This window comes from Oryzicola mucosus, assembly GCF_014534685.1.
GTDB classification, from domain to species: Bacteria; Pseudomonadota; Alphaproteobacteria; order Rhizobiales; family Rhizobiaceae; genus Oryzicola; species Oryzicola mucosus.
This window is the reverse complement of record NZ_JACVVX010000001.1, coordinates 168,661-225,191: the sequence shown is the minus strand read 5'-3', so window position 1 is coordinate 225,191 and position 56,531 is coordinate 168,661. Positions and strand designations below refer to the sequence as shown.

Sequence of the window (56,531 nt, the reverse complement as noted above, 5' to 3'; positions counted from 1 at the left end):
TCGGCGGCAGAGCTTGAGCACGGGCTTTTCAACGAACACATACAGGAAGCAGCCGGCCGCGACGGTGAGGCAGAACACTATTGCGTAGAAGACGTGGGGGCCAAGGCCGACAAGGCCCTGCAGCTTCATCATGATCTTGGAGAACAGGCCAAGGAAGGCCAGATGCGTGAGATAGATGCTGTAGGAGGCGTCGCCGATCAGTTGCAGCGGGCCGAAGGAAATGGGCTGCCGGCGTTCGCGCTCCCAGGCCGCAGCCCCTGCGATGATGGCGCCGAAGGATAGCGCGTAGAGTATCTGGGTGAAGTCGTAGCTCAGCCCGCTGGCCTCGACTGCGTAGGTGGCTGCGAAAGCAGCGATGCCGGCCAGGAAAACACCCTTTGCCGGCGACAGGCCGAGCTTGCGATAAAGCAGGCACGCGCCCATGCCGATCAGGAAGTTGAGGTTGAGCGGCGAGAAGTAGGTGGTCAGCGCAGAGCGCGCGCCTTCCTCGCGATGCTCGAAGATGAACAGCAGCGGGAGCATCCACAGCGCGATGGCAGCGATGCCAAGCTTGCGGTTGACGATGAGCAGGCTGAAGACGAGGTAGAAGGCGACCTCGTGGATCAGGGTCCAGGCCGGCACGATGGGCAGTTCAAAATTGTCGATGCGCAGCAGAAAGACGGTGGAAATCCAGTCCGTCAGCGAGGTGGGCAGCGTCGATGTGCTGCCGACGCCCACGGCCACCAGCGAACAGAAGATCGCGGTGTAGAGCCAGTAGGCGGGATAAAGCCGGGTGAAACGCTTGAGAAGATAGCCATGCAGCTTTTCCGGCCGGCCGATGTCGCGGCCATGCGCGAACAGGATGATGAAGCCTGACAGCACAAAGAAGAAATCGACGCCGAGATTGCCGCGCCGGGTGAAGTCAAGCAAAACCGGCTGTCCGAGGTAGCGCGGATCGGCAAGCAAAAGCGACAGATGGAAGGCCACGACGGCCATTGCGGCCAAGCCGCGTCCGCATTGCAGCGAACGAAGTGACGGTTGCGAAGTCATCGAGGTGCCCCAAGCCCATGCGTCTTGAACCGCTCCTAGCAGACAAAAGCGCTTCATGAAACGCAGAGTTGCAGGATTAGTTAAGGACCTGTTTGACGCCCGGCAGATCGAGCGAGAAGGCCGGAATCTCCACGTCGAACAGTGTGCCGCCTTCGCGCCGCATGGTGTAGCGCCCGAGCATGATGCCCGACGGCGTCGGCAGCGGGCAGCCCGAGGTGTACTGGTAGCTGTCGCCCGGCGCGAGCTCGGGCTGTTCGCCGACCACGCCGGGGCCGCTGACCTCTTCGACCCGGCCTCTGCCGTCGGTGATATGCCAATAGCGCGACAGAAGCTGCACGACCGCATCGGAGCGGTTTTCGATCGTCACGCGATAGGCCCAGACGAAGCGGTCGTCCCGCGGGTCAGATTGTTCCGCCAGGAAAAAGGGCTCGACCTGGACGACGATGCCGTGGGTGATGGCGCTGTACATCTGCCATACTCCTCAAGTTGAAATCTGGGCAACATGGATAGGAATTTATTCTTGACATCGTAACGGTGGCCTGATAGGTTTCAGACATCATCGAAAACATGCGGCCGGAAGCCGGAGGGCAGTCGGTTTGGCGTTGCTCTTCGGGCCCTGTGTTAGACCCGGAGAGGTTTTCTGTCATCCGTCTGACATATGACGATGATGTGTTTCGCAGACCTTGCTTGGCGGCGCCGATTCCCGACGACCGTCATCTCGCCGCATGGGAGTGGCCGCGCCTTATGGAACTCGTTCTTGCGATTGCCGCCTCTTCCCTGGTTCTCGTCAACCTCGTCAGTATCTGTCTCGCGTGGCGGAGGATGACGCCAAGGAGTACGCCCGCGCCGCTGCCATCCGCAACGCCTGCCGTATCCATCGTGGTTCCCGCGCGCGGCATCGAGAACTTCACCGCCGAAACGTTGGATTGCGCTTTTCGGCTGGACTGGCCTGTTTATGAACTGATCTTCTGCGTGGCGCGTGGGGACGATCCGGTCGTCGGCGAAATCCGCCGCGCGGCGGAACGATATCCATCGAGAGAGATGAAAGTTCTCGTCGGCGATGACCGCATCAGCGCCAATCCAAAGCTGAACAACTGCTTGAAAGGCTGGAACGCGGCACGGCACGACTGGGTCGTGCTCGCCGATTCCAACGTGCTCATGCCGACCGATTACATCCAGCATCTGATGGCGGGTTGGCGTCGCGACAGCGGGCTGGTGTGTTCGACGCCGCTCGGCTCGCGCCCGCAGGGGTTCTGGGCTGAGGTGGAGTGCGTGTTCCTGAATTCGCAGCAGGCTCGCTGGCAATATGCCGGCGAGTCCGTCGGTCTCGGCTTCGCGCAGGGCAAGAGCATGCTGTGGCACAAGCCGATGCTGGATGCCCATGGCGGCCTCCAGGCACTGGCTGCCGAGATCGCCGAGGATGCCGCAGCAACCAAGCTGGTCAACAGCCTGGGGCTGAAAGTACATCTCGTGTCCTCACCCTTCGAACAGCCATTGGGCCACCGCACGGCGCAGGAACTCTGGTCGCGGCAGAGCCGCTGGGCGCGGCTGCGGCGGGTGACGTTTCCGCTGTTCTTCGCACCGGAAATCCTGCTGGGCGTCGTCCCGCCGATGCTGCTGGCGCTCGGGGCGGCCGTCCTAGCGGATGTCGCCCTGGCGCCTGTCGCGCTCGCGGTCGCCGCCGCGGTCTACCTGCCCGAACTGGCGCTGGCCGCCGCCAAGGGCTGGCGTGTCTCGCTCCTGTCCCTGCCGGCCATGATGGTGCGCGACGTCATGATGCCGGCGGTCTGGCTGCGCGGCTGGCTCAATGGCGCGATCGACTGGCGGGGCAATTCGATGACGATCCGGGCCGAGGCTTCGGAACTGAACGGCGGTGTTTCGGGCGCGTGATGGACACGCTTTCGGTGACGCCAGGCTGACGCAAGGCCATGCGGCCGCCTTGTCCGCAGTATTCGCAGCATCTTTCTTCTTCTCGATAAATCCCCATTACCTGCGGCTGCGCGGTGTGTAATGTATTTGCGGGTTTGAATCTTTGATTCCCTGGGGGGCAATATGGCAATTTTTGGCTCGGGTTATGCCGTAGACATGATGAAACTGGAGTTCTTTGCTTCGGTTGGGCAGGCGCTGGAATGTGGTTGTGATTATCCGGAGACCATTGTCCAGGAATTGAACTATTATTCGGACTCCAAAAGCCTGATGAGCGAGTACACGGCATTGGGGCTTCTTGACGTACAGTGGGACGAGTTCGGAAACTATGTGAGTTCGACCGGTTATCTCGACGGATTCACTTACCAGAAGTATGTCATGAGTTCGACCCCTGTGCCGGTTTCCGTGTGGTATCTTTACGATACTTACATCACCGTCGAGGACTTCGACACGTCCAGCAGACTCGAACGGCTGAAAATCCTGTTCGCCGGCGAGGACGATATCGCCGGATCCTATTTCAACGACAAGCTTTACGGTTTCGACGGCAATGACCGGATCGACGCCTGGTATGGCAACGACATCATCGATGGCGGGGCAGGCGCCGACTTGATGATCGGCGGCAAGGGCAACGACACCTATTATGTCGACGATCTCGGCGATCTCGCCGTCGAGCGCGATGGCGGCGGCACGGACAAGGTTTTCAGCTCGGTCAGCTACACGCTCAAGGCGCAATATATCGAAAAGCTTACCCTTACCGGTGTCGACGACATCAATGCCACCGGCAACAAGCTTGCGAACACCATTGTCGGCAATGCCGGCAGCAACGTCATCAATGGCATGAAGGGCGCCGACCTGATGAGCGGCGGTGCCGGCAACGACAGCTATTTCGTCGACAATACAGGCGATGTCGTCATCGAACTGGCCGACGAAGGACATGACACGGTCAACAGCACCATCAGTTTCTCCCTTGTCGGGCTGGAGGTCGAGGACCTCACACTGATCGGCACCTCCTCCATCAACGGCACCGGCAACGCCCTTGCCAACAGCATTACAGGAAACAGTGGCAGCACCAATATTCTCAACGGTTTGGAAGGCAACGACACCCTCACCGGCGGAGGGGGCGCGGACAGATTTGTTTTCACGACGGCACTGGGGCCGGACAATGTCGACGTCATCACTGACTTCTACGCGCCGAAAGACAGCATCCGCATCGACAATGCAATCTTTGTCGGGCTGACCGAAGGCCTGCTGCTGCCAGACCAGTTCAAGGACATCGCCACCGGCGCGCCCGACGAGACCGACCGTATCCTCTACGACTCCACGACGGGCGCCCTGTTCTTTGACCAGGACGGATCGGGCACGGACTACGAAGCGGTGCAGTTCGCAGCGATCCAAAATCTCGAGACGCTGACCTATCGGGATTTTCTGGTGATTTGAGCGATGAGGCTTATAGGCTCCATCAGCCAGCCAGGCTTTTCAGCAGCAGGATCAGTTCTATCTGACGGGTTGTAGCCGATTTGTGGAAGATCACCTTGAGCCGGGTGCGGGCCGTCTCGAAACTGATCCGTTCCCCCTTCGCCGCTTCGCGCAGCGATTGGCCCTCGGCAAGGCGGAGGGCGAGGCGCGCTTCGGCCTCGGTGAAATTGAAGCGTTGCCGCAGGAGCGTTGACGATATCCGTTTGCGTGGTTGTTCAAGCACAATCGTCAAAAGCAAGTCGGCATCGACCGAGAAACTCCTCGAAATGGTATGCATCGGCACCGCATGCGCCAGTGCCGTCTGTCCGTCCATGCTTTCCAGCCGCACGGTGACGTCTGTCCGCTCGCCTCGCGCAGTGCGTTTCAGAAGCCACTGAAGCCGTTCGTCAGCGTCTCCCGCCGCCCTGATGCGACCATCGTGCAATTCGACAAAGCGGCCGATCAGCGCCTGAAACTGTTGGGAGGGATGAACCAGATGCCCGTTGCCGCCAAGCCAAGCTTTCGCAGTTCCCTCGTGGCTCATCGAATCCACCAGCCCTGCCGTTAGACGAGCTTGTGCCTTGAGTGCGTATTTCATCGACGCACCGAGCGTTTCGATGAATCTGTTCACGTCGTCCATTTCCGACGACGCATAGATACCCTTGGATGCGCCTCGCTCCAGGCTGATGGCGACGTAAGAGCTCTCAGAACAGGGGATCAACGCACCTGCATAGTGAGCGCCGTGGTGACTTGCCGCAAACGCCGGTTCGAAAGGATTTTGAGCGATCTCCTCGCGGGTGAAAGGCGACCAGCCCGTCTGAACCTCCGCCTCGGGAGAGCGGGCAAGCGCGATGCTTTGCTGTATGTGCGGATTGCGAAACTGCAACCGCTCCATGAAGTCGGCGAAAACCGTGCTGCTGTCGCGCGATGAAAAGGCGCTCGTCTTTTCGGGCGAGACGAAGATAGCAAAGGCATGATCGGACCCGTAACGCTCCGCAGTGCGCCGCAGAACTTCGGGCAAAAGATCATGGTTTTGCGTGGCGTCCAGGAACTGTTCGACTATAGCGCCGGGCATTCCCTCCGTTCCCCCAACGTAGCGTGATCGCCAATCACTATCGCAGACCTTCTTCCCAATCACCATAGTGCGTGTCGCCCTATGAGAAACAAAGTAACCAGTCGGTTTTGATTCAACTTGAACTGGAAAAGCCAAGGGTTGGATCGGGCCAGGTCGATTTTATCAAGTTCAACAACCGTGCCGACACCTCCCATATGGGAGTTGTCTTTTCGCTATTCCTCTACGAAACAGTGCAGACAATTATTCGCCAACAAAATGAGGGCAGTTATGGGGTATTTTTACGCGAGCACGCAAACCGATATGCGAACTTTGCAACTGCCTCATAATTTCGCGGGTTTTATTTCGTACTCGGGGCTCGGTATTGGGGATGTTTCCTACTCACTGGGGATAAGCGAGTTCCCCGAAGAAACCGGCATTTATACAAATGAGTACCTAAATGGTTTCTTTGAAGTTGTTGACGATGGTAGCGGAAACCCAGATATTGACGGATACGTAAGTAGTATTGTTAACTATGTATATTTGCAAAATTATTTTGGACCGCCTATCTATACAAGTTTTTGGCAGATGGGTGGAATTAACATTGATATCAGTCAGTATAAGAGCGCTGAAAGCGATTTCGATATTCTGTCCTACATGCTTTCCGATAGCGATAACATCGGAGGTTCAGCCGGCGACGACCAACTTTATGGCTTCGCGGGCGACGACAGCATCAGCGGCTATTACGGAAACGACAAACTGTTCGGCGGCGCGGGCACGGATACGATCTTTGGCGGCTGGGGCAATGACATGCTCGACGGCGGCGGCGACGACGACTATCTTTATGGAGAGGGTGGTAACGACACACTGATCGGTGGGGAAGGCAACGACACGCTGGATGGTGGCATCGGTGCGGACAGGATGACCGGAGGGCTGGGCGACGACACCTATTATGTCGATAACGCCGGCGACATCGCCATCGAAAAAACCGGACAGGGCACCGACAGTGTCATCAGTTCCGTGACTTACACGCTCAAAGGCCAGTATATCGAGAATCTCGAACTGGTGGGCGAAGCCGACATCAACGCAACCGGTAACAAACTGGCCAATACGATTATCGGAAATTCGGGCGACAACATCATCAACGGGATGTTGGGCGCGGATTTCATGAGCGGCGGCGATGGCAACGATACCTACTATGTCGACAATGTCGGCGACGTGGTTGCAGAATACGGATACAACGACCACGACGTGGTGAACTCCACGGTCAGCTACTCGCTCGAAGGATTTTATGCCGAAGACCTGAATCTGCTTGGCACCAAGATGATCAACGGCACGGGCAACGAGCTTGCAAACGCCTTGGTCGGTAACGGGGTGGGCAACATCCTCAACGGCAAGGGCGGCAACGATACGTTGACCGGCGGTGCCGGCGCCGACCGCTTCGTCTTCGATACCGATCTCGGGCCGAATAATATCGACACCATCACCGATTTCTATGCGCCGGCCGACAGCATCCGGCTCGATGCCGATATCTTCGTGGGATTGACCGCGGGCGCGCTGATCCTCGAAAGTCAGTTCAAGGACATGGGCACCGGCCTGGTCGATGCCGATGATCGTATTCTCTAAGACTCGGAGACCGGAGAGCTGTTTTTCGATCAGGATGGATCGGGTACGGATTACGACGCGGTGCAGTTTGCGTCGATCGACAATCTGGAGACGCTGACCTACCGGGATTTTCTCGTCATCTGATGCCGCTTTGGCACCGAAAAAATCCACGGCATCGCAGGATGCCGTGGATTTTTTATACGGTGTCGGTCAGCCCGCGACCGTCAGCGCTTCGTCGAGATCGTTGAGCAGGTCGTCGACGTCTTCGAGGCCCACGGACAGGCGGAGCGTACCGCCGCCCATGCCGAGCTCGGCCCGGGCCTCGTCGGTCAGGTTCTTGTGGGTGGTCGTCGCAGGATGCGTGATCAGGCTCTTGGCGTCGCCGAGATTGTTGGAAATCTTGATGATATCGAGCGCGTTCTGCAGCGCGAAGGCGGCGGGTTTGTCACCCTTCAGGTCGAAGCAGATCAGGGTCGAGCCGCCGGACATCTGCTTCTTGACGATGTCGGCCTGCGGATGGTCGGGCCGGCCGGGATAGATGACGCGGGCGACGGCCGGATGCTCGGCGAGGACATCGGCGATGCGGGCAGCGCTTTCGGTCTGCTGGCGCACGCGCAGCGGCAGCGTCTCGAGACCCTTCAGCAGCGCCCAGGCGTTGAAAGGCGACAGGCTCGGGCCGGTGTGGCGGAAATAGTCGTGCAGGTGCTCGTCGATCCACTTCTTGTCCGACAGGATGACGCCGCCGAGACAGCGACCCTGGCCGTCGATATGCTTGGTCGCCGAATAGACCACGACATGCGCCCCGAGTTCGAGCGGCTTCTGGAACAGCGGCGTGGCAAACACATTGTCCACCACGAGCCGCGCGCCGGCGGAATTGGCAATTTCGGCCACCGCTGCGATATCGACCACTTCGAGCGTCGGATTGGTCGGGCTTTCCAGGAAGAACAGCTTGGTGTTGGGCTTCACCGCAGCCTGCCAGTTGTCGATGACGCTGCCGTCGATGATGCTGCAGTCGATGCCGTATTTCGGCGCCAGCGTTTCCACCACCCAGCGGCAGGAACCGAACAAAGCGCGCGCGGCAACGATGTGGTCGCCGGCCTTCAGCCCGCACAAAACGGCCGCCGTGACCGCAGCCATGCCCGAGGCGGTGGCGCGGGCGTCTTCCGCGCCTTCCAGCGCGCACATGCGGCGCTCGAACATGTCGACCGTCGGGTTGGCGTAGCGCGAATAGATGAAGCCCGGCTCCTCACCCTTGAAGCGGGCTTCAGCCCGCTCGGAACTCTCGTAGACATAGCCCTGGGTGAGGTAGATCGCCTCTGAAGTCTCGCCGAACTGCGACCGCAGCGTGCCGCCATGCACGAGCGTGGTCTGCGGCTTCCAGTTGCGCTTCTTTTCGGTGGTCATGACAGCTCTCGATCCAACAACAAAAAACCGGCCGCGAAAGTCGCAACCGGTCCGAAAACAGCGTATCTGCCAACGGTCCTTTAGCGACTTGTTTAACGTGGCTGCAAGCCGACCGGCCAAATCACCACGGGATAACCCCTCCTTTAGCGCCGCCGCTGCCTTGCGTCAATCGCGCCGTCCGCTAAACGTCTGATGAGCCTTTGACACGGAGCGAAGCCTTGCGGCAAACGGGTATCCTTCCCGATCGGGACATCGCGGAACTGTTCGATGCCGGGGCGCTGGCTGCGCCGCGACCGCTGGATGGCGACCAGATCCAGCCGGCAAGCCTCGACCTCCGGCTCGGCGCCACCGCCTATCGCACGCGCGCCAGCTTCCTGCCGGGGCCGAACCATCTGGTATCGGAAAAGCTCGAACGGCTGAAGCTGCACGAGATCGACCTGTCGCAGGGTGCCGTTCTGGAAACCGGTTGCGTCTATATCGTGCCTCTGCTGGAACGTTTGGCGCTGCCGCAGGACATCTCCGCCTCCGCCAATCCGAAGAGTTCGACCGGCCGGCTCGACATCTTCACGCGCGTCATGACCGATCATGGCCAGGAGTTCGACAAGATCCCGGCGGGCTACAACGGCCCGCTCTATCTTGAAGTCAGCCCGCGCACCTTCCCCATCGTCGCGCGCACCGGTTCGCGCCTGTCGCAGATACGCTTCCGCAAGGGCAATGCGCTTCTGGGCGAAGCGGAACTCAACGCGCTCCATGTCAGCGAGCGCCTTGTGGCGACCGAGCCGCCGAACATTTCGGGCGGCGGCATCGCGCTGTCGATCGATCTGGCGGGCAAACCCGGCAGCATCGTCGGCTATCGCGGCAAGCATCACACCGGGCTGGTCGATGTCGACAAGCGTGCGGCGCAGAATGTGGTCGATTTCTGGGAGCCGATCTACGATCATGGCTCGGGCGAACTGGTGCTCGACCCCGACGAGTTCTACATCCTCGTCTCGCGGGAGGCAGTGCATGTGCCGCCGCTCTACGCAGCCGAGATGACGCCGTTCGACCCGCTGGTGGGCGAATTCCGTGTGCATTATGCGGGGTTTTTCGATCCGGGCTTCGGCAATTCGGGCGCCGGGGGCACGGGCAGCAGGGCTGTTCTGGAAGTGCGCAGCCACGAAGTGCCGTTCATCCTCGAACATGGCCAGATCGTCGGCCGGCTCGTTTATGAGCACATGCTGGCGCGACCGAACGCGCTTTACGGCGCGGATCTCAATTCGAACTATCAGGCCCAGGGCCTGAAGCTGTCGAAGCATTTTCGAATGGGGTGAGACCGGGGCGGCCAGGGTTCTGGCGGCGCTGGGTCCGGAACAGGCAGGGCAAGGCCGCTTATGCAGCCTGCCGCCTGTAGAGGCTTACTGTGAAGACTGACCGGGACGCGCCGGCGCTACCGGCAATTTCCGCCGTGCCGCGGGAAGCAGTCCTTCGCGCTGAGCCAGTTTGCGTGTGGCTTTCCTGTGACGGCGAACGGCCTCGGCCTTTTCGCGCACCCGCTTTTCGGAAGGTTTTTCATAAGCGCGGCGTGCCTTCATTTCCTTGAAGACGCCTTCGCGCTGAAGCCGCTTCTTGAGCACCCGAAGAGCCTGATCGATGTTGTTATCGCGTACAAGTATTCGCAACTTTGATCCTCATTCTTGTGGTGATTGTCAGCCCAAACTATTTCTTGGCGGCTTTCTTGGGCTTGGCAGCCGCCTTGGCTTTCGTCTTGGGCTTTACCTCTTCGACCTCGGGGGTCGCCAGCATGCGGGCAAGCCGCAGCTTTTCCGTCTTGGCTTCCCGTTTTGCCGCCTCGGTGTCGATAATTTCCCGCGCCACCCGCGTGGTCAGGTCAGCCTTGCTTTCATTTCTCGAAAGCTTGGGCTGGAATAGCGCAACGCCAGAATTGCTCATGTTCAACTCCGTTTCACCGCATGTCGTTGTCGCAAACCGCCACATGGCGGCATGCGCGAAAAATGAAAAAGGCCGGGATTTCCCGACCTTCTCCTGCTTGCCTCGATGGTCAGTGCCAGTACATCCGTGGTCAAAGACCAGAAGCAAATGCGTTAGGCAGACTGCAGGTTTTCAGCTGCGAGCTTGCCATTGCGGTTGTCACGCACGGCTTCGAAGGAAACCTTCTGGCCTTCTACGAGGCTGCGCATTCCAGACCGCTCAACAGCCGAGACATGAACGAAAACGTCCGTGCCGCCATCGTCAGGCTGGATAAAACCGAAACCCTTGGTCGAGTTAAAAAACTTCACTGTGCCTGTGGTCATAATAATTCCTTTCAATCGGAATAGAAAATCGCAGTTTGACCGAGTGTCAAACAACGTGGCTATCGATGTTGGGAATGAAGATCGCGGCGCGCTTCTCAGCGCAAAAACAATGTTCTTTTAACAAGACCGATGAATAACTATTTAGTGCATCCCCGGCCATTTGACAAGGCCACGCTTTATTTTATCGCTTGGGACGGAAATTCAGAGAATTTCTTTGAAGCAATCCGTGGGTGGTGGCGGAGTTCGCAGGCGCGCCTTCGGCGCCGCTATGCAGCTGAATGAAGCGTCATACAGGATCTGTGAGCGCTGGAGCGGGTAGCGGGAATCGAACCCGCGCGTTCAGCTTGGGAAGCTGACAGGCTACCATTACATCATACCCGCGCGACGCTTTGGTTAGCATTGCGCCGTGCGGCTCGCAATCAAGAAACGTGCGAGGCAAGACGCCGCTGCCGAAGAACCGTCAACCGCCTGACACCGAAGGCCGTTCAGGCCATCGTCTCAACCGCAGGAAAGCCGTCCATTGTCGTTGGTGATATCGCGTCCCTTGCACCAATCGAGAGCAATCGTGGCATCTCTCCAGCGCCCGCGCGTGTCCTGGCAACTGGCGGTCATCCAACCGCCTGAGACACGAACGTCGCGGCACGAGTCTCGATAACTGCCATGCGGACGGGAATAGGGGTTGTAACCGGCACTTCGCCCGACGCCGTTGCAGACCAATCGGCCATTCTCGTTGGCTATATCGGCGCCCTGAGGGCATGAGCGCAACATCATCGATGTTTCGACCCTGCGGCCGGAGTCCGTCCGGCAAACAGCAAGAAGCCTGCCAAAGTCGACTTCAATATTCTCACAACTGTTAAGATAGCTGCCATATGGGACATACTGGGCGTCAGCCGGTCCGGCTGACAGAGTTGTCAACAACACGGCCGCACTCAAAAGCCCTTTTGCCTTTTGCATCTCCGACTCTCCTGCTCTCCGCTTTTTCTGCGCCGGTACCTGTAGTAGCCTGCATGAAATCGGTTAACTTTCAATCGCTATTGCGCGTCTTGAGGAGTGCTTCGACCGCCAAGGCGAACCGACTCCCATTGTATGGACTTGAAGCAATCCGGTTCACACCGTATCTCCTGTCATGCTCGCCTAGCCGGCGATTCCGATTTGCAGGAGTAACAGTTTGTCCGGAATGACGCGCTTTCTTGGCGACAGCCCCTTGCGGGTTCTGATCAAGCTTATCGTCATCAGCTTTCTGGTGGGCATCGTGATGAATGCCTTCGGCTGGTCGCCCTATGACGTCATCTACGGCATACGCGATTTCTTCCTCGACATCTGGAATATGGGTTTCCGCGCCGTCGACCGCTTCCTGGGCTATTTCCTGCTGGGCGCGGCGGTCGTCATTCCCGCCTTCATCATCCTGCGGCTGCTCAGCCTGCGCAAATAGCTCGCGTTCAGAGCGGTTTCGCAGCCCATTGATGAAGTCGGCTGTCGCGCAGTTCGGAAATCGAGGACACGCCTTCGCGGTCGAGCAGCTTCGGCAGGCCGCGCAGGATACGGCCCGGCAGGCTGGGGCCTTCGAACACCATGCAGGAATAAAGCTGGACCAGATCGGCGCCGGCGCGGATTTTTTCCAGCGCGGTATCGGCCGAATCCACGCCGCCGACGCCGATGATCGCACAGGACTTGCCGACCAGCTTGCGCATCCGTGCCAGAACCGCCGTCGAGCGCTCGAACAACGGCTTGCCGGAAAGCCCGCCGGTCTCGGTGGCGTGGCGGCTGGCAAGCCGGGGACGGGTGATGGTGGTGTTGGAAACGATGACGCCTTCGATGCCCTTTTCAACGACTTCGGCGGCGATGTCTTCCAGCTCCGCTTCGTGCAGGTCGGGCGCGATCTTGAGGAAAATCGGAACGGTTCGACCGGTTTCGGCACGGGCCGCGACAACCCGCGACAGCAGTTCCGCGAGACTTTCGCGCGCTTGCAGGTTGCGAAGGCCCGGCGTGTTGGGCGACGAGATGTTGACCGTCAGATAGGAAGCATGGCGCGCGAAGCGGCTGATGCCGAGCACATAGTCGCCGGTGCGGTCGTCGCTGTCCTTGTTGGCTCCGATATTGACGCCGACGATGCCCGGCTTGCCATTTCGTGCCCGCAGACGCCGCTCGCAGGCATCGTGGCCCTCATTGTTGAAGCCGAGACGGTTGATGACGGCGTTGTCTTCGGTCAGCCGGAACATGCGCGGGCGCGGATTGCCGGACTGGGCGAGCGGCGTGACGGTGCCGACCTCGGCAAAGCCGAAGCCTAATCCCAGCAGGGCATCGGGCACCTCGGCGTTCTTGTCGTAGCCCGCCGCCATGCCGAGCGGATTGGGGAAGGCGATGTCCGCGATCGTCACCGCAAGACGCGGGTCGGGTCGAGGCGCGCACCCAACGGGAAGCCCGCTCTTCAGCGCCGCGATGGACAGGCCGTGCGCGGTCTCCGGATCGAAGGCGAAGAGCATGCGGCGGCCAAGGCTGTCGAGCAGGGTCATTGAGGTCCCAAGTCCGGGAAAGCGTGGCTGCCATCCTCGTTCAGCGGCAGGGGGCGCACCCACAGCGCGAGGGCGGGGTCGAGCGGGGCGTAGAGATGGGGAAACAGCGCGCCGCCGCGCGATACTTCATAGCGCAGGGCAGGGCCGAAACGCGTATCGTCGAAGGCGACAAGCACGAGATCCCGCTGGCCCTTGAAATGTTTCGCGGCTGTCTCGCGCACCTGCTCGGCGGTGGAGAAATGGATGAAACCGTCGGCGATATCGACTGGCGCGCCAGGAAAGACGCCGTCCTGCTCCGCCTTTCGCCACATCGCCTGCGGACAGATCTTGTAGATGGTGTTTGTCATCAGCGCGCTATAATCGCAAACGACATGGCGGAAAAGTGTTCCGACCCTAATTTGGGCTGAATGAAGGGCCATAGTTGCCGCCACGCCAAAGGAGATCGCAGCCATGAAGATCACCCGTTCCGCACTGGCGGTATGCGCCGCACCCATCATCGTCATCCTTGCCGCCGGTACGGCAGGCGCGCAGGAACAGCGCTATCAGCTGGAAAAGACCGAAAACGGCTATGTCCGTATGGATACCCGCACCGGCGAAATGTCGATCTGCGAGGAAAAGTCGGCGCAACTCGTCTGCCGGGTGGCGGCGGACGAACGCACCGCGATGCAGGATGAAGTCGACCGTCTCCGCGGCGACGTCTCGGCCTTGCACGACCGTGTCATCAAGCTGGAGAATTCCCTGTCGGCCCGCCTGGAATCCAAGCTGCCCAGCGATGAAGAATTCGAAAAGACCATGGGCTATATGGAACGGTTCTTCCGCAGCTTCATGGGTATCGTCAAGGAACAGGAGGCCGACAAACCGTCTTCGCCCGCCCCTTTGCCGAACAAGACGTGAGCCGCAGCGCTTCAAATCGGGGCGTGAACACCGTATTTGGTCATTTGTTGCTTGATATCAGGGCCATAGCAGCGATAATCCCGCCGATGATCCCAAATCAAAAAGAAACACTGGGACGGGGGAGGGTTGTGTGCCGTCAGGCCAGAAGTTCGTCATAGCGGACGACCACCCGCTCTTTCGCGGCGCGCTGAAGCAAGCGATAGCCGGGCTCGCCGATGTCGGCAGCATCATCGAAGCCGGCGATTTCGAAAGCGCGAAGGCAGCCGTTGCCGGAAATGAAGACCTCGATCTGGTGTTGCTCGATCTGTCCATGCCGGGAGCGAGCGGCCTTTCCGGCCTGATTTCGCTGCGCGGCATCCATCCGACCGTGCCGGTGGTGATCGTGTCAGCCTATGACGATGCCGAAACCATCCGCCGCGCGCTCGAACTCGGCGCATCCGGCTTCATCTCCAAATCCGCGAGCATGGACGATATTCGCAGCGCCATCGAAACCGTGCTGGCCGGGGGTGTCGCTGCACCCAGCGACCTCGATCTCGGCGTCGAGCAGGATCCGGAGATTTCCGCGCTCATCAAACGCCTGCAGTCGCTGACGCCGCAGCAGACGCGGGTTCTGGGCATGCTGGCTGAGGGCCTGCTCAACAAGCAGATCGCCTATGAGCTGAATGTATCCGAAGCCACCATCAAGGCGCATGTTTCCGCCGTGCTGCAGAAGCTCGGCGTCGACAGCCGCACCCAGGCGGTGATCCTGCTTGGCAAGATCGGCGGCGACGCGCTTTCTGCGGCGTAAAGGTTCTTCGTCCAGTACCCACCCTAACCCCTCCCCACAAAGGGGACAGGGAGGGGGCGTTCTCTTCTACTTCGTCACCTACTCCGCCGCCGCGGCAGCCATCTGGCGAAGGCGGGTCATGGTGGTGCGCAGCATGGCCGGTTTCAGCGGCTTGTTGAGCACCGTGACGTCAAGTTCGCCCGCCGCCATGCGCATTTCGCTCGACCGGTCGGCCGTAATCAGCATGGCAGGCACGGCCAGGCCGCAGGCGCGGCGGAGCCGGTCTATGGCTTCAAGGCCCGTCTCGGTGTCGAGATGGTAGTCGGCGAGGATCAGGTCGGGAATGGGGGCTCCCGCCAGCCATTCCTCCGCCGTTTGGGAATCCGGGTAGGTCGCCACCGAACAGCCCCAGCCTTCGAGCAATTCGCGCATGCCTTCGAGGATACGCGGATCGTTGTCGATGCACAGCACGGACATGCCGTTGAGCGCAGTCCCGCCGATCGAGCGCGACCGCGTCTCGGCCAGGATGGCCGGCTGGTGCTTGCTGACCGGCATCAGGATGGAAAACCGCGTGCCGCCGCCGGTTTCGGAATCGATGCGGATTTCCAGTTTCAGAACGCGCGCGATGCGGTCGACGATGGACAGGCCAAGACCAAGGCCTTGCGCCTCGCGCTTGCCTTCGTCGAGCCGGGTGAATTCGCCGAACACGGTGGGCAGTTTTTCGGCCGAGATGCCGATACCGGTGTCGATCACCTGGATTTCGGCCAGTTCGCCCCTGCGCCGGACGCCGATCAGAATGCGGCCGTGGCGGGTGTATTTCACCGCGTTGGAGACAAGGTTCTGGATCAGGCGACGCAGCAGGTTGCGGTCGGTTTCCACTGCCAGCGTCGAGGCAACGATGATCAGATCCAGCTTCTTCTCGGCAGCCAGAGGCTTGAAATCGGTGGCGATCTGGCGGAGCAGCCCGTCGAGCCGGAAGACGGTTTCGACCGGCTTCATCGCACCCGTATCGAGGCGGGATATGTCGAGCACGGCGCCGAGTATGGTTTCGACCGACTCCAGTGAGGATTCGATGTTCTGCGCGGCAGCACTCACCGGGCCTTTGCGGGTCTTTTCGATAAGCGCCGAGCAGTAGAGCCGCGCGGCGTTGAGCGGCTGCAGGATGTCGTGGCCGACGGCTGCGAGGAAGCGCGTCTTGCCGAGATTGGCTTCCTCGGCAAGCATCTGCGCCTGGGCAAGTTCCTGATTGACGAGGGTCAGTTCCTCGGTGCGGGTCAGGACCCGCTGCTCCAGCGACTCGTTGGCCCGCTTGAGCGCGAGGTCGGCCTGCACGCGCGACGACACGTCGGTGTAGGTGGCGACGATGCCGCCGTCGGGCATCGGATTCGAGCTGAATTCGATGATGCGGCCGCTGGATTTGAGCTCCATCTGCCAGGGTTTGGCAAAGCGGGTCAGCCGGTCGATGATCGACAGCCGCGCGGCTTCGGGGATTTCGTCGCGCTCGCTGAGATAGGCGAGGATGCGGTCGAGGGAGACGCCCACCTGGCCCATCTCGTCCGGCAGATCGAACAGCGTCCGGTACTGCCGGTTCCAGCAGGTCAGGCGGAAATCCTGGTCGAAGACCGTGATGCCCTGGTGCATCTGGTCGAGTGCTATCTGCAGCAGGTCGCGATTGTGCTGCAACGCCTCGGTGGCGTCGTCGAGCAACCGGAACGTGTCGCGCGAGTCGCTGTCGTTGCGCTTGAACAGCAGCGACAGGATGAGCCGCGCCGACGACGAGCCGACCGCGCTGGCGAGCAGCTGTTCGGAGAATCGGATCACGTCCATGCCGGCCTGTTCGTTGCCGTTGAGCGTGACGCCGTTGGTGGCCTGGAAGGTCAGGAAAGAGCGCTCGGTGCGCTCGACGCCGAGATAGCGCGCAATCGTGTCCTTGAGATCGTTGACGGTGATGGCAGTGCGAAAGCGGCGAAGGCTGGGCATCGGCCCGGCATCGCGTGGCACGAAGATCGAGGCCTGGATGCGTTCCAGCGGCACCGATGCGCGCGACAGCGAGCCGAAGACGAAGAACAGCAGATTGATCGACAGGCTCCAGAGAACGCCGTGATTGAGCGGTTCGGCCACCGTGCCGAACAGCGACTGAGGCCGCAATGCATTCCAGCCGAAAAGCCCGTTGGTGACGATTGCGGCATCGGGCGTAGCCAGCGACGGCAGAAGCAGTGTGTAGGCCCAGACGGCGATGCCTGCGGCCATGCCGAGTGCTGCGCCCCTGGCATTGGCGCGGCGCCAAATCAGCCCACCGATGAAGGCAGGCGCGAACTGGGCGATGGCCGCGAACGACATCAGGCCGATGGAGGCGAGGCGGGCGTTGTTTGTGCTCTCGCGGTAGTAGAGGAAGGCCACGAACAGCAGGATGAAGATCGAGAAGCGGCGGATGTTGAGGATCAGTGCCGACCAATCCTCGTTTTCCTGCGGTTTGCTCTTGTGCAGACGCCGGACGAAGAGCGGGATGATGAGGTCGTTGGAGATCATGATCGACAGCGCGACGCTGGCAACGATGACCATGGCGGTGGCGGCGGAAAGACCGCCGATGAAGGCAACCATGGCAAGCAGGTCCTGGCCCTCCAGCAGCGGCAGCGACAGGACGTAGAGGTCGCTCGACGTGGCCGATCCGACAGAGCTGAGACCGGCGAAGGCGATGGGCAGCACGAACAGGTTGATGGCGATGAGATAGGCGGGAAACACCCAGGTCGCGGTGCGCAACTCGCTCTCGCTGCGGTTTTCGACGATGGTGACGTAGAACTGGCGCGGCAGCATGAGAATGGCGAAACCGCTGATGATGGTGCTGACGAGCCATGTTCCCAGCGAGGTGCTGTAGCCCATCGCGCGCTCGACCTCGGGGTTGGAGGCGAGCTGGCGGATCATGTCGCCGGGACCGTCGAACAGCATGAAGGTGACCATCAGCCCGACAGCGAGGAAGGCGACCAGCTTGACGATGGATTCGATGGCGACCGCCAAAACCAGGCCGTCCTGATGCTCGGTGGCGTCGGCATGGCGGGTGCCGAACAGCACGGCAAACAGCGCCAGAAGCATCGCCACGACCAGCGAGATGTCGCTGACGAACGGGTCGAAGGAGGGCGGCGAGCCGCTGTAGTGTTCGACCATCAGGCTGACCGAACCCGATATCGCCTTGAGCTGGAGCGCGATGTAGGGCACCGCGCCGACCGTGGCGATGAGCGTGGCGGTGGAGGCGACGGCAAAGCTCTTGCCATAACGGGCGCCGAGAAAGTCGGCGATGGAGGTGATCTTTTCGGCCTTGGCGAGACGCACGATGCGGCTGAGCAGGGGGAAGCCGAAGATGAAGACCAGGAGCGGGCCGATATAGATGGCGAGGAATTCCAGCCCCTTTTCCGAGGCAAGTCCCACCGAGCCGAAGAACGTCCACGAGGTGCAATAGATCGCAAGGCTGAGCGCGTAGATGAAGGGCCGAGGTCGCGACTTGTCGCGTCGTGCCGATTGCTTGTCGCCGACGCTGGCGATGACGAACAGCAGCGTCACATAGGCGACAGCGATGATGACGACCACCCAGCCCTGCACGTCCTGAAAACCTCCCTTTGCGATCCCCGTTCCGGCCCTATAACAGAAGGCACAGCTTGGCCGCCAAGTCCATCACGGCGACCGGCTGCCGGTGCCGCGTTTTACAGGTTTTGCGCGCGACGTATTTTGGTATTGTGGTGAAGGGGATATGGCCGTTTAGGTGGCCAGGCCGGCATAGGAGAGTGAGATGCTAAAGGAATTCCAGGAATTCATCGCCCGAGGCAATGTGATCGACCTCGCGGTCGGCATCATCATCGGCGCCGCCTTCACCGCCATCGTCAATTCGGTGGTCAACGACCTGATCATGCCGATCTTCGGCGCTATCGGCGGCTTCGACTTCTCCAACTACTTCCTGCCGCTTGCTTCCAACGTCACCGCGGTCAGCCTGGAAGAAGCCAAGAAGCAGGGCGCGGTGTTCGCCTATGGCTCTTTCATTACCCAGCTCATCAATTTTCTGATCCTCGCCTGGATCGTGTTCATGATCGTGAAGGCGGTCAACACGCTGCGCAAGAAGCTCGAACGGCAGAAGACGGAAGCACCGGCTGCGCCGCCGCCGGCCGATGTCCAGCTTCTCACCGAAATCCGCGACCTGCTCGCCCGCAAGCCGGTCTGATCGGGCTTGCCGTTCTGGCATTAGAAAATCCCCGGCTGGTCTCACAGCCGGGGATTTTTTGTCGGCTCAATGCGGGTTAAACCCGGTGAGCTCAGGAGCCAGCATGACCCTTTTCGATTCCCTGCGCACCGAAGCCAGGCTTTCGCCCGCCAGCGGGATTCAGGCGGTCTCCGCCTATGGCTCTGGCCGTCCCGGCATCATTCCGCTGTGGACCGGGGAAAGTCACCTTCAGACGCCGCCTTTCATCACCTCGGCGGCAGTGCGCGCACTGGAGGCGGGCGAAACTTTCTACACCGCATCGGCCGGTATTCCCGCACTGCGCGAAGCGCTGGCGCGCTATCATGCCCGGCATTTCGGCATGGACTTTTCGCCGGATGCGTTCTTCGTCACCATCGGCGGTATGCAAGCCATCACCCTGTCGTTGCACGCCGTCGCCGGCGCCGGCGACGAGGTGGTTTATCTCTCGCCGGCATGGCCGAACTTCCCCGCCGCGGTGGGCGTGACGGGCGCGCGACCGGTTGCCGTACTGCTCGAAGAAGGAGAGGCGGGCTGGACCTTCGATCTCGCCAAGATGCAAGCCGCGATCACGCCGCGTACAAAGGCGATTTTCGTCAATTCGCCTTCCAACCCCACCGGCTGGACGGCGGATATCGAGACGCTGCGGGCAATCCTCGATCTGGCGCGCAAGCATGGGCTGTGGATCATCGCCGACGAGATCTATGCGCTCTTCCATTTCGGCGGTGGCCGGGCAGCGTCGTTCATGGATTTCATGGATCCTGAAGACCGCATCCTGTTCGTCAACACCTTCTCCAAGAACTGGGCGATGACCGGCTGGCGCATCGGTTGGCTGACGGCGCATCCGTCGCTGGCGCAGACGTTCCGCAACCTGATCCAATATTCAAGTTCAGGCGTGGCGCAGTTCCTGCAACGCGGCGCGGTGGCGGCGCTGGACGAGGGCGACGCCTCTATCAAGGAACAGGTGGCCAGCGCGGAGAAAACCCGCGACCGTCTCTGCGACATCCTCGGCGCCACGGGGCGGGTGCGGTTCAGCGTGCCGGCGGGCGCGTTCTATCTGTTCTTTTCCATCGACGGCATGGCGGATTCGCGCCAGGCAGCCTTCGACCTCATCGACCACGCCAATGTCGGCCTGGCGCCGGGCACGGCCTTCGGCCCGGGCGGGGACCACTATCTACGCCTTTGTTTCCATCGCCGCACGGACCAGGTCGAAGAGGCGGCGCACAGGATTGCCAACTGGATCGGCAGAAACTGACGAAAACACCGAAGACGGAAGCGTCTTCGGTGTTGAAGTGTCAGCGGTGCAGTCGGCAACCGGTGGGCTATCCGCCGGACTGGGGGACCAGAAGCGGTACGATGCGGTCGGACTGTGCAACCGCTGGGCTTCCGGCGGTTGCATAGGGAATGCCGAGCGCGTCCCAGGTTTCGACCAGCGCATCCTGCAGTTCATTGATCAGCGCATCGGAGTGGAACGGTGTCGGGGTCACCCGCAGCCGTTCAGTGCCGCGCGGCACGGTGGGGTAGTTGATCGGCTGGATGTAGATGCCGTGAACGCCGAGGAGGCGGTCGCTGGCCATCTTGCACAGCTCGGGGTCACCGACCAAGATCGGCACGATATGCGTATCCGACGGCATCACCGGCAGGCCTGCCGCCGCGAGCACTGTCTTGGTATGGGCGGCCTGACGCTGCTGTGCGTCGCGCTCGCTCTGCGAGGCCTTGAGATGGCGGATCGATGCGGTGGCGGCGGCTGCAATCGCTGGCGGCAGCGCAGTGGTGAAGATGAAGCCGGGCGCATAGGAGCGGACAGCGTCGACCACGGCGGAAGGGCCACTGATATAGCCGCCCAGTGTGCCGAAGGCTTTGGCGAGCGTGCCTTCGATGATGTCGATGCGGTCGGCAAGGCCTTCGCGCTCGGTGATGCCGCCGCCGCGCTGGCCATACATGCCCACTGCATGGACCTCGTCGATATAGGTCATGGCGTTGTATTTCTTGGCGAGGTCGGCAATCGCAGCGATCGGCGCGATGTCGCCATCCATCGAATAGACGGATTCGAACACGATCAGCTTGGCGCGCTCGCGTCCGGCCTGCTGCAGCAGGCTCTCGAGGTGGGCCACGTCGTTATGGCGGAAGATTTTCTTTTCAGTGCCGGAGCGGCGCACGCCCTCGATCATCGATGCGTGGTTCAACTCGTCGGACAGCACCAGGCAATTGGGCAGCAGCCGCGCAATGGTGGAAATCGCGGCTTCGTTGGAGACGAAACCTGAGGTGAAGACGAGAGCCGATTCCTTGCCGTGCAGATCAGCCAGCTCATGCTCCAACTCGACCAGCGGGTGGTTGTTGCCGGAAATGTTGCGCGTGCCGCCGGCGCCCGATCCCATGTTTCCGGCCGCCTGCTGCATAGCGCCGATGACGTCGGGATGCTGGCCCATGCCGAGATAGTCGTTCGAGCACCAGACGGTGATTTCCTCGGCGCGCCCGTTGGAGCGCCAGATTGCACGCGGAAACGACCCGACGATCCGCTCCAGATCCGCGAATACGCGGTAGCGCCGCTCGGCGTGGAGCTGGTCGATCGCTTCTTCGAAAAACCGCTGATAGTTCATCTCGTCGTCCTGTTTTTCGCGCCGGAGCATAATGTCGGACCGGCGTTGCGTCCATTGCGGGCGCTTGGTCAAAATGCCACGCCTCACCGCAGGCTGTGTCGCATGGTCGGGAGGCGGGCTTCTTGACCTGGGTCAAAGCAGGGCGACGAAGATGAAAAACTACTTCACGATGACGATCTGGGTGTTGGTCGGGCCGAAGGCCTCGACCAGCGTGTAGAAATCCGATGCGTTGTTCGGCGCCAAGCGGATGCAGCCATGCGATGCCGGCGTGCCGAGCCGGCGAATGTGGTCGGTCGCATGAACGGCGTAGCCGCCATGAAAGAAGACGGAGTGCGGCATCGGCGCGTTGTCGTATTTCCGCGAGTGCCACATCTTGTGCATGCGCGTCGGCTTGAACGATCCCGTAGGCGTCACATAGCCCTTGCCTGCGGTGGACACTTTCCAGCGGAAGGTCGGGCGCCCGTCGACGAGAACGTCCATGGTCTGCTGCGAAATGGATATCTGCGCCACGATCTGGCTGCCGGCGCGTGCCGAGGTCATGCCGAGGCCGGCGAGAGCGGTCGCCACGGCAAGCGTTATCGCCGCCAGATGAATGAAATGCCTGTAGAGTGCGCGGTGCATGATCTGTCTCCAACCCTTGTGTTTGTGGAGGGAGATATCCGCCGTTTATGTTTCGTTAAGATTTCGTATAAGCGTCGTTTGTGTTTCGAATTGTTTTCATAATTGAGATATGATGGAGCGCACGGGTCGTTCTTTGTTGCGCAACGAAGCTGCAACAAAGCGGCGTGGCGGATTGTAACAGGCGGCATCTTCCGGAAACAGGCAGGGTTGAGAAGGGGCTTACAGACGGCGGCGGACAAGGACGGGAGGATGCGGCGGCATTGCTTTCGCGGGACGCGCCGAAGAGCAGGTTGGGATCAATGCGCCGGATGGCGCGTGGCAGGGAAAGTGTCATGAAAACGAAATTCGCGGCGTCGGTGCTTTCGACCCTCCTTTATGCTCAGGTGCTGTTGTGCGTGGCAGCCCTGGCCTCGGTCGTCATACGCAGCGATTCGGTCACCATGGCGCGCAGCGCCTATACCACTGTCAGCGCCGTCGTCTCGGGCCAATCCTGATGGCATGCAGCCTGTCAGTCCTGCGCGTCGGACACTCCGTCCGCACTGACTGCCTTGGCGTGCATCTGCATGGGGGGATCGAAGCGATAGCCGGCGCCACGGATGGTGGTGATGCTGTCGGTGTTGAGCTTGCGCCGCAGCCGCACGATCCGCGAGTCGATGGAACGGTCGAAGGCATCCGCGCTTTCCGCGGGCGCGGCGGCAATGATGTCGTCGCGCGTCAGCACCTTGCGCGGATGGGCGATGAACAGGCGCAGCAAGGCGATCTGGCCGGGGGAGAGAATGTCTTCGTCGCCTTTGCTGTGCATCACCAGAGCCGAGCGGAGATCGACCGTCGCCGTTTCAAGAACCAGCAGTTCCGTCGTGCCGCGGCCCCGGCGCGACAGAAGGCCGCCGATGCGCGCGGCAAGCTCCCGCACCACGAGCGGGCTTTCCACGACATCGGCGGCACCCAATTCCAGCGCCAGCACCTTGTCCAGCAGGTCTCCTGTCGCGCTGATCAGGATGAAGGCCGGACCATCCTCGCCGCCGAAGCGGCGCAGCAGGTCGCGTGCCGCCGCCGCCGGAATTCCGTCGCCGAGCACCACGACATCGAGGCCGCGCGCCGCCAGAAGCCCTTCCGCTTCCCACGCCGCAGCGGCAAAGCGCACGTCGTAGCCACGCCGCTCGAGATGATTGGCAAGCTCATCAGCAATGGCATCTGCGATATTCACAAGCGCGATGAGGGGTCTGGCGCGCATTTTCTGGTCCGTAACTGAATGAATGCTAAGAGTGCTGGACACGATGTTTACACCAAATCTACTTTCCGCCGATAGCGGAGATCACGCGGCAATGCGGGCAAGAATAGCAATCGTCGAGGATGAGCCTGACCTGAGGGACGCGGTGGCCGAATATCTCGGCGCCAACGGCTATGAGGTGTTCCAGGCTGAGGATGCCAAGGCCATGCGTCTGCTGGTCGAGCAGCATTCGTTTCAACTGGCGATCCTCGACATCGCCATGCCCGGTGAGGATGGTTTGGCGCTGGGCCGCTGGCTGCGCTCGAAGATGCCGATCGGCATCATCTATGCCACCGCTTCAGGCACCGCGCTGGACCGTATCGTCGGTCTCGAACTCGGTGCCGACGACTATATGGTCAAGCCCTATGAACTGCGTGAATTGCTGGCCCGCGTGCGCAGCGTGTTGCGCCGCGTGCCCAATACGGATGAGACGCCGCTGAAGTACGAGATAGATTCGCCGCGCCGGATCGTCCCGTTCGGGCCTTATACCGCAGATCTGGAAGGACGCCTGGTAATAAGAGGCGACGGGTCTGTTCTCGACCTGGCCAAGAGCGAATTCGATGTCCTGGAAGTGTTCCTGCTGCGTCCTAACCGGCTGCTGAGCCGGGCCAACATCGCCGAGGCCATCGGGCTGGTGGAAGAAACCGAAGCGTCGCGGGCCATCGACATTCGCATCATGCGGCTGCGAAAAAAGATCGAAAATGATCCGGCGAGCCCTAGGTTCCTGAGGACCGTACGGGGAGAAGGCTATATTTTTTCTCCGTCCATAGCCTAGGCTGTTGATATGGAAGCTGCGACCGTGCCTGTCTTTTCTGAAGAACGACGCCGGGTGAGGCCGTGCGTGACGGCGGCGGAGGCTGTGCGGCGGTTGCGCAACGTTCAGGACTGGCAGCGGGATCTCGGCTCGATCCTGGCGATCCTCGGAAACGGCTTCGCGGTTCATCGCGCCATCGTTTTCTGCCAGCACGAGGTCGCCCACCAAGGCTTCGTGCAATCCATCGAGTCGCTGTGGCTGGCGCCCGAGATGGAGGGCAAGGTCACCCAGCCGACGACGATCAACCAGACCATCGTTCATTCCGATGCGCTTCTGGAGCAATTGGCGGCGGAGATGTCGCAAGGCAAGATCTTCGAGGGCCACACCAGGAATCTCGAGGGTTTCCTGAGGCGCGATTTCGAGAAACAGAAGATCAAATCCTTCCTCTCCGTCTCGATTTTTGCGCATGGCTATCTATGGGGTACGCTGGCCGTCAACGACTGCGTCCAGGAGCGCGTCTGGACCGACGAGGAAAAGGCGGCACTCGAGATCATCGCCTCTTCGCTGGGCGATGCCATCGAACATTCCCTGTCGGACGAACATATCAGCGAGACGATCCGTTCGACGATGATCCAGATGTCGTTGGACGCCATCATCGCCATTGACGAATCCGGCAGCATCATCGAATTCAATCCGGCTGCCGAACGCATGCTCGGCTTCGACAGAAGCGAAATCCTGGGTAAGGATTTGCTGCATACGGTGGTGCCGCATTTCTACCGGAAAGGCTATGCCACTGGCGCGCAATATATGACGGGCCGCGGTGCGCCGATGATCGGCCACCGCATGGAGACCCTAACGCAGAACAAGGAAGGGCAGGTCTTTCCGATCGAGTTGACGGCGACGGAAATTCGCATCGGCGACCGCCGCCTGTTCTTCGGGTCGATGCGCGACCTGCGTGAAAAACATCGCGCGGAGGAGGAAATCAACCGCCAGCGCGAGAAGCTTCACCAGAACGAGAAGATGGCAGCGATGGGATCGTTGCTTGCCGGTGTCTCGCACGAGCTCAACAATCCGCTCGCCGTCGTTGTCGCACAGTCTACCCTCTTGCATGAATTTGCGTCCGACCAGCCGACGAAAATCCGCGCGGAAAAGGTGCGCGCGGCCGCCGAGCGCTGCGGACGCATCGTCAAGAGCTTCCTCGGCATGGTGCGGCTGCATCCCAGCGCGCAGACCGAGACGGATCTGAGCCATGTCGTGCGCGCGGCGTTGGAGGTCACCGCCTATGGCGCCCGAACGAGTGGTATCACTGTCGATACCGACTTTGCCGACGACGAGCTGACGGTCATGGCGGAGGCCGACCATATGGTTCAGGTGGCTGCCAATTTCCTGATCAACAGCCAGCATGCGCTGGTCAATCGCCCCGGCGACCGCCGTATCACGGTCAGGACCTTCCGCAATGCCGAAGGCATGCCGGGGTTCTCGGTCGAGGACAACGGCCCGGGCATCCCCGAAGAGATCAGGCACCGTATTTTCGAATCCTACTTCACCACCAAGCCTGTCGGCGTCGGCACCGGCATCGGCCTTTCGATTTCAAAGTCGATTGTCGACCGTCACCAGGGCCGGATTTCCTTCACGCCGGTCGAGCCGCACGGCATTCGCTTCGTGGTCGAGATGCCCGCGCTGTCCCTGCCGGTCAAGCTCGGGACAAAGGCCAAGCAGCGCCCCAACACCTTACGGCACGCATTGATCATCGACGATGAGCCGGACGTCGCCGCGTCTCTGGCCGATATTGTCGAGCTGATGGGATTGAAGTCGCGTATCGTGCAAAGCTGGACCTCCATGGATGAAACGATAGGCCGCTACAAGCCGGATATCGTGTTCTCCGACCTGCGCATGCCTGGTGTCAGCGGCACCGCCATTTTCCGAGAACTGGCGGAGAACCACCCGGAAATCGCCAAGCGCTTCGTTCTGGTCACTGGCGATCTTGTGGGCGCCAAGGCTGAGCTTGAGGAGTTCCCCGTGATCCGCCGCCCACACATTTTGGAAAAGCCGTTCAGCACGCTGGATGTGCGCAGTGTACTCGCCGCAATCAACGATCAGGCTACGGCTTCGTAGCTGATCCACGGTTCCTTGCATCGCCGTCGAACTATGTCCGCAAAAGCTTTCGGCTGGCTTCATAGTCCTTCCAAGGGTCCTTGGCGGAAAGGGCCTTGGATAGAAGCTCGCTGCGCATCGTGAAGGCGGCCGGTTCGAAGGTTTTTATCTCCGGCCAGGCAATCGGCACCGACACCGATGCAACCGGCTTTGCACGCGATGAGTACGCGCATACCGTTGTCGATCCGCGTCCGTTGCGAAGGTAATCGATGAAGATGCGGCCCTTTCGGGATTTCTTCGACAGGGTCGCGGTATAAAGGTCAGGCTCGGCCTGCTCCATCGCATGGGCGAAGTCATGCGCGAAGGTTTTGACCGCCACCCAGTCGGCCTTGGGTTTCAGCGGGACGACGACGTGATAGCCCTTGCCGCCGGATGTCTTGAGAAACGAGGGCAGGCCGAGTTCGTCGAGGCGCTGTTGGATATCGATGGCGGCGTCGATCACATGCGTGTTATTCAGACCCTCATCAGGATCGATATCTAAAATGACCTGGTCGGGCGTTTCGATTGCATCAATGGTCGAGCCCCAGATGTGCACCTCGACCACGCCAAGCTGCACGAGGGCCGCGAGACCGTCGAAACTGTCGATATAAAGCAGCTCCTCACCGTCTTTGGGGTCCTTCATGCGGCAGATGGCATCGTCCATCCCACGCGAGGCATGCTTCTGGAAGAACTGCTGCTTGCCGATCCCGTCAGGCGCGCGCACTAAGGCGAGCGGCCGGTTCACGACATAGGCCTCCATGCGCGGCCAGACCTGAGCGTAGTGGTCGAGCAAATCGCTCTTCGACTTTTTTGCTTCGGGCCACAGCAGTTTTTGCGGATTGGACAGCGTGATGCTGGTAGACAATTTGGCGGCGGAGGCGGCTTCGGAGGTTTTTTTTGCCCCGGCTTTCTGCTTTGTCGCATCGGCGGGTGCGGGCTTTTCCTCGACGACCTCTTCGGCGGGCTTGTCTTCGCGCAATCCCTGAAACGACGCCTGGCGCACGATGTGATCGGAGGTCCAGCTGCGGAATTCGATCTCGGCGACGAGTTCCGGCTTGACCCAGACCATGTGCTTGTCGTCGGGAACCTTCTCGTCGAAGGGCGAGGATTTCGTCTTCAGTGAGTCCAGCCGATTTTTGAGGTCGTTGGCAACCTGCGCGCTGAAACCCGTGCCGACACGGCCGGCATAATGCAGCTTGCCTTTTTCGCGAAACGCCACTGCCAGCGAGCGAAGGCCGCGCCCGGTCTTTTCCGACGGCAGATAGCCCGCAAGGATGAACTCCTGCCGCAGGGTGCATTTGGACTTGATCCAGTCCAGCCCGCGTCCGCTTCGATAGGGCGCATCGGCGCGCTTGGAGATCACGCCTTCCAGCCCCATGCGGCAGGCATGCACCAGCATTGTCTTGCCGGATTCATGGAAATGTTCGCTGTAGCGCAGCGGCGAGGTGTTGGGTTCGATGTCGCCGAGCAACGCGCGCAGCCGCTCCTTGCGTTCGACCAGCGGCTCGTCCAGCAGTGGCTCGCCGTCGAGGTGGAGCAGGTCAAAGACGTAGAAGACGAGTTCGTCGGTCTTCCCGTCCGACAATGCCGTTTGCAGCCGCGCAAAGGAAGCGGTTCCATTGTCGTCGAGCGCCACCAGCTCGCCATCGAGAATGGCGTTATCGCAGTCGAGCCCGTCAATCGCCTTGACGATGGTCTGGCCGAACTTCTCCGTCCAGTCGAGACCCTTTCGGGTCAGCAGGCGCACCTTTCCGGCATCGAGATGGGCTTGCAGGCGATAGCCGTCGAACTTGACCTCGTGCAGCCATTCTCCGCCAGTTGGCGGCGTTTTCTGCAATGTCGCCAGGGCGGGCGGGATGAAGTCCGGCAGCCCAGCGACTTTCGAGGGTTTGGCCGATTGCTTCTTCGGCTTCGTTGATTTGGCCTTGCCGGCTTTGGCCGGCTTGCCCTCGGCAACTTCGGCGATGGTGCGGCCCGATTGCACCGAGGCGGGCGCCTCCTCCAGAATGTCCTCGCCGGGCTTGGCAAAGGCATCGTCGGATTTGATCAACAGCCAGTTGTCGCGCTTTTCGCCGGCGCGAGGCTTGAGTCGGACCAGGTGCCACGCGCCGTTGAGCTTGCTGCCCTTCAATTCGAACTGCAGGTGTCCCTTCGCCATGCCTTTCGCCGGGTCGATCTCCGGCACCCAGGTGCCTTCGTCCCAGACGATGACCGTGCCGGCGCCATACTCGCCCTGGGGAATAGTGCCTTCGAAGCCGGCATAGTCGAGCGGATGGTCCTCGACATGCACCGCGAGCCGCTTTTCCGACGGGTCAAGGCTGGGTCCCCGGGTCACCGCCCAACTCCACAGCACGCCGTCATGTTCGAGCCGCAAATCGTAATGCAGCCGGGTGGCATCGTGCTTGTGGATGACGAAGATGCCGGCTTCCGAACCGGCCTTGCGCTTGGCCGCGGCCTTGGCGCCCGATGGTTCGGACGTCTTCTTGAAATCGCGCTTGGCCCGGTAGGTGTCGAGCGTCGCCATGATGTACCCCTACGCGGATTTGCGCTTGGAAGGAGATTTCGAAGCCGGCTTCTTTGCAGGACTCTTCTTCGGCGCTGGTTTCTCGTCCGCCGCCGGCTTGTCTTCGGCCAGGCTCTTCTTGAGCGCATCGAACAAGTTGACGACGTTCGATGGTTTCGAAGCCGCCTTGACAACAGGCGGCTTACGACCGGCCTTCTTGGATTTGATCAGGTCGAGCAAGGCCTGTTCATAGGGATCTTCGAACGTCTTTGGATCGAACTTGCCCCTGCGCTTGTCGATCAGTTTGGTTCCGAGATCGAGCATTTCCTTGTCGACCTTGGCTTGGGCGACATCGTCCATAACGTCATCGGACTGGCGCACCGTGCTGCCATAGCGCAGCGTCGTCAGCAGCATGCCCTTGTCGAACGGCTCGATGATGACAGGGCGTTCGCGGCGGAACAGCACGATCCGCGCGAGGCCGGCCATCTTCTTTTGCGCCAGCGCCTCACGGATGACGGCGAACGCTTCCTCCGAAACCTTGTCGGCGGGAGCGAGATAATAAGGGGTGTCGAGATAGATCGGATCGATCTCCGAGCGAGCCACAAAGCTGTCGAGGCTCAGCGTGTGCGACGATTCGATCTGTACCGCGTCGATCTCGTCTTCCTCGATCAGCAGAAATTCGTCCTTGCCCGTCTCATAGCCTTTAACTTCGTCTTTTTCGGCCACGGGCTTTCCCGTGGTTCCATCGACATATCTGCGTTTGACAGTGTTGCCGGTCGCCCGGTTGATAATCCGGAACGACACCTTCTCGCTGCCGGTGGTGGCATTCGACAGTTCGACCGCGCAGGTCACCAGCGAGAGCTTGAGGTAACCTTTCCAGGCCGGGCGTGAGGCCATCAGGAAATTCCCAGACGGCTGCTTGGCGCATAGGGCCGCACGAATTCCTCTGCCATGATCATGTCGTCCTGGTTGAGGACGATCTCGGGATTGTCCATGGCTTTTGCCGTATCGGGGGACAATTCTCCGCTGGAGATAGCCGCCTCAAGGGCGATCCGGGCTTCGCGTTCGGCGCGCACAAGCGCGGAAAGGGCGAGGATGAGTCTGTCGCGATGGTCCATGTTCCAGCCTTTTGTTTCTGCTTGTTGTGTCGGCGGACACCGCCGCTTAACGCTGGCGCTCGCCATCGGTTCCATGGAACCGCAACGGTTCGAAACAGTTCTGCGCTTGAGACATCAGGAACGCGGTCGTGCTGGACAAAGTCGCCAAACCTCTTCCCAAAAAATTCCAGGAAATCCTGCCCGATGCCTGTGCTGTCGGTGATCTCAACCATTCCACCGATACGGAACCCGGCATTCGCCGTCTGCGGTCAGGGCGCGGGTTCAGATATGAGGCGCCGGGCAAGAAGGCCGTATCGGACAAGGACATGGCGCGCATCCGCTCGCTCGTCATTCCGCCAGCCTGGACCGATGTCTGGATCTGCACGGATGAAAAGGGCCATATCCAGGCGACCGGCAGGGACGAGCGCGGCCGCAAGCAGTACCGCTATCATGCGATGTGGACCGTGTGCCGCGGCGAGACGAAATTCTCCAGCCTCGTCGATTTCGCGCGTACCCTGAGCCCGCTGCGGGAGCGGGTGGAGGCGGATATGCGCAAGCGCGGCCTGGGCCGCGATACGGTGACCGCCACCGTCGTCTGGCTTCTGGACAATATGCTGATCCGAATTGGCAACAGCGCCTATGCCCGCGACAACAAGAGCTTCGGCTTGACGACGCTGCGCAACCGGCACGTCAAGGCGGAAGGCAACAGCATCAAGTTCATCTTCACCGGCAAGTCCGGCAAGCAGTGGAATGTCGGCATCGCCGACCGGCGGATTGCGCGCATCATCCGCTCGGTGCAGGAGCTTCCCGGACAACAGCTTTTCCAATATGTCGACGATGAGGGCGTTCGCCGTCCGGTCACATCGCAGGACGTCAACGCCTATGTCCGCGAGGCGACGGGCGCTGCGTTCACCTCGAAGCACTTCCGCACGTGGGGCGGCACGGTCTATGCGCTGGACGGATTGCAGCGTACCGAACTGCCGGAAACGAAGACGGCTGCGAAACGGGTGCTGAACGCAGAGATCGACAAGGTGGCAGCCCTTCTCGGCAACACGCGGGCAGTGTGCCGAAGCTGCTACATCCATCCCAAGGTTTTCGAAAGCTGGCTCGAAAATACCCTGTCGGACCAGGTGAAGGCCGCCAGCAGTGTGCGCGTTACAGCACCCCGTCTGGACGATGATGAGCGCATGACGCTGAAATGGCTGATTGCGCTTTCCGAGGAATGAGCCATGGAGTGACCTTGAGCGATCACTTTTTCCGGATGTCCCTTGCTATGGAACAAATAGTGAACAATTATGCGGCATGGACATTTCCAAAAAACTGCAAATTCTCGCCGACGCGGCCAAGTACGACGCGTCCTGCGCCTCGAGCGGCACGGTCAAGCGCAACTCGCTCGGCGGCAAGGGCATCGGCTCGACCGAGGGCGCGATCTGTCATTCCTATGCGCCGGACGGGCGCTGCATCTCGCTGCTGAAAATCCTGCTGACCAACGCCTGCGCCTTCGACTGCCTCTATTGCGTCAATCGCGCATCGTCCAACGTGCCGCGCGCCCGGTTCACAGTTGAGGAAGTGGTGTCGGTGACGCTCGATTTCTATCGCCGCAACTATATCGAGGGGCTGTTTCTGTCGTCGGGCATCATCCGCTCGCCCGACTACACGATGGAGCAGGTGGTCCGGGTGGCGCGCGAACTGCGCCAGACCCATGACTTCAAGGGCTATATCCATCTCAAGACCATTCCCGACGCCAGCGACGAACTGATGGCCGAGGCGGGCAAATATGCCGACCGACTGTCGATCAACATCGAGCTTCCGTCGGAAACCAGCCTTAAAACGCTTGCGCCGGAAAAGGATGTGCGCGCCATTCGCCGCTCTATGGGGCGGATGCGCAACCGGATCGATGAGGCACAGGACGACAAGCGCGCACCGCGTTTTGCGCCGGCAGGCCAAAGCACGCAGATGATCGTCGGCGCCGACGCCGAGGATGACCGCGCCATCCTTGCCACCAGTGCCAATCTCTACAGTTCCTACCGGCTCAAGCGGGTCTATTACTCCGCCTTCAGCCCCATTCCGGACGCAAGCCGCATCCTGCCGCCGCAGGCACCGCCTTTGGTGCGCGAGCACCGGCTGTATCAGGCTGACTGGCTGATGCGCTTTTATGGCTTCGACGCCGGCGAGATCGTGGCGCAGGACACTGGTCACCTCTCGCTCGACATGGACCCGAAGCTTGCCTGGGCGCTGCGCAATCGCGACCGTTTTCCGGTCGATGTCAACACGGCGAGCCGCAGCCAGCTTTTGCGCGTGCCGGGCCTGGGCAAAACCGCCGTCGACCGCATCCTTGCGGCACGGCGGGTGAGAGCGGTCCGGCTCGACGACATTCCGCGGCTTCGCGTGCTGGTGGCGAAGGTGTTGCCGTTTCTGATCTTTCCGGACCACACGCCGCACCGGCTGATCGACCGGGCCGATCTCAAGGCGCGGCTCGTGCCCCAGCCCAGGCAACTGTCGCTGCTGTGACGATGCTGCGCATCCGGCTTGCCGACGAGACCGATTTCGAGGGTTGGCGCGATGCCGCGCGCCGCCTTCTGACGCGTGGCGTCCCGCCTTCCGATGTCGTCTGGACGGTCGGAGAGGATGCGGGCGATCTGTTTACACATGCCGTGCCGCAGGACGATACGCCGAAGGATACCGGCGAGCCCGTATCGGTGCCGCGCGGTTTTGTCGATCTGGCCAAGCAGGTCGTGCTGCACAACGACCCGCAGCGCTTCTCTTGGCTCTATGCCATGCTGTGGCGGCTGAGGAAGGAACCGCGGCTGCTGACGGTCTCGGTCGATCCCGATGTGGTCCGGTTGGAAGCCATGGCGAAATCGATCCGCCGCGACATCCACAAGATGCGCGCCTTCGTGCGGTTTCGGAAGACAGCCATCGACGACCGCGAGTGGTATGTCGCCTGGTTCGAGCCCGAACATCACATCGTCGCGGCCAATGCGCCCTTCTTCAAACGTCGCTTCACGACGATGAACTGGTCGATCCTGACCCCGAGCATGAGCGCGCATTGGGATGGCGAAGACCTGGCCTTCTCGCCAGGCGCCTCACGGACCGAGGCGCCTGCCGACGATGCGCTGGAGGATCTCTGGCGGGATTATTATGCCAGCATCTTCAATCCGGCGCGGTTGAAGGTGGATATGATGCGCTCAGAGATGCCGGTGAAATATTGGCGGAACCTTCCAGAGGCCACGCTCATTCGGTCTCTCATCGAGGATGCGCAGCGCAGGACCGACACCATGGTCGCCACCGGGCCCAAAGACGCCAACGAACGCCCCCAGAAGCTGAGCGCGTCGAAGCCTGCCGCGAAGCCGGAGGGCGGCACCATCGCGGCTTTGCGCGAGGAAGCCTCGCACTGCCGCGCCTGTCCGCTATGGGCGCCGGCCACGCAGACCGTCTTCGGCGAAGGCAGGCCGGAGGCGTCGATCATGTTCGTGGGCGAACAGCCCGGCGACACCGAGGATCTGGAGGGCCGTCCCTTCGTCGGGCCGGCTGGCCGGATGTTCGACCGTGCGCTTGAAGACGCGGGCATTGAACGCACACGCGCCTATGTCACCAACGCGGTCAAGCATTTCAAATTCGTCCCGCGCGGCAAGAAGCGTATCCACCAGAAGCCCGCCATGCCGGAAATCCGTGCCTGCCGGCCTTGGCTCGAACGCGAGATCGAGGTGGTGCAGCCCGATCTGATCGTGGCGCTGGGAGCGACTGCTGCGCAGTCACTGTTCGGCAAGGCGATGGCCATTGGCGAAAACCGGGGCCGCCTGCTCGATGCGGGGCAGGGCGGCCCACCGGTGCTGATCACCGTGCATCCGTCCTATCTGCTGCGCTTGCCGGATGCAGACGCCAAGGAGGCGGAATACAAAAAGTTCGTCGACGATCTCGTCGTGTCCCGCCGCGCGCTGGACAAGGCGGCGTGACGCCGGGGCTTCCACCGGCGTTCCCGAGGGTCAGGGCATGTTGATCGGCACGTTTTCCTTCGGAACGCGGTTGGTGACGACCTTCTGCCGGTGGAAGATGAACAACCCCGACAGAACGATGATCGCCGATCCGACGAGGATTTGCATATCCGGCAGGTCGCCGAAGAACATCGCGCCGAAGATCACCGCCCACAACAGCAGCGTGTATTGCAGCGGCGCCAGGGTGGATGCCGGGGCAAGCTTAAGCGCACGGGTGATCATCAGATGGGCGGCGCAGGACACAATGCCGAGCAGCATCATGGCGCCGATATCGAACAGGCCCGGCGGGTTCCAACTGGTAAGGCAGAGGATGGCGCCAACGATCAGCGCGCCGACCGTCTGCCATGTGACCAGAACGCTGTCGCTGGTGCCGCGCAGCACCCGGTTCAGCAGCATCGACATCGCAAAAGACGTACTGCCGATCAATGCGAACAAGCTTTCCAGCGACAAGGACGCGGTGGAGGGGCGGAGCGCGACGATCACCCCGCAGAAGCCCGCGAGAATCGCCACCCAGCGCCGCCAACCTGCCTTTTCGTCGAGGAAGAAATGCGCCATGGCAGCGAGGTAGATCGGCCCGGCCATATAGAAGGTCATCACATCGGCGAGCGGAAGGTAGATCACCGCGGCATAAAAGAAACCGGTATCCGCCGTCGCGAGCATGACCCGTAAAAACTGCAACCGCGGACGGTCGACCGAAAAGAGATTTCGGGGGCCTTCCTGCAGGACCATGGGGCCAAGGACGAGAAAAGCACCGATAGAGCGTATGAACAGTACCTGACCGACGGAAAAGCTTGCGACCAGCCACTTCCCCATCGCGTCGTTGAGCGCGAACATGAAGTTGCCGAACAGCATCAGGCATACGCCAAGTATGATGGCATTCTCGCCACGCTGCGACAGAAAGGATGCCGGTTTCATAAGGTGTCGCCAAGTGCCTGAAGAGCGGGCGTCATGCCCGCCTATAAGCATCAACCCCTAGAACGACTTCGCAAAGGATACGAGCGAATTCACTTGCGAGGCTCTAGTCCAGGCTGCAACCGGCCTTGTGCCAGAACGCCGAAACGCTCAAGCGGACGTTTGCTCCGGCTTGCGCGCAATTCGCAAGACATCGAAGGCCTTGGAAGCCATGACTTCGACGATGCGCTTGACACCAGGTGTTTTGGACGCTTCGAGATCGGCGAAAAGCTCGACCTGATCGGCCCCTTGATATTCACGAAGCCTGTCGAGCATTGCATCCTCCCTTTGTGCTGCTCAATGAACGCAGGCAGCGTGTCTTCGTTCCTTAAAGTGGGTGTGTTTCATGACGATGCCTGCAAATTGTGAAGGTGACGCGACGGATATCGGAATGAGGCGCGTTCAACGGGAAAAGCGGGTTCAGGGACAACAGGGTGAATCGGTCGCCGGACGGCAGGGATAGCGACGAGGATTTGCTGGCGCGGATCGCGGAGAATGATGCTCGCGCTGTCCGTGGCATGGTCGCACGCAAACTGCCCCGCATCGTGGGGTTGGCGTCGCGCCTGCTCAGCGACCGCGCAGAGGCCGAAGATGTGGCCCAAGACGCGTTCCTGCGCGTTTGGCGGCAGGCGCCGAAATGGAAGAAAACGGATGCGCGTTTCGATACCTGGCTGCACCGCGTGGTGCTCAACCTTTGCTATGACCGGCTGCGCCGCCGACGCGAGCAGCCGGTGGCCGAAGTGCCGGAGACGGCTGACACCGGGCCCGCGCCCGACAGCGGCCTTCGCCACGAGGACGAACAGCGCGGAATCGACGCGGCGCTGGCGTCTTTGCCCGAGCGGCAGCGCGAGGCCATTGTTCTGCAATATTACCAGGGCCTGTCGAATGTCGAAGCATCAGCCGTCATGGACATCAGCGTCGAGGCGCTGGAAAGCCTTCTGTCCCGAGCGCGCCGCAACCTTCGCGCCTTCATGAAATCGCAAGCCGACTGACGGAAACGGACCATGCACAGCCAACGTTTTCATGATTTGACGGACAGCTACGGAAGCGACCTCAGGCGCTGGCCGGAGGCCGACCGCGCAGCGGCCCAAAGCTTCATCGATGCCCATCCGGAAGAAGCGCATGCAGCGCTCGCAGGCGCCGCCGATCTTGATCGGCTGCTCGACCGATCGTCCGTTCCGGCGCCGTCGGCCGCTTTGCGCGAGCGCATCATCGCTTCCGCGCCGCGCCGCGCGGCGGCCGGTCTGGGCGGGTTTCTATGGCGTGGCCTGGGTTTGGCAGGCATCGGCGTTGCGGGAGCGGCTGCCGGCATGGTGCTGGCGGGTTTTGTCGTCACGCATTCGCCATATGATGCCGATGACGGCGCCTATGCCGTAACGGCCTTCACCCTCGCCGCAGATGAAGGAGACGTTCAATGACCCCCCGAACGCGCACTGTGCTGCTGGCCGGCTCCCTGGCGCTCAACCTGTTCCTGATCGGCGGCGTTGCCGGCGGCGCCTATATCTGGTCGACGCGGGGGCCTGAATTCGTCGGGCAGCGGGCGCTCCGCTTTGCCGCTGACGGATTGTCGGATGAGCAGCGCAAGGCGTTCCGGCAGGGGCTCATGCAGGCGCGGCGCGATTCAGCGCCCGATGTCCAGGCGGGACGCGTCGGCAGGCAGGATCTCAACGGGCTGATGCGCGCCGAAAGCCTCGATCGAGAGGCGATCGACACGGCGCTCACCGGCATTCGCGAAGCGGACACGGCACTGCGTCAGCGTTTGGAAATGGCGATCGTCGATTTCGCTGCAACGCTGACGCCGGCGGAACGGCAGGCCTTCGTGGATGGGCTCGAAAACCGGACCGCCATGTTGCGCAGGTCCTCCGCGTCGGAAAATTAGCCCGCCGCGCGACGGATCGCAGGTCGCCTCGCGTTCAACTGTCATGAACAGGGATGACCAGCGATGACGACAGCAGCTTCCCAAGCTGAACGCCTGACCGTGGCAATGAACCGTTTCGGCCTTGGCGCAAAGCCCGGCGACGCCATTCCCACCGATGCCGAACGGTGGCTTATCGACCAGTTCGACCGCTATGAGCCGACTCCTCCGGCTTTCGAGCGAGCGTTGCCGGGGGCCGATATCGCGGACCAGTTCAGCGAGGGCCGCATGGCGCTTCGCGGCGGCGATGCAACTGCGAAGATGGCCGCACGCAAGGAACTGCGCCAGAACGGCCAGGCCCTGTATCGCGATGAGGTGCAGATGCGCGCCCATTCAGCGCTCGATACCGACACGCCTTTCGTCGAACGGCTGGTGCATTTCTGGTCGAACCATTTCGCCGTTTCCGCCGACAAGTTGCCGGTGACGGTGCTGGCAGGGGCCTGCGAGCGCGAGGCGATCAGGCCGAATGTGCTTGGCAATTTCGAGGATATGCTGCTCGCGGTGGTGCGCCACCCCGCCATGCAGCTTTTTCTCGACCAGATACGCTCCGTCGGTCCCAACAGCCCGATGGCGCAGAACAGCGGCGAGCGACGCAACAGGCGCAAGCCCGGCATCAACGAAAACCTCGCCCGCGAAATCATGGAGTTGCACACGTTGGGTGTCCGCACCGGCTATACGCAAGCCGATGTCACACAATTCGCGTTGGCGCTGACCGGCTGGAACGTGCGTGGGCTGGGCGCCGGCGCGAATGCGGAACGGCCCGGCGGCTTCGCTTATCGTCCACGCCTGCACGAGCCGGGGCAGCGCGACATCCTCGGCAAGTCCTATGCCGACACCGGTGAAGAACAGGCGGGCGCTGTTTTGCACGATCTCGCCACCCATGATGCGACGGCGGCCCATATAGCCACCAAGCTGGCGCGCCATTTCATAGCCGATGAGCCGCCGGCGGCGACGATCCGGACGCTTGCTGCGGCCTACACATCGTCGGGCGGCGATCTCAAGGCGGTCTATGCCGCCTTGGTTGCGATGCCGGAAGCGTGGGCGGCGCAGCCGGTCAAGTTCAAGTCGCCGTGGGAGTGGACGATCTCGTCGTTGCGCGGGCTTGGCTTCGAACGGCCAGACATGCCGATTGCGCCGCTGCTCAACCAGCTTGGCCAGCCTGTCTGGCGACCCGGCTCGCCGGCCGGCTATGACGATGCCGCTGCGAGCTGGGCAGCGCCCGACGCGCTGGTGCGCCGCGTCGAGGCGGCGCAGCGGATCGTCGGCAAGGCGCCGGTGGAGCTCGACGCGCGTCAGCTCGCGCCCGAACTTCTGCCCGGCACGCTCAGCGATCTCACCCGACGCGAAATCGGACGGGCGGAATCCGGCCCGACCGCGCTCGCCCTGCTTTTGGTTTCTCCAGATTTTCAGAGAAGGTGATCCGATGATCCACCGCCGCCAGTTTCTCCGCATCGCCGCTGCCGGTTGCGGTACCATGCTGATTGCGCCGCGTCTCGTCTTCGCCAATGTCGAGACGGACCGCCGTTTCGTCTTCATCATCCAGCGCGGTGCAGCCGATGGCCTCGACACGGTGGTGCCTTATGCCGATCCCGGCTATGCCGCGCTGCGACGCGACTTCGCCGTTGATCCGGCCGCTGCGCTCAGGCTGGACGGTACCTTCGCGCTGCATCCCTCGCTGGCCGAACTCGGCAAGCTCTACGGGAAAGGGCAGGCGCTGTTCGTGCAGGCGGTGGCTTCGCCCTATCGCGATCGCTCGCATTTCGATGGTCAAAACGTGCTCGAAACCGGCGGCTCCAACCCCTATCAGCTCAAGGACGGCTGGCTGAACCGGCTGGTGTCGCTGATGCCGCGCAGCCATGACGAGGCGATAGCCTTCGCACCCACAGTGCCGCTGGCACTGCGCGGCAAGGCCGATGTCACTTCCTATGCGCCTTCCGCCTTGCCGCCGGCGCCGGACGATCTCCTCATGCGGGTTGGCGCGCTCTACGAGTCCGATCCGCAACTGCACCCGCTTTGGAGTGCTGCGATGGAGGCGCGGGGTCTCGCGGACGATGCGCAGGCCCGCCAGGATCCGGCAAGCATCGGCAAGACGGCGGCCGGGTTCCTGGCCAGAGACGACGGTCCGCGCATCGCCATGATCGAGACAAGCGGCTGGGATACCCATAGCGGCCAGATGTTCCGGCTGGCCAACCAACTCAAGGCGCTGGACACGCTGATCGCGTCGCTGCGCGACAATCTCGGCGATGCCTGGGCCAAGACCACCGTGCTGGTCGCCACGGAATTCGGACGAACCGCCGCCGTCAACGGCACCGGCGGCACCGACCATGGCACGGCCTCTTCGGCCATGGTTCTGGGCGGCGCGGTCAAGGGTGGACGCATTCTCGCGGACTGGCCGGGGCTGGCGCAAGGGTCACTGTATGAGGGGCGCGATCTTGCTCCCACCCTCGATCTCGATGCGCTGATCGCGGCCGTGGCCGCTGAAAGCCTCGGGCTCGATACCGATCTGGCCATGCGCACGCTGTTTCCGGGGAGGCCGTTCAACAAGGCGCTGCACGGGCTGGTCGGCGCCTGACTCGTCGTTGTCGACCGGTATGCCAAAGAAAATGGCCGCCGACCTCGTGGGAGGTGGCGGCCCAATTATGGGGTCAAAAACATGGAACGTCGCATTCGGTCGACTTGAGCGCCGAGCCAAACCCAGATGACGGATGAAGTCGGCGGTTGACCAGTCGGCAAATGCCGACTGGAGGCTGAATTGCCGTCGGTGTCGCGCAAATGATTTCTGTTGCTTCATCTGCGGTGTTCCGCCGATAAGTCGCTGGGGTGGCAATGACAAGCGACGTGGAGGAAATTCGGGATGCGGATTGACGGACAGGTAGCGCTGGTGACGGGCGGGGCTTCGGGTCTGGGTGAAGCGACGGCGCGTGCGCTTGCCGCAGGCGGCGCCAAGGTCGCCATTCTCGACTACAACGAGGAGGGTGCGGCGCGAATTGCTTCGGAAATCGGCGGCATCGGCATAGCCTGCAACGTCTCCAATGCCGAAAGTGCAGAGGCAGCCGTGGCCAAGGCCAATGCGGAACTGGGCACGGCTCGCATTCTGATCAATTGCGCCGGTGTCGCGCCGGCGCAGAAGATGCTCGGCAAATCAGGCGTCATGCCGCTCGACGATTTCCGCCGCGCCATAGAGATCAACCTGATCGGCACGTTCAACCTGCTGCGCCTGTTTGCTGATGCAGCCTCCAAGCTCGATCCGTTCGAGAGCGGCGAGCGTGGCGTCGCCATCAACACCGCTTCGGTCGCTGCCTATGAAGGCCAGATCGGTCAGACCGCCTATGGCGCGTCCAAGGCAGGCGTCATGGGGCTCACCTTGCCAGCTGCCCGCGAACTGGCGCAGTTCGGCATCCGCGTCTGCACGATTGCGCCGGGCATTTTCGAGACGCCGATGCTCAAGGGCTTGCCGGAGGCGGCACAGCAGAGCCTCGGCCAGATGGTGCCGTTTCCGCCGCGCCTGGGCCGCGCCACCGAATATGCCAGCCTGGCGCTGCACATCATTTCCAACGAGATGCTGAACGGCGAGACGATCCGGCTCGACGGGGCGATCCGCATGGCGCCGAAATAGGGGGACGACACCCGCATCTTTGCCATGGTTGACCTGCCTGGTGGCGGCTGGCACGTGATGCCATTCAAAAAAGAAGCGAGATTCGACCGGCATGACCCAACGCGTTTTCGACGGCCACAACGATGTTCTGTGCCGCATCTGGCTGAACAGCCGTCAGGGTGGGTCGCCCGTCGAAGACTTTGCCGGCAACGGCCGTACCGGCCATGTCGATGCCGTACGCTCCAAGGCGGGCGGGCTCGTCGGCGGCATCTGCGCGATCTATGTTCCGTCGCCGCGTCTCGGACGCCCGGTTTCGGACGCCAACGGTTACTACAATACGCCAAAGGCCGAACCGCTCGAACATGGACCGGCCCTGGCCGCGACGCAGGAAATGCTCGACATCGCCCGCGATCTGGACGAGGCCGGCGTTTGGAGCATCTGCCGTTCGACCGCCGATATCAAAGCAGCGGCGGAGCAGGGGCTGTTCGCCGCCATCGTGCATATCGAGGGCTGCGAAGGTATTGGCGCCGGGCTCGAAGAACTTGACGGTTTTTACGAGCAGGGCTTGCGCTCGCTCGGCCCGGTGTGGAGCCGCGACAATGTTTTTGCCCACGGCGTTCCCTTTGCTTTCCCGATGTCGCCCGACACCGGGGAAGGCCTGACCGGTGCGGGTTTCGATCTGGTCAGGCGTTGCGACGAACTCGGTATTCTCGTCGATCTCGCGCATATCACCGAAAAAGGCTTCTGGGACGTGGCCAAGACGAGCAGCAGGCCGCTTGTGGCCAGCCATTCCAACGCGCATGCACTGACACCGGTGGCGCGCAACCTGACCGATGGCCAGTTGCAGGCGATTCGCGAGACCTCCGGCGTCGTGGGCGTGAACTTCGCCACCAGCATGCTGCGCGCCGATGGCCAGAACAATTCGAACACGCCGCTGTCCGATATCGTTCGGCACGTCGATTATCTCGTCGAAAAGACCGGCATCGATTGCGTTGGGCTCGGTTCAGATTTCGATGGCGCGCTGATCCCGCGCGAGATCGGCGATGCGGCGGGGCTGCCCAAGCTGGTTTCCGCCCTGCGCGGTGCGGGCTATGACGATGAAGAGCTTGAAAAACTCTGCTTCGGCAACTGGATGCGGGTGCTTGACAGCGTGCTTTCCAATTGAAATCGTCTTGATCCTGACGCCGTTCTGTCAGGAGGGTCGTGATCAGTCTTTTGGACAGTTGCCGAACCACCGGAATGCCCTACCTTGCACATGACTTATGATCATTTGACTTGGCCAATTCCTTTTCGGGGCAGGATGCTATGAAGAACAAGCTTATGATGCTCGCCGCCGTCGCGGCGTTTTCCGTTTCCGCCGGCGTCGCCAACGCGCAGGTCGTCGTATCGTCGAAGATCGACACGGAGGGCGGTGTGCTCGGAAATATCATTCTTGCGGTGTTGAACGCCGCCGATATTCCCACCACCGACCGCATCCAGCTCGGCGCTACGCCTGTCGTGCGGCGCGCAATCGTTGCCGGGGAGATCGACATCTATCCCGAATATACCGGGAACGCGGCGTTCTTCTTCGAAAAGGCGGACGACACACTCTGGAAGGATGCGGCGAAGGGGTACGAAGAAGCCAAGAAGCTCGACTACGACGCTAACAAGATCGTCTGGCTGACGCCATCGCCCGCCAACAACACCTGGGCGATTGCGTTGCGCAAGGATGTCGCCGAGCCCAACAAGCTTGTGACGCTGACCGATTTTGGCAAATATGTCGCCGGCGGAGGCGATGTGGTCCTGGCCGCTTCGTCGGAGTTCGTCAATTCCGATGCGGCGCTGCCGGCGTTCCAGACCACCTATGGTTTCACGCTGAAGTCGGACCAACTCATCACGCTTTCGGGCGGCGACACGGCGGCAACCATTGCCGCGGCTGCCAACCAGACCAACGACGCCAATGCGGCAATGGTTTATGGCACCGATGGTGGCATTGCACCCTCCGGGCTCGTGGTGCTTGAGGACGACAAGGGTGTGCAGCCGGTCTACCAGCCCGCACCGATCATTCGCGAAGCTGTGTTGAAGGAACATCCGAACATCGCCGAGCTGCTCAAGCCGGTTTTCGAGAAACTCGACCTTGTGACCTTGCAGGACCTGAATGGCCGCGTACAGGTGGGTGGCGAGCCGGCCAAGGCGGTTGCCGAGGACTTTCTGAAGTCGAACGGTTTCCTGAAATAGCAACGGGATGACGGGGCGCCCGTGATGGCCGATACTGTCGCGGACGGTGCACCCCAAAGGCGGCTGTCGTGGCCTCTTCAGTTCGACAAGCTCGGCGTCGTTATAGCCGTTTTGACAGGCTTTGCGCTCGTCGCCCCATTCGCAACCATGCGCGCCAACCGCATCGTCGCAGGCGAGGCGATGGGGGTGGTGGCATCCTTGCCGGTTTGGGCAGCGGCGATGCTCCTCGCCTCTGTTCTTGCCACGACGATCATAGCGATCCTGCGAACGCCAACCGCACTACGATTTCCAGCCGGCATCGCCACGCTTGCCGTTCTTGCCATTCTGATCGGCGTCGCCGGCGAGCATCTGACCCCTGACGACAACAACTATGCGCGTGTCTCGCCGGCCTATGGCTTCTGGCTGTTGCTGTTTGCTTTCGCGCTTCTGACGACCGATGCGATGGCTCGGCTGAAACTCGGCCCGTTGGCGCGTATCGGTATGCTCGGGCTGACAGCGCTGGCTGTCGGGTTGCTGCTGGTATCCGGCCAGTGGGACTCGCTGTCGATCATGAAGGAGTATTCCAGCCGCGCGGAGACCTTCAGCTCCGAGCTGATACGGCATCTGCTGCTTGCCTTCGGTTCGCTTGCCGCTGCCGTTCTGGTTGGTCTGCCGCTCGGAATTGCCGCGCATCGCATCGCGCGGGTGAGGGCGCCGGTGCTGAATGTGCTCAACATCATCCAGACAATTCCCTCCATTGCCTTGTTTGGAATACTCATCGCGCCATTGGCCTGGATAGCCGCCAACGTGCCGGGTGCAGCCGCGATCGGCATTCGCGGCATCGGTGCGGCGCCCGCCTTCGTGGCGCTGTTTCTCTATTCGCTGCTGCCGGTGGTCGCCAACACGGTGGTCGGGCTGGCCGGTGTGCCGCGCCAGGCCAACGACGCCGCGCGCGGCATGGGCATGACCGACAGGCAGCGGCTGGCCAAGGTCGAGTTTCCGCTTGCATTTCCGGTGATCCTCACCGGAATCCGCATCGTATTGGTGCAGAATATAGGCATGGCAACCATCGCCGCGCTGATCGGCGGCGGCGGGCTCGGCGTCTTCGTGTTCCAGGGCATCGGCCAGACCGCCATGGATCTGGTGCTGCTGGGGGCCTTGCCGACGGTGGCGATGGCGTTTGCCGCCGCCGTCGTGCTCGACGCCATCATCGAAATGACGGAGCGGAGGGGCCGAACCTCATGATCGAGATCGATTCAATCACCAAGAGCTATGGCGAAAACACCGTTGTCGACGCTGTGTCCTTCGTCGTGGAGCCGCGAACCATCACCGTCATCGTCGGTACCTCTGGCTCAGGCAAGACGACGCTGCTGCGCATGATCAACCGGCTGGTCGAGCCTTCCTCGGGCACGATCCGGATCGATGGCCGCGACAATCGGGAAATGCCGCCCTTCGAACTCCGGCGCAGCATAGGCTACGTCATCCAGGGGCATGGCCTGTTTCCGCATTGGACGGTGGCGCAGAACATCGCCGTGGTGCCGAAACTGCTGGAATGGGACGAGGCGCGGATCGCCGCAAGGGTCGCTGAATTGCTCGATCTGTTCCAACTCGATCCAGAGCTGTTCGCGCAACGCTATCCGCATGAGTTGTCCGGAGGGCAGCAGCAGCGCGTTGGCGTGGCGCGGGCGCTCGCCGCCGAACCAAACGTGCTTTTGATGGACGAGCCCTTCGGTGCTCTCGATCCGGTGATCCGGGCAAAGGCGCAGGAGGACCTGCTCGCCATCCAGCGGCGCTTCGGCACCACCATCATTCTGGTGACGCACGACATGGAGGAAGCGATTCTGCTTGGCGACCGTATCGCCGTCATGGATCAGGGCAAGCTGGTTCAATATGCGACGCCGACCGAAATGCTGGCGCGCCCTGCCGACGACTTCGTCGAGACCCTGATCGACTCGGGCGAGCGTCCGTTCCGGCTGCTGTCGCTGGGCAAGGCCGGAGATGCGGTGGAGCCTGGAGACGCCGATGGGCCGGCAATTTCGGCCGACAAAACCCAGCGCGACGCGCTGGCCGAGCTGATGTGGTCGGGGCGGTCGGCGCTGCCGGTCGAAAGTGCTGACGGCGCCCGGCTCGGCCGCATCACCGTGCAGTCGCTTCTGCGCCTGGCGGCGAGACCGGCCGCATGAAGGCCGGGACCATCATCCGCGTCATCGCCTTCGCACTTCTCGTCGCATTCCTCGTGCAGCCATATTGGTTCGAGCCGTTCTTTGCGCTGTTTGCCAATGACGGCGCGCCGGCGATTTACAACCAGGGCGACCTGTTGACGCTGACGCTGCTGCATCTGCAGATCGTCTTTGCCGCGACGGTGGCGGCGATGATCGTCGCGGTGGGGTTGGCCATTCTCGTCACGCGGCCGAGCGGGTCGGAGTTCCTGCCGCTGTCGCGCAGCCTGGTCAATATCGGCCAGACCTTCCCGCCCGTCGCCGTGCTCGCGCTGGCGGTCCCTGCGGTGGGTTTCGGCGCCAAGCCGACGCTGATCGCTCTGTTTCTCTATGGCCTGCTGCCGATCTTCGAAAATGCGCTGACCGGACTGACGACCTTGCCCAAGCCGGTGGTCGAAGCCTCGCGCGGCATGGGCATGACCAGTCTCCAGCGCCTGCGCAAAGTCGAACTGCCGCTGGCAGCCCCCGTCATCCTGGCCGGGATAAGGCTTTCGGTGACCATCGGTCTCGCCACGGCGACGATCGGCTCGACGGTGGCGGCAAAGACGCTGGGCGAGGTCATCATCGCCGGGCTGAACTCCAACAACCTCGCCTTCGTCGTTCAGGGCGGGCTGGTGGTCGCGGTGCTGGCCGTGCTGATCTACGACCTGTTGTCGGCGCTGGAGCGGATGATTGCGCGACGGATGGGGCGCGGCGAGCCGGCCTAGGCACTACTGCACGACGAAGAAATCCTCGATGGAGCGCGCCGCGTCCGAGAGGACCGGCAGGATCTGGTCCTCCATCTCCTGCGGGGTGAAGCGGGATGATTGCGTCGAGACGTTGATCGCCGCGACGATGCGTCGGGTGCCGTCACGGATCGGCACCGCGATGGAGCGCAGGCCGATCTCCAACTCTTCATCGATGATGGAAAAGCCGGATTGCGCAACACCAGCGATTTCGGCTTCGAGTTTTTCCGGATCGACAATCGTCTTTTCGGTCTTCGCTTCGAGATGGGCTGAGGCGACGAAGCTGCGGAGTTCGGGAGGTGGCAGGTCGGACAACAGAACACGCCCCAGCGACGTACACCAGGCGGGCAGCCGAGTGCCGACATTCAGCGCGACGCTCAGGATATGGCGGCCGGGAATGCGCGCGACATAGACGATGTCCTCTCCCGACAGCACGGCCGCCGAACAGGATTCGCGAAAGCGCATGGCGACGTCGCGCAAGAAAGGGTCGGCATAGGACCATAGCGAGGCGCCTTGCAGCCAGGTGCGTGCCACCGAGAGCAGGCGCGGCGACAGGCTGAACTGCCGACCTTTCTGAACCGCATAACCCGATGCGACGAGCGTCAGCAGGAAGCGGCGCGCGCCGGCGCGGGTGAGTCCCGCTTTCTCCGCCGTCTCTGTCAACGTCAGGCCCGAAGGACAGGCGGCGAGGATTTCCATCACGCCCAGGCCGCGCTGCAGGGACCCTACCGTATAGCGGTCGTCTTCGGCTTCGATATTCATGCCAAACCCTTCGTTCGAGCGCGAGGCCGAGCACATCGTCCTTGACACATCCAAAAACTTCCGAGAATAAGTATCGCATACAAAACAAATGTTCGCAATGCGAACTTTTTGGTGATTTTGGGAGCGACGATGAGCAAGATCAGTCCAAGCGTCGAAGATGCCGTTTCCGGCATTCAGGACGGAATGGTGGTGATGATTGGCGGTTTCGGCGGGGCGGGCGCGCCGATCGAGCTCATACACGCTTTGATCGACCGCTACAAGGCGACGGGATCGCCGGGTTCGCTGACGGTGGTCAACAACAATGCCGGCAACGGCGCGGTCGGCATCGCGGCGATGATCTATGCCGGCATGGTCGCAAAGATGGTGTGTTCTTTCCCGCGCTCCTCCGACCCCAAGGCATTCACCGAGAAATATCTGGCCGGAGAGATAGAGCTGGAGCTGGTGCCGCAGGGAACGCTGGCCGAGCGCATTCGCGCGGGCGGCGCGGGCATCCCGGCCTTCTACACGCCTACCAGCTACGGCACCCAGGTTGCCGAGGGCAAGCCGGTCGCGGAATTCGAGGGCAGGCACTATGTCCAGGAGCGCTGGCTCAAGGCTGACGTCGCCTTGATCAAGGCAGAGGTGGCCGATAGCAAGGGCAACCTGACCTACCACAAGGCGGCCCGGAATTTCTCGCCGCTGATGGCGACCGCCGCCAAAACGACGATCGTGCAGGCGCGGCAACTGGTCGATCCGGGCGGCATCGATCCCGAACACGTCATAACGCCGGGCATCTTCGTCGATCGGATCGTTGAGGTCTCGGACCCCAAGCAGGAAGAGGCTCTGTTGCGCGAGGAAACCAAGTGATGACCGCCAAGCTGACCAACGCACAGATCGCCTGGCGCGCAGCGCAGGACATTCCCGATGGCGCCTATGTCAATCTCGGCATCGGTTTTCCCGAAATGGTGGCCAAGTTCAAGCCGGACGGTCGCGAGGTCATCTACCACACCGAAAACGGCATTCTCGATTTCGGCGAGGCTCCGCCGGCCGGCGAAGAGGACTGGGACCTGATCAACGCCGGCAAGAAGGCGGTGACGCTCAATCCCGGCGCGGCATTCTTTCATCATGCCGACAGCTTCGCCATGGTGCGCGGCGGGCATCTGGACGTTGCCATTCTCGGCGCTTACGAGGTTGCCGAGACCGGCGATCTCGCCAATTGGAGCACGGGGCCGGGTTCCGTGCCAGCGGTGGGCGGCGCGATGGACCTGGTGCATGGCGCCAAGCGCGTCGCCGTCATCACCGACCACGTCACCAAAAAGGGCGAGCCGAAGCTGGTCAAGTCATGCAGCCTGCCGCTGACCGGCGTCGGCTGCGTGACGACCGTCTACACCAGCCTCGCCGTCATAGACATTGTTGACCGGCGTTTCTTGCTGCGCGAGAAGCTGCCGAGCATGAGCGTCGAGGAATTGCAGGCGGTGACAGGCGCCGAACTCGTCGTCGGCGACACAGTGGCCGATCTTATCGTACCGGAGGTTTGAAGTGACTGAAGCCTATATCTGCGACTACATCCGCACGCCCATCGGCCGCTTCGGCGGCTCGCTGTCCTCGGTTCGCGCCGACGATCTCGGCGCTGTGCCGCTCAAGGCGCTGATGGAGCGCAACGCGTCGGTGGACTGGGCCGCGGTGGATGATGTGGTCTTCGGCTGCGCCAATCAGGCCGGTGAGGACAATCGCAACGTTGCGCGCATGTCGCTGCTTCTGGCCGGCATGCCCAAGGAGGTCTCCGGCAGCACGGTCAACCGGCTCTGCGGCTCGGGCATGGATGCGCTCATCATCGCCGCCCGTGCGGTCAAGTCCGGCGAGGCCGAACTGATGATCGCCGGCGGCGTGGAGTCGATGAGCCGCGCGCCTTTCGTCATGCCTAAGGCCGATACGGCCTTCTCTCGCAACGCTGAGATCTACGACACCACCATCGGCTGGCGTTTCGTCAATCCGCTGATGAAGAAGCAGTATGGTGTGGATTCCATGCCCGAGACCGGCGAGAATGTGGCGGAGGATTTCAAGGTCAGCCGCGCCGACCAGGACGCATTTGCCGTGCGCAGCCAGGACAAGGCGGTCGCAGCGCAGCAGAACGGTCGGTTGGCGAAGGAGATCGTGCCGGTGACGATCCCGCAGCGCAAGGGCGACGCGGTCGTCGTTGCCAAGGACGAGCATCCGCGTGCCGGTACCACGGTCGAGACGCTGGCCAAGCTGCCGACGCCGTTCAAGAAAGAGGGCGGTACTGTGACCGCGGGCAATGCTTCGGGCGTCAACGACGGCGCCGCGGCCTTGATCGTGGCGTCGGAAGCCGCAGTAAAGAAATACGGCCTGACGCCGATTGCCCGCATCGTCGGTGGTGCGGCCGCGGGTGTTGCGCCACGCATCATGGGCATCGGCCCCGCGCCGGCCACCAAGAAGCTGTGCGCCCGCCTCGGCATCGCACCGCAACAGTTCGACGTCATCGAGCTCAACGAAGCTTTTGCCTCTCAAGGCATAGCCGTGCTCCGTGAACTTGGCATCCCCGAGGATGCGGAGCATGTGAACCCGAATGGCGGCGCTATCGCGCTCGGCCATCCGCTCGGCATGTCGGGCGCCCGCATTGCCGGTACGGCCGCGCTGGAGCTGAAGGAGCGCGGCGCAAAGCTCGCCCTTGCCACGATGTGCATCGGTGTCGGCCAAGGGATAGCGGTGGCGCTCGAGCGCGTCTGAGCCAAGTATTTTTTGATAAGATGAAGCCGGCGGTTGCTGCGACCGCCGGCTTTTTCTTTGCACCCTTGTGAAAGTGCTGATGCATTTTTCGCCGACGGTGTGAAGAACCCCGCGCAGTCGTTATGTTCGATGCGGACGAGTGGAGGCGCGCTTTCTGCTAGGAAGGTGTAAGGGCTGCTCTCGTAAAAAAAACGGACAGGGAGATGCATGATGAGCGACACCAAAAATCTAAGGGTTTTGCTGGCCAAAAGACCCCAAGGCGCGCCGACGGCGGAACATTTCCGTTTTGAGGAAACGCAGTTGCCTGAGCCGAGCGAGGGGCAGGTGCTGCTGAAGATTCTCTATCTTTCGCTCGATCCCTACATGCGCGGTCGTATGAGCGACGCGAAGTCCTACGCCAAGCCGGTCGAACTGGGCGACGTCATGGAAGGCGGCACGGTTGCCGAGGTGGTGGAATCGCGCAGCGAGGCTTTTAAGCCCGGCGATATCGTGCTGTCGCATTCCGGTTGGCAGAGCTTTGCCGTGGCGGATGCGAAAGGACTGCGCAAGCTCGACCCGGCAACCGTTCCCGTCACGACAGCTCTGGGCATCATGGGCATGCCCGGCTTCACCGCTTATTCGGGCTTGCTGACCATCGGCCAACCCAAGCCCGGCGAAACGGTCGCGGTTGCCGCTGCCTCGGGCGCGGTCGGATCTGCCGTGGGCCAGATCGCGCGCATAAAGGGCGCACGCGCCGTCGGCATTGCCGGTGGCCCTGAGAAATGCGCCTTTATGCGCGATGAACTCGGCTTCGATGCCGTCGTCGACCACAAGGCGGCGGACTTTGCCGAACGACTGGCTGCGGCCTGCCCGGACGGCATCGACGTTTATTTCGAGAATGTCGGCGGTCACGTCTGGGATGCGGTGATGCCGCTGCTGAACGAATTCGCGCGGGTGCCGGTCTGCGGGCTGATCGCTCAGTACAATACGCCGGAGGCCAAGGAAGCCGATCGGCTCCCCGCCCTCATGCGCAGTGTGTTGACGCGCAGCCTGTCGATCCGGGGCTTTATCCAGCGCGAGTTCATGGACCAGCGCCGCCAGTTCTATACCGACATGTCGGAATGGATCGCATCGGACCGCGTGCGGTACCGCGAGGACATCGTGGACGGCCTGCGCAATGCGCCGGAAGCGTTCAAGGGACTGCTGGAAGGCCGGAATTTCGGCAAGCTGATCATCAAGGTCGCTTGATGAAACAAGGCTGATCGTCAACGATCAGCCTTGTTTCATCACCAGCTTGGGCTGGTCCGACGATATCGTCACATTGCGGCCCGCACTCTTGGCTTCGAGCAGGGCGGCATCCGCGCGCGTCATCAGCGTGGCAGCGGATCCTCCCGTTGGCGAGGAGGCGATGCCGACGGATACCGAAATATGGCCAAGGACGCGGCCGCGATGGGAAAACGGCGTGGTGCTGATCGCGGTACGCAGCTTCTCCGCGATTTTGAACCCGGCGGCATGATCGATATCCGGCATCAGAACGGTGAATTCCTCGCCGCCGAAACGGTAGATGCTGCCGGCATCCTTCACTGTATCGACAAAGATCTGAGAGGCATATTGCATGACGGCGTCGCCCGCGTCGTGGCCGTGCAGATCGTTGAAGCGTTTGAAATGGTCGATGTCGATCATCAGGCAAATCAGCGGATGCTGCGCCTGTTCGCGGATATAGCGGTTCAGCGTCTCATCGAGGGAGCGCCGGTTCAGAAGCCCGGTCAACGCATCGCGGATTGCCATATTGGTGAGCTTCTCGCGAAGCTGCAGGTTGGCCGCCGCCAGTCCGACATTTTCCGCGATCAGCTCAAGATAGAGACGCGAGGGCTCGACTTCGAACGCCTCGCCCGAGCGCTCTTCGAAATAGAGAAGCCCGATCATGTCGCCCAACGCGATTAACGGCACGCACAATCCCGATAGGGCGTTCTCTTCGAGGTGCTGGCAGGTGATGTCGCTCTCGCCGCGATTGCTCAAGTGAGGATGTCCGCGACGCAGGCCCCAGCAGGCGCCCATAGGGAATGAGGAGGCTGAATTCTTCGGATCGAGCCAGCTTCCGAGTAGTGACAGCTGTGTTCTGCTGTCGTTGAGCATGAACAACTGGCCAGCCAGGGACGGGAAGATCTGCGGCGCAAAGCGTGCCACAACCTCAGCCAGTTCCGCCTGCACCTGGCAGGCCTGCAGCCGGTGCATCATTTGCAGGATCAGGTCCTTGGTGGCTTGGTCCTGCCTGCGCTCGGCATCGAGCCGGGCCCGCTCCAAGCCGTTCTCGCGAAAAATGTGGATGGCATCGTTCATTTCGCCGATTTCGTCACGGCGCATGTCGAGCGGGACTTCGACCGCATAGTCCTGCTTGGCCAGGCGTGTGACGATGCCGGTCATGCGGGTCAAAGGCACCGAAACGCGTCGCTTGAGCACGAAGTAGAGAACCCCGATGAAGACAGCCGCCGTCATCGTCAGCATGATACGTGCGGCAAAGCCCAGCAAGTCGCTGCGCTGTCGTGCCGCTTCGAGTGCCGACTCCGTGCGCTGCGTGGTCATCTTTCGGAACTGGTCGACGCTTTCCAGAAGTTCGGTCTGTAGGCGCACATGTTCGTCTGCGAAGAGCATTTGCTGCGCGCCTTGCCGGTCGCCCGTGCGATACGCCTCGATGGCCGCCAGTTCGATCCGGTCAAGTTCCTCAGCCTTTTGTTCGACCTGCTTAAGAAGAGCAAGTTCCGGCGGCGTCACGCCATATTGCTGGACGCCTCCGATCGCCTCTTCCAGCCGTCGCTCGGCGTCCTCCTTGAGATAAAAGCCTGCGAGATGCCGCTCGTCGCCGCGCATGACGTAAAGCCGCGCTTCATCGCTGCGTTCCTCTGCGCCGAGCGCCAGATCCTCGGCCAGAGCGTCCAGCTTCAGGTGCTGCTCCACCGCTACGCGCTCCTGCGTGGCGCTGCGCGACGACAGGATGAAGGCGGTGCCGGACAGCACTGTCAGGACGACGGTTACCCCATAGGCCCAGTTGGTGATCTGGTTGATTCTCACGGTTCTACTCGATCTCAAGCGCAGCCATGCGGCCACATAGCTGACAGGGATATTCCCTATGCTTCCCACGTTGACAAGTCGAGCGCTGTGCAAACGCGCCCGCCGTTCAACCGTCCTGCCGCTGCCCTTTGCGTTCGTCCTTGCGAAAGGCTTTGCATGATGTTTATCTCGCAGATGCGAGAGGGCTGGAACCCGCAGCCATGTTCGTGTGTTCACCGCCAGAGCAATACGGCACGGGACGACATGACGAACGACGAAAAGCATCGCGGCCGTGAGGCTTCATCTCCTGCGGAAATCCCGGCGCTGGGCTGGTTGGACGTCGGCTGGCGCGTGATGCGGAAGCTGTTCTTCGATCAGGTTTCGTTAATTGCCGCCGGTGTGACCTACTATCTGCTGCTGGCCATTTTTCCCGCTTTGGCCGCGCTGGTTTCGCTCTATGGGTTTATTTCGGATCCGATAGCGATCGGCCGGCAACTCAACCTTCTCTCCGATCTTTTTCCGCCCGGCGGCATTGACCTGCTTGCCAACCAGCTGACCGCTTTGGTCAATCAGCGAACGTCCTCTTTGAGCATCGGTTTTTTCGGCGGCTTGGCGATTGCGTTGTGGAGCGCCCATAACGGTCTCGCGTCTCTTTTCGATGCCATGAACGTGGCTTATGGCGAGAAGGAGACGCGCGGCTTCTTCCAGCGCACGGCCATGGTCATGGCTTTCACACTTAGCGCCTTGTTTTTGGTCGCATTGGTGGTCTTTGCGCTCGGCGTGCTGCCTGCGATGTTACACTATCTTTCGCTCGACAGTTTCACGGAAGTCGTTATTGCGGTTCTGCGCTGGCCGCTGATCATACTCGTGGTGAGCTTCGCCATGGCGGTGCTGTACAGGTACGGTCCCAGCCGCGAATATGCAAAGCTGCGCTGGCTGACCTGGGGCGCGTTTTTCGCCACATCGATGTGGCTGCTCGCCTCGCTCGGCTTTTCCTACTACATCACCAATTTTTCAAACTACAGCCTGACCTACGGCACGCTTGGAACGTTGATCGGCCTGATGGTCTGGATGTGGATGTCGGTCATCATCGTGATCATGGGCGCGCAGATCAACGCCGAACTGGAACATCAGACCCGCGTCGACTCCACCACCGGCGCGCCGCAGCCGATGGGCGAACGCGGCGCCTATGTCGCGGATACGCTGGGTAAGGCGATGGAATGATCAGGCACCGTATCCGCTGACAAGGGACGGCACGCCGGGTTGGTTCGCAGCTTTACGTTACCTTCTGGATCGCCTCGATCTTATCCATACCACCGACGATCCCGGCAAAATGCTCCCAAACGCCGTGAGCGCCTTCTTCCCATGCCACTCGGTTTTCCGGCTGGACGACATGCCCTCCATGATCGCCGGCGATTTTAATCGAGATGGCCTCGTCATCGACAATGAGCTGGTCGAAATGCGCAGCCCCCTCGCTCGCAGCCGCCTGGAATACAGCCTTCTGCTCGTCGGACAGGCCGTCCCAGAAACTTGCCGAGAAATAGACCACGCCTGAAGCCCAGATGTGTCCGGTCTCTGTCAGATAGGGGACGACCTCGTAGAGCTTGAAACCGGCATAGGCGGATTTGGTCAAGTCCATGGCGTCCGCCACGCCGGTCGCCAGCGCATTATAGGTCTCGGTGATGGGAATTCCGATCGGCGTCATGCCGAACGAGCTCCACAGTGTTGTGTGCAACGGGCTTTGGATGACGCGGATGCGTTTGCCCTCGATCTGCTCCGGCCGCGTCACTGCTTCCTTCGTCAACAGATGGCGCGCACCGTAATTGATGAAATCGGCCGCGACGAAGTTCTGGGCGAGCAGTTTTCCCTTGAGCTCTTGGCCCGTGTCGCCCTGCACCGCCTTCCGCACATGCCCGCCGTCGCGAAACAGGAACGGCAGATCGAGAATCTGCAGTTCTGGCACCCAACCTGAAAGCGCTGAAACGGTGGACAGGCTGGCCTGGATCGATCCGAGACGGACGCCTTCGGCGACCTCTTTTTCGCCGCCGAGCGCGCCGTTCTTGACGATGTTGAAATGAAACTGGCCGGGCAGCTTTGCCTCCACCAGCTCGCGTATCTTCAGCCAGATTTTTGTCTCCGGCTTGTCTTCGCCGAACAGCGACGCAATGGTCAGTGTCGTCTGCGCGCGGGCGCGTCCAATGAGGGTCGGCGCAAACAGTGCGCCAGCGCCAAAAGCGGTTGCGGTTGTGAGGAAGGATCGGCGATGCAGAAGGTTCATGTTCTCCCTGTCCGTTAGACGATAAGCGCCCAGGCGCAAATGATAGCAAGCGAAGCCAAAAGTGCGACGAGATAGGGGATGACGGCGCGGAACAGCGCGGTTGCCGGCACCCGTGTTACACCACTGACCACGAAGACCAGCATGCCAAGTGGCGGGGTCAGACCGTGGATCATCAGGTTGACGACGACGATCACACCGAAATGGATCGGGTCGATTCCCGCCGCCACGGCCGAAGGCAAGAGGATGGGGCCGAACAGCAAAATGGCCGCGCCGATATCGAGCACCAGCCCGACCGCCAGCAGGATGACGTTCGACAACAAGAGAACGGCCAGCGCGCTGCCACCGAGAATAGTGGTTAGGCTGGAAATCAGCCCGGAAACGTCGTCGACAGCCAGAAGAAAAGCGAAAGGACCCGCGGTGCCGATCAGCAGGCCGATTGCCGACGCTTCGGTTGCCGCCTGCCGGAATGTTGCGAACAAAGGGCCGAAGCGCAGCCGCGCTCCAAGACCGAGGAGGAGGGTGTAAAACGCGGCCAGCGCAGCGGCCTCGGTTGTGGTGACGATACCCATCCGGATGCCGACGACGACGATGACGCCCAGACCGAAGGCGGGGATGGCTGCGATGGCCGATTGCCGGCGTTCAAGACCACTGGCTCGAGGTTGCGGCACCTGCTCACGCACCGTCAGGTGAATGGCAACTGCGAGGCAGACTGCCATGACGCCGCCAGCGAAGAAGCCGCCGACCAGCAGGGAGCCTACGGAAAGATTGGTGGCGGCAGCCAAGATCAGGAACGCGACCGAGGGTGGGATGACATTGTCCAGCACCGAAGTGGCGGCGATGATCGCACCGGCTTGTGGGGGCGGATAGCCGCGCTTGACCAGTTCGGGCTGGAAGGTTGAGGCGCCGAAGGCGGCGTTGGCAACGGAAGACCCCGAAGCGCCGGAGAACAGTACGCTGGTCAACAGCGTGGTCTGTGCCAGGCCCGCGCGGCGGTGCCCTACCAGCGATGAAGCGAAGCGGACAAGATGATTGGCGACGCCCGATGCCGTAAGAAGCCCGCCGGCCAACAGGAAGAAGGGAATGGCGAGCAACAGGAATTTCGACATGCCGGTGACGGTGGAGGAGACGATAGCGGGCTCCGGCAATGTGCTGCCAAACGCGATGGCGAGATAGGCGGCGGCCAGGAAGGCGTGCGGCAACGGTGCGGCGACGAGCAAGCCAAAGGCCGCGATCAACCCCAGCACAAGGCTCGGCGGAAGTGCGACCTGGAAGGTGACTCGGGTGGCGGCGAGGTAGAAAAGGACACCGACGATGACCGCCGCCAAGACCGCCAGGCCCTTTTCTTCGGAAAGGCGCTGCAACACCAATACGAGCAGGATCAGCGCGCCGCCGATGCCGAGAAAGCCGAAGCGGATCCATTCGGGCAGGCCCAGCGTCGGCGAAATGCCGCCAAGCATGCTCATGATCTCCGTCCCTCCGAAGCTGAGAATGAGGCCGGCGAGTACGGTGAAGATATCGGCGACAACAGCGGCTGCCGTTTGAAGCTGGGCCGGCAGGCGCTTCGCGATCACGTCAAGCCGCATCGCGAGAACGCTGTTTACGGCCAAGGGTGCGCCGAAGGCGATGAGCGCGACATGAAGCCAGATGCCCAGATCTTCCGATCCAAGCACGCCGGTGTTGAAGGCGTAACGCAAAACCACGGTGGACAACACAACGGCCAACAGCACGGCAAGGATCGTGGCGACAACTGCGCCCAGCGCCGCCTCGACGGCGCGCAGGCAGTGCCGGGCGAGCGGCGCAGCTCGAGGCCGTTCCAACGGTTCGGGAATCTCCGGCGCACTCACTGGCCGGAGCCACCTTTGGCGGCGGGCGGGGTGGCCTGTCGAAGAACCGATGCGGGACTCATGGTCGATCCCTGACCTTGCTCGGACAACTGGCGATTCCACCGCGGTAAAAGATGCGAATCTCCATAGCAAACGGTTGTGCCGATATCCACCTCGCCGATGT

Annotated in this window: 54 protein-coding genes, 1 tRNA gene and 1 riboswitch (1 of these 56 running past the window's edge); of the genes, 31 read left to right on the top strand and 24 right to left on the bottom strand. The window is 61.7% G+C overall.

The annotated features are described in order from the left end of the window. Both ICI42_RS01090 and apaG read right to left on the bottom strand, forming a co-directional pair. Window positions 1-1,029 carry the 5' portion of an acyltransferase family protein gene (locus ICI42_RS01090; protein ID WP_188162697.1) on the bottom strand. Its footprint begins 45 nt before the window's first position, so only the first 1,029 of its 1,074 coding nucleotides appear in the window; it begins with the start codon at window positions 1,027-1,029; the stop codon falls past the left edge of the window. A gap of 76 nt (window positions 1,030-1,105) precedes the next feature. Next, window positions 1,106-1,498, bottom strand: a complete 393-nt coding sequence (gene apaG, locus ICI42_RS01085) for a Co2+/Mg2+ efflux protein ApaG (protein WP_188162696.1) — start codon at window positions 1,496-1,498, stop codon at window positions 1,106-1,108. Window positions 1,499-1,773: 275 nt separating this feature from the next. On the opposite strand from apaG, the gene ICI42_RS01080 reads away from it, so the two are divergent. Next, complete coding sequence (locus ICI42_RS01080; RefSeq protein WP_188163665.1) at window positions 1,774-2,919, top strand: glycosyltransferase; 1,146 nt, start codon at window positions 1,774-1,776, stop codon at window positions 2,917-2,919. 162 nt (window positions 2,920-3,081) lie between these two features. Beyond that, on the top strand, window positions 3,082-4,392 hold the full coding sequence (locus ICI42_RS01075; protein ID WP_188162695.1) for a calcium-binding protein: 1,311 nt from the start codon (window positions 3,082-3,084) through the stop codon (window positions 4,390-4,392). 22 nt (window positions 4,393-4,414) lie between these two features. Here the strand turns inward: ICI42_RS01075 and ICI42_RS01070 are convergent, their stop codons facing one another. Further along, on the bottom strand, window positions 4,415-5,485 hold the full coding sequence (locus ICI42_RS01070; protein ID WP_188162694.1) for a helix-turn-helix transcriptional regulator: 1,071 nt from the start codon (window positions 5,483-5,485) through the stop codon (window positions 4,415-4,417). 267 nt (window positions 5,486-5,752) lie between these two features. Here ICI42_RS01070 and ICI42_RS01065 point away from each other — a divergent pair, with 267 nt between their 5' ends. After that, the gene (locus ICI42_RS01065) at window positions 5,753-7,087 is read left to right on the top strand and encodes a calcium-binding protein (protein WP_188162693.1); all 1,335 of its coding nucleotides are present in this window, start codon (window positions 5,753-5,755) and stop codon (window positions 7,085-7,087) included. Between the two features lie 189 nt (window positions 7,088-7,276). On the opposite strand, the gene ICI42_RS01060 is transcribed toward ICI42_RS01065, so the two are convergent. After that, the gene (locus ICI42_RS01060; protein ID WP_188162692.1) at window positions 7,277-8,470 is read right to left on the bottom strand and encodes an O-succinylhomoserine sulfhydrylase; all 1,194 of its coding nucleotides are present in this window, start codon (window positions 8,468-8,470) and stop codon (window positions 7,277-7,279) included. Between the two features lie 60 nt (window positions 8,471-8,530). Beyond that, window positions 8,531-8,608, bottom strand: a riboswitch (SAM riboswitch). Between the two features lie 80 nt (window positions 8,609-8,688). Between ICI42_RS01060 and ICI42_RS01055 the strand changes: the two genes are divergently transcribed. Beyond that, on the top strand, window positions 8,689-9,780 hold the full coding sequence (locus tag ICI42_RS01055) for a 2'-deoxycytidine 5'-triphosphate deaminase (RefSeq protein ID WP_188162691.1): 1,092 nt from the start codon (window positions 8,689-8,691) through the stop codon (window positions 9,778-9,780). 84 nt (window positions 9,781-9,864) lie between these two features. Here the strand turns inward: ICI42_RS01055 and rpsU are convergent, their stop codons facing one another. The 5 genes from rpsU to ICI42_RS01030 all read right to left on the bottom strand — a co-directional run bounded on the left by rpsU (window position 9,865) and on the right by ICI42_RS01030 (window position 11,715). Further along, window positions 9,865-10,128, bottom strand: a complete 264-nt coding sequence (gene rpsU / locus ICI42_RS01050) for a 30S ribosomal protein S21 (protein WP_188162690.1) — start codon at window positions 10,126-10,128, stop codon at window positions 9,865-9,867. Between the two features lie 37 nt (window positions 10,129-10,165). Further along, window positions 10,166-10,399 (bottom strand): hypothetical protein, encoded by a 234-nt coding sequence (locus ICI42_RS01045; RefSeq protein WP_188162689.1) that lies wholly within the window; start codon window positions 10,397-10,399, stop codon window positions 10,166-10,168. A gap of 152 nt (window positions 10,400-10,551) precedes the next feature. Next, window positions 10,552-10,761, bottom strand: a complete 210-nt coding sequence (locus ICI42_RS01040) for a cold-shock protein (RefSeq protein WP_188162688.1) — start codon at window positions 10,759-10,761, stop codon at window positions 10,552-10,554. A 307-nt stretch (window positions 10,762-11,068) separates the two neighbouring features. Then, a tRNA-Gly gene (locus tag ICI42_RS01035) sits at window positions 11,069-11,142 on the bottom strand. Between the two features lie 117 nt (window positions 11,143-11,259). Beyond that, a complete protein-coding gene (locus tag ICI42_RS01030; RefSeq protein WP_188162687.1) occupies window positions 11,260-11,715 on the bottom strand; it encodes a CVNH domain-containing protein in 456 nt (151 codons plus the stop codon). A gap of 223 nt (window positions 11,716-11,938) precedes the next feature. Here ICI42_RS01030 and ICI42_RS01025 point away from each other — a divergent pair, with 223 nt between their 5' ends. Then, window positions 11,939-12,193 carry a DUF6460 domain-containing protein gene (locus ICI42_RS01025; protein ID WP_188163664.1) on the top strand — a complete coding sequence of 85 codons (255 nt, stop codon included), beginning with the start codon at window positions 11,939-11,941 and terminating at the stop codon, window positions 12,191-12,193. A 7-nt stretch (window positions 12,194-12,200) separates the two neighbouring features. On the opposite strand, the gene ICI42_RS01020 is transcribed toward ICI42_RS01025, so the two are convergent. Both ICI42_RS01020 and ICI42_RS01015 read right to left on the bottom strand, forming a co-directional pair. Then, complete coding sequence (locus ICI42_RS01020; RefSeq protein WP_188162686.1) at window positions 12,201-13,274, bottom strand: quinone-dependent dihydroorotate dehydrogenase; 1,074 nt, start codon at window positions 13,272-13,274, stop codon at window positions 12,201-12,203. Continuing rightward, entirely contained in the window at window positions 13,271-13,621 is a 351-nt protein-coding gene (locus ICI42_RS01015) for a DUF952 domain-containing protein (protein ID WP_188162685.1), read from the bottom strand. Before ICI42_RS01015 ends, ICI42_RS01020 begins: the two co-directional genes overlap by 4 nt. A gap of 103 nt (window positions 13,622-13,724) precedes the next feature. On the opposite strand from ICI42_RS01015, the gene ICI42_RS01010 reads away from it, so the two are divergent. Further along, window positions 13,725-14,168: a hypothetical protein gene (locus tag ICI42_RS01010; RefSeq protein ID WP_188162684.1), complete on the top strand. Its 444-nt coding sequence runs from the start codon at window positions 13,725-13,727 to the stop codon at window positions 14,166-14,168. Between the two features lie 130 nt (window positions 14,169-14,298). Then, the gene (locus tag ICI42_RS01005) at window positions 14,299-14,955 is read left to right on the top strand and encodes a response regulator (protein ID WP_188162683.1); all 657 of its coding nucleotides are present in this window, start codon (window positions 14,299-14,301) and stop codon (window positions 14,953-14,955) included. Between the two features lie 78 nt (window positions 14,956-15,033). Here ICI42_RS01005 and ICI42_RS01000 read toward each other — a convergent pair whose 3' ends face one another. Beyond that, window positions 15,034-18,528, bottom strand: coding sequence for a hybrid sensor histidine kinase/response regulator (locus ICI42_RS01000; protein ID WP_188162682.1), 3,495 nt, complete (start codon window positions 18,526-18,528; stop codon window positions 15,034-15,036). 187 nt (window positions 18,529-18,715) lie between these two features. On the opposite strand from ICI42_RS01000, the gene mscL reads away from it, so the two are divergent. Continuing rightward, window positions 18,716-19,141: a large conductance mechanosensitive channel protein MscL gene (mscL, locus tag ICI42_RS00995; protein WP_188162681.1), complete on the top strand. Its 426-nt coding sequence runs from the start codon at window positions 18,716-18,718 to the stop codon at window positions 19,139-19,141. A gap of 103 nt (window positions 19,142-19,244) precedes the next feature. After that, window positions 19,245-20,411 (top strand): pyridoxal phosphate-dependent aminotransferase, encoded by a 1,167-nt coding sequence (locus tag ICI42_RS00990; protein WP_188162680.1) that lies wholly within the window; start codon window positions 19,245-19,247, stop codon window positions 20,409-20,411. Between the two features lie 67 nt (window positions 20,412-20,478). Here ICI42_RS00990 and hemA read toward each other — a convergent pair whose 3' ends face one another. Next, complete coding sequence (gene hemA, locus ICI42_RS00985; RefSeq protein WP_188162679.1) at window positions 20,479-21,756, bottom strand: 5-aminolevulinate synthase; 1,278 nt, start codon at window positions 21,754-21,756, stop codon at window positions 20,479-20,481. A 159-nt stretch (window positions 21,757-21,915) separates the two neighbouring features. Then, on the bottom strand, window positions 21,916-22,377 hold the full coding sequence (locus ICI42_RS00980) for a L,D-transpeptidase (protein ID WP_188162678.1): 462 nt from the start codon (window positions 22,375-22,377) through the stop codon (window positions 21,916-21,918). Window positions 22,378-22,709: 332 nt separating this feature from the next. Here ICI42_RS00980 and ICI42_RS00975 point away from each other — a divergent pair, with 332 nt between their 5' ends. Further along, on the top strand, window positions 22,710-22,871 hold the full coding sequence (locus ICI42_RS00975) for a hypothetical protein (RefSeq protein WP_188163751.1): 162 nt from the start codon (window positions 22,710-22,712) through the stop codon (window positions 22,869-22,871). A gap of 14 nt (window positions 22,872-22,885) precedes the next feature. On the opposite strand, the gene ICI42_RS00970 is transcribed toward ICI42_RS00975, so the two are convergent. Continuing rightward, complete coding sequence (locus tag ICI42_RS00970; protein WP_188162677.1) at window positions 22,886-23,611, bottom strand: response regulator transcription factor; 726 nt, start codon at window positions 23,609-23,611, stop codon at window positions 22,886-22,888. 91 nt (window positions 23,612-23,702) lie between these two features. Between ICI42_RS00970 and ICI42_RS00965 the strand changes: the two genes are divergently transcribed. Next, the gene (locus ICI42_RS00965) at window positions 23,703-24,422 is read left to right on the top strand and encodes a response regulator (protein WP_188162676.1); all 720 of its coding nucleotides are present in this window, start codon (window positions 23,703-23,705) and stop codon (window positions 24,420-24,422) included. Between the two features lie 9 nt (window positions 24,423-24,431). Continuing rightward, the gene (locus ICI42_RS00960; protein ID WP_188162675.1) at window positions 24,432-26,516 is read left to right on the top strand and encodes a PAS domain S-box protein; all 2,085 of its coding nucleotides are present in this window, start codon (window positions 24,432-24,434) and stop codon (window positions 26,514-26,516) included. A gap of 31 nt (window positions 26,517-26,547) precedes the next feature. On the opposite strand, the gene ligD is transcribed toward ICI42_RS00960, so the two are convergent. Genes ligD through ICI42_RS00945 form a run of 3 tightly spaced genes read right to left on the bottom strand, consistent with a single transcriptional unit; the run spans window position 26,548 to window position 30,155 of the window. Then, the gene (gene ligD, locus ICI42_RS00955; RefSeq protein WP_188162674.1) at window positions 26,548-29,058 is read right to left on the bottom strand and encodes a DNA ligase D; all 2,511 of its coding nucleotides are present in this window, start codon (window positions 29,056-29,058) and stop codon (window positions 26,548-26,550) included. Window positions 29,059-29,067: 9 nt separating this feature from the next. Beyond that, the gene (gene ku, locus ICI42_RS00950; protein WP_188162673.1) at window positions 29,068-29,934 is read right to left on the bottom strand and encodes a non-homologous end joining protein Ku; all 867 of its coding nucleotides are present in this window, start codon (window positions 29,932-29,934) and stop codon (window positions 29,068-29,070) included. After that, on the bottom strand, window positions 29,934-30,155 hold the full coding sequence (locus tag ICI42_RS00945) for a hypothetical protein (protein ID WP_188162672.1): 222 nt from the start codon (window positions 30,153-30,155) through the stop codon (window positions 29,934-29,936). Before ICI42_RS00945 ends, ku begins: the two co-directional genes overlap by 1 nt. A 128-nt stretch (window positions 30,156-30,283) precedes the next feature. Between ICI42_RS00945 and ICI42_RS00940 the strand changes: the two genes are divergently transcribed. From ICI42_RS00940 to ICI42_RS00930, 3 genes are all read left to right on the top strand, one after another. Beyond that, window positions 30,284-31,360 (top strand): DNA topoisomerase IB, encoded by a 1,077-nt coding sequence (locus tag ICI42_RS00940; protein ID WP_330999079.1) that lies wholly within the window; start codon window positions 30,284-30,286, stop codon window positions 31,358-31,360. A gap of 76 nt (window positions 31,361-31,436) precedes the next feature. Continuing rightward, window positions 31,437-32,645, top strand: coding sequence for a putative DNA modification/repair radical SAM protein (locus ICI42_RS00935; RefSeq protein ID WP_188162671.1), 1,209 nt, complete (start codon window positions 31,437-31,439; stop codon window positions 32,643-32,645). Between the two features lie 2 nt (window positions 32,646-32,647). Next, the gene (locus tag ICI42_RS00930) at window positions 32,648-34,090 is read left to right on the top strand and encodes a UdgX family uracil-DNA binding protein (protein ID WP_188163662.1); all 1,443 of its coding nucleotides are present in this window, start codon (window positions 32,648-32,650) and stop codon (window positions 34,088-34,090) included. Between the two features lie 30 nt (window positions 34,091-34,120). Here ICI42_RS00930 and ICI42_RS00925 read toward each other — a convergent pair whose 3' ends face one another. Then, window positions 34,121-35,044: a DMT family transporter gene (locus ICI42_RS00925; protein ID WP_188162670.1), complete on the bottom strand. Its 924-nt coding sequence runs from the start codon at window positions 35,042-35,044 to the stop codon at window positions 34,121-34,123. Window positions 35,045-35,191: 147 nt separating this feature from the next. Further along, a complete protein-coding gene (locus tag ICI42_RS00920) occupies window positions 35,192-35,356 on the bottom strand; it encodes a hypothetical protein (RefSeq protein ID WP_188162669.1) in 165 nt (54 codons plus the stop codon). Window positions 35,357-35,514: 158 nt separating this feature from the next. On the opposite strand from ICI42_RS00920, the gene ICI42_RS00915 reads away from it, so the two are divergent. The 11 genes from ICI42_RS00915 to ICI42_RS00865 all read left to right on the top strand — a co-directional run bounded on the left by ICI42_RS00915 (window position 35,515) and on the right by ICI42_RS00865 (window position 45,712). Then, window positions 35,515-36,072, top strand: coding sequence for an RNA polymerase sigma factor (locus tag ICI42_RS00915; RefSeq protein WP_188162668.1), 558 nt, complete (start codon window positions 35,515-35,517; stop codon window positions 36,070-36,072). Between the two features lie 12 nt (window positions 36,073-36,084). Beyond that, window positions 36,085-36,498 (top strand): hypothetical protein, encoded by a 414-nt coding sequence (locus ICI42_RS00910; RefSeq protein ID WP_188162667.1) that lies wholly within the window; start codon window positions 36,085-36,087, stop codon window positions 36,496-36,498. Continuing rightward, on the top strand, window positions 36,495-36,959 hold the full coding sequence (locus tag ICI42_RS00905; RefSeq protein WP_188162666.1) for a periplasmic heavy metal sensor: 465 nt from the start codon (window positions 36,495-36,497) through the stop codon (window positions 36,957-36,959). The genes ICI42_RS00910 and ICI42_RS00905 overlap by 4 nt, the downstream gene beginning before the upstream one ends. 63 nt (window positions 36,960-37,022) lie before the next feature. Next, the gene (locus ICI42_RS00900; RefSeq protein ID WP_188162665.1) at window positions 37,023-38,414 is read left to right on the top strand and encodes a DUF1800 domain-containing protein; all 1,392 of its coding nucleotides are present in this window, start codon (window positions 37,023-37,025) and stop codon (window positions 38,412-38,414) included. A 4-nt stretch (window positions 38,415-38,418) separates the two neighbouring features. Beyond that, window positions 38,419-39,567 carry a DUF1501 domain-containing protein gene (locus ICI42_RS00895; RefSeq protein WP_188162664.1) on the top strand — a complete coding sequence of 383 codons (1,149 nt, stop codon included), beginning with the start codon at window positions 38,419-38,421 and terminating at the stop codon, window positions 39,565-39,567. 282 nt (window positions 39,568-39,849) lie between these two features. After that, entirely contained in the window at window positions 39,850-40,611 is a 762-nt protein-coding gene (locus ICI42_RS00890; RefSeq protein ID WP_188162663.1) for an SDR family NAD(P)-dependent oxidoreductase, read from the top strand. Window positions 40,612-40,702: 91 nt separating this feature from the next. Further along, the gene (locus tag ICI42_RS00885) at window positions 40,703-41,755 is read left to right on the top strand and encodes a dipeptidase (protein WP_188162662.1); all 1,053 of its coding nucleotides are present in this window, start codon (window positions 40,703-40,705) and stop codon (window positions 41,753-41,755) included. A 140-nt stretch (window positions 41,756-41,895) separates the two neighbouring features. Continuing rightward, window positions 41,896-42,807: a glycine betaine ABC transporter substrate-binding protein OsmF gene (gene osmF, locus ICI42_RS00880; protein WP_188162661.1), complete on the top strand. Its 912-nt coding sequence runs from the start codon at window positions 41,896-41,898 to the stop codon at window positions 42,805-42,807. A gap of 24 nt (window positions 42,808-42,831) precedes the next feature. Further along, window positions 42,832-44,031, top strand: coding sequence for an ABC transporter permease (locus ICI42_RS00875; RefSeq protein ID WP_188162660.1), 1,200 nt, complete (start codon window positions 42,832-42,834; stop codon window positions 44,029-44,031). Then, window positions 44,028-44,969, top strand: a complete 942-nt coding sequence (locus ICI42_RS00870; RefSeq protein WP_188162659.1) for an ABC transporter ATP-binding protein — start codon at window positions 44,028-44,030, stop codon at window positions 44,967-44,969. The genes ICI42_RS00875 and ICI42_RS00870 overlap by 4 nt, the downstream gene beginning before the upstream one ends. Continuing rightward, on the top strand, window positions 44,966-45,712 hold the full coding sequence (locus ICI42_RS00865; RefSeq protein ID WP_188162658.1) for an ABC transporter permease: 747 nt from the start codon (window positions 44,966-44,968) through the stop codon (window positions 45,710-45,712). The genes ICI42_RS00870 and ICI42_RS00865 overlap by 4 nt, the downstream gene beginning before the upstream one ends. A gap of 3 nt (window positions 45,713-45,715) precedes the next feature. Here the strand turns inward: ICI42_RS00865 and ICI42_RS00860 are convergent, their stop codons facing one another. After that, complete coding sequence (locus tag ICI42_RS00860; protein ID WP_188162657.1) at window positions 45,716-46,492, bottom strand: IclR family transcriptional regulator domain-containing protein; 777 nt, start codon at window positions 46,490-46,492, stop codon at window positions 45,716-45,718. Window positions 46,493-46,621: 129 nt separating this feature from the next. On the opposite strand from ICI42_RS00860, the gene ICI42_RS00855 reads away from it, so the two are divergent. From ICI42_RS00855 to ICI42_RS00840, 4 genes are all read left to right on the top strand, one after another. Further along, window positions 46,622-47,338, top strand: coding sequence for a 3-oxoacid CoA-transferase subunit A (locus tag ICI42_RS00855; RefSeq protein WP_188162656.1), 717 nt, complete (start codon window positions 46,622-46,624; stop codon window positions 47,336-47,338). Next, a complete protein-coding gene (locus ICI42_RS00850) occupies window positions 47,338-48,009 on the top strand; it encodes a 3-oxoacid CoA-transferase subunit B (RefSeq protein WP_210316916.1) in 672 nt (223 codons plus the stop codon). Before ICI42_RS00855 ends, ICI42_RS00850 begins: the two co-directional genes overlap by 1 nt. A 1-nt stretch (window position 48,010) precedes the next feature. After that, entirely contained in the window at window positions 48,011-49,219 is a 1,209-nt protein-coding gene (gene pcaF / locus ICI42_RS00845; RefSeq protein WP_188162654.1) for a 3-oxoadipyl-CoA thiolase, read from the top strand. Between the two features lie 210 nt (window positions 49,220-49,429). Beyond that, window positions 49,430-50,446 carry an NADP-dependent oxidoreductase gene (locus ICI42_RS00840; protein ID WP_188162653.1) on the top strand — a complete coding sequence of 339 codons (1,017 nt, stop codon included), beginning with the start codon at window positions 49,430-49,432 and terminating at the stop codon, window positions 50,444-50,446. Between the two features lie 24 nt (window positions 50,447-50,470). On the opposite strand, the gene ICI42_RS00835 is transcribed toward ICI42_RS00840, so the two are convergent. After that, window positions 50,471-52,267: a diguanylate cyclase gene (locus ICI42_RS00835; protein WP_188162652.1), complete on the bottom strand. Its 1,797-nt coding sequence runs from the start codon at window positions 52,265-52,267 to the stop codon at window positions 50,471-50,473. Window positions 52,268-52,510: 243 nt separating this feature from the next. On the opposite strand from ICI42_RS00835, the gene ICI42_RS00830 reads away from it, so the two are divergent. Next, a complete protein-coding gene (locus ICI42_RS00830) occupies window positions 52,511-53,470 on the top strand; it encodes a YihY/virulence factor BrkB family protein (RefSeq protein WP_188162651.1) in 960 nt (319 codons plus the stop codon). Window positions 53,471-53,522: 52 nt separating this feature from the next. Here the strand turns inward: ICI42_RS00830 and ICI42_RS00825 are convergent, their stop codons facing one another. Both ICI42_RS00825 and ICI42_RS00820 read right to left on the bottom strand, forming a co-directional pair. Then, window positions 53,523-54,524: a TRAP transporter substrate-binding protein gene (locus tag ICI42_RS00825; RefSeq protein WP_188162650.1), complete on the bottom strand. Its 1,002-nt coding sequence runs from the start codon at window positions 54,522-54,524 to the stop codon at window positions 53,523-53,525. Window positions 54,525-54,538: 14 nt separating this feature from the next. Beyond that, a complete protein-coding gene (locus ICI42_RS00820) occupies window positions 54,539-56,341 on the bottom strand; it encodes a TRAP transporter large permease (RefSeq protein WP_230980117.1) in 1,803 nt (600 codons plus the stop codon). Window positions 56,342-56,531: the final 190 nt, after the last annotated feature.

Coding starts and splice junctions, on each gene's coding strand:
- ICI42_RS01020 (WP_188162686.1), bottom strand. CDS start 13,274: ATGACCCTGCTCGACAGCCTTGGCCGCCGCATGCTCTTCGCCTTCGAT.
- ICI42_RS00840 (WP_188162653.1), top strand. CDS start 49,430: ATGAGCGACACCAAAAATCTAAGGGTTTTGCTGGCCAAAAGACCCCAA.
- ICI42_RS01070 (WP_188162694.1), bottom strand. CDS start 5,485: ATGCCCGGCGCTATAGTCGAACAGTTCCTGGACGCCACGCAAAACCAT.
- ICI42_RS00920 (WP_188162669.1), bottom strand. CDS start 35,356: ATGCTCGACAGGCTTCGTGAATATCAAGGGGCCGATCAGGTCGAGCTT.
- ICI42_RS00930 (WP_188163662.1), top strand. CDS start 32,648: ATGCTGCGCATCCGGCTTGCCGACGAGACCGATTTCGAGGGTTGGCGC.
- ICI42_RS00965 (WP_188162676.1), top strand. CDS start 23,703: ATGCGGGCAAGAATAGCAATCGTCGAGGATGAGCCTGACCTGAGGGAC.
- ICI42_RS00975 (WP_188163751.1), top strand. CDS start 22,710: ATGAAAACGAAATTCGCGGCGTCGGTGCTTTCGACCCTCCTTTATGCT.
- ICI42_RS00870 (WP_188162659.1), top strand. CDS start 44,028: ATGATCGAGATCGATTCAATCACCAAGAGCTATGGCGAAAACACCGTT.
- ligD (WP_188162674.1), bottom strand. CDS start 29,058: ATGGCGACGCTCGACACCTACCGGGCCAAGCGCGATTTCAAGAAGACG.
- ICI42_RS00935 (WP_188162671.1), top strand. CDS start 31,437: ATGGACATTTCCAAAAAACTGCAAATTCTCGCCGACGCGGCCAAGTAC.
- ICI42_RS00875 (WP_188162660.1), top strand. CDS start 42,832: ATGGCCGATACTGTCGCGGACGGTGCACCCCAAAGGCGGCTGTCGTGG.
- ICI42_RS00910 (WP_188162667.1), top strand. CDS start 36,085: ATGCACAGCCAACGTTTTCATGATTTGACGGACAGCTACGGAAGCGAC.
- ICI42_RS00980 (WP_188162678.1), bottom strand. CDS start 22,377: ATGCACCGCGCACTCTACAGGCATTTCATTCATCTGGCGGCGATAACG.
- ICI42_RS01060 (WP_188162692.1), bottom strand. CDS start 8,470: ATGACCACCGAAAAGAAGCGCAACTGGAAGCCGCAGACCACGCTCGTG.
- ICI42_RS01080 (WP_188163665.1), top strand. CDS start 1,774: ATGGAACTCGTTCTTGCGATTGCCGCCTCTTCCCTGGTTCTCGTCAAC.
- ICI42_RS00970 (WP_188162677.1), bottom strand. CDS start 23,611: ATGCGCGCCAGACCCCTCATCGCGCTTGTGAATATCGCAGATGCCATT.
- ICI42_RS00830 (WP_188162651.1), top strand. CDS start 52,511: ATGACGAACGACGAAAAGCATCGCGGCCGTGAGGCTTCATCTCCTGCG.
- ICI42_RS01030 (WP_188162687.1), bottom strand. CDS start 11,715: ATGCAAAAGGCAAAAGGGCTTTTGAGTGCGGCCGTGTTGTTGACAACT.
- ICI42_RS01045 (WP_188162689.1), bottom strand. CDS start 10,399: ATGAGCAATTCTGGCGTTGCGCTATTCCAGCCCAAGCTTTCGAGAAAT.
- ICI42_RS00855 (WP_188162656.1), top strand. CDS start 46,622: ATGAGCAAGATCAGTCCAAGCGTCGAAGATGCCGTTTCCGGCATTCAG.
- ICI42_RS00825 (WP_188162650.1), bottom strand. CDS start 54,524: ATGAACCTTCTGCATCGCCGATCCTTCCTCACAACCGCAACCGCTTTT.
- ICI42_RS00865 (WP_188162658.1), top strand. CDS start 44,966: ATGAAGGCCGGGACCATCATCCGCGTCATCGCCTTCGCACTTCTCGTC.
- ICI42_RS00900 (WP_188162665.1), top strand. CDS start 37,023: ATGACGACAGCAGCTTCCCAAGCTGAACGCCTGACCGTGGCAATGAAC.
- ICI42_RS00860 (WP_188162657.1), bottom strand. CDS start 46,492: ATGAATATCGAAGCCGAAGACGACCGCTATACGGTAGGGTCCCTGCAG.
- ICI42_RS01015 (WP_188162685.1), bottom strand. CDS start 13,621: ATGACAAACACCATCTACAAGATCTGTCCGCAGGCGATGTGGCGAAAG.
- ICI42_RS01065 (WP_188162693.1), top strand. CDS start 5,753: ATGGGGTATTTTTACGCGAGCACGCAAACCGATATGCGAACTTTGCAA.
- ICI42_RS00925 (WP_188162670.1), bottom strand. CDS start 35,044: ATGAAACCGGCATCCTTTCTGTCGCAGCGTGGCGAGAATGCCATCATA.
- ICI42_RS00885 (WP_188162662.1), top strand. CDS start 40,703: ATGACCCAACGCGTTTTCGACGGCCACAACGATGTTCTGTGCCGCATC.
- apaG (WP_188162696.1), bottom strand. CDS start 1,498: ATGTACAGCGCCATCACCCACGGCATCGTCGTCCAGGTCGAGCCCTTT.
- hemA (WP_188162679.1), bottom strand. CDS start 21,756: ATGAACTATCAGCGGTTTTTCGAAGAAGCGATCGACCAGCTCCACGCC.
- ICI42_RS01040 (WP_188162688.1), bottom strand. CDS start 10,761: ATGACCACAGGCACAGTGAAGTTTTTTAACTCGACCAAGGGTTTCGGT.
- ICI42_RS00850 (WP_210316916.1), top strand. CDS start 47,338: ATGACCGCCAAGCTGACCAACGCACAGATCGCCTGGCGCGCAGCGCAG.
- ICI42_RS00890 (WP_188162663.1), top strand. CDS start 39,850: ATGCGGATTGACGGACAGGTAGCGCTGGTGACGGGCGGGGCTTCGGGT.
- ICI42_RS01075 (WP_188162695.1), top strand. CDS start 3,082: ATGGCAATTTTTGGCTCGGGTTATGCCGTAGACATGATGAAACTGGAG.
- osmF (WP_188162661.1), top strand. CDS start 41,896: ATGAAGAACAAGCTTATGATGCTCGCCGCCGTCGCGGCGTTTTCCGTT.
- ICI42_RS01010 (WP_188162684.1), top strand. CDS start 13,725: ATGAAGATCACCCGTTCCGCACTGGCGGTATGCGCCGCACCCATCATC.
- ICI42_RS01025 (WP_188163664.1), top strand. CDS start 11,939: ATGACGCGCTTTCTTGGCGACAGCCCCTTGCGGGTTCTGATCAAGCTT.
- ICI42_RS00905 (WP_188162666.1), top strand. CDS start 36,495: ATGACCCCCCGAACGCGCACTGTGCTGCTGGCCGGCTCCCTGGCGCTC.
- ICI42_RS00945 (WP_188162672.1), bottom strand. CDS start 30,155: ATGGACCATCGCGACAGACTCATCCTCGCCCTTTCCGCGCTTGTGCGC.
- ICI42_RS00895 (WP_188162664.1), top strand. CDS start 38,419: ATGATCCACCGCCGCCAGTTTCTCCGCATCGCCGCTGCCGGTTGCGGT.
- ICI42_RS00990 (WP_188162680.1), top strand. CDS start 19,245: ATGACCCTTTTCGATTCCCTGCGCACCGAAGCCAGGCTTTCGCCCGCC.
- mscL (WP_188162681.1), top strand. CDS start 18,716: ATGCTAAAGGAATTCCAGGAATTCATCGCCCGAGGCAATGTGATCGAC.
- ICI42_RS00960 (WP_188162675.1), top strand. CDS start 24,432: ATGGAAGCTGCGACCGTGCCTGTCTTTTCTGAAGAACGACGCCGGGTG.
- ku (WP_188162673.1), bottom strand. CDS start 29,934: ATGGCCTCACGCCCGGCCTGGAAAGGTTACCTCAAGCTCTCGCTGGTG.